This window comes from Pantoea coffeiphila (assembly GCF_016909495.1).
Classification (GTDB): domain Bacteria; phylum Pseudomonadota; class Gammaproteobacteria; order Enterobacterales; family Enterobacteriaceae; genus Erwinia; species Erwinia coffeiphila.
This window is the reverse complement of sequence record NZ_JAFBFW010000003.1, coordinates 747,762-805,432: the sequence shown is the minus strand read 5'-3', so window position 1 is coordinate 805,432 and position 57,671 is coordinate 747,762. Positions and strand designations below refer to the sequence as shown.

Annotated in this window: 51 protein-coding genes (1 of these 51 only partly in view); 14 read left to right on the top strand and 37 right to left on the bottom strand. The window is 55.6% G+C overall.

Annotated features, from left to right (window positions below; translation table 11 throughout):
* Positions 1 to 2,208, top strand: partial view of a DNA mismatch repair protein MutS gene (mutS, locus tag JOE09_RS13340; protein WP_205066093.1) — the 3' portion only. Its footprint begins 348 nt before the window's first position; only the last 2,208 of its 2,556 coding nucleotides appear in the window; its start codon lies off the left edge, out of view; the stop codon is at positions 2,206 to 2,208.
* A gap of 192 nt (positions 2,209 to 2,400) precedes the next feature.
* Here mutS and narI read toward each other — a convergent pair whose 3' ends face one another.
* The 5 genes from narI to JOE09_RS13315 are packed head-to-tail and all read right to left on the bottom strand — an operon-like array spanning position 2,401 to position 10,529.
* On the bottom strand, positions 2,401 to 3,078 hold the full coding sequence (narI, locus tag JOE09_RS13335; protein ID WP_200563408.1) for a respiratory nitrate reductase subunit gamma: 678 nt from the start codon (positions 3,076 to 3,078) through the stop codon (positions 2,401 to 2,403).
* Between the two features lie 3 nt (positions 3,079 to 3,081).
* The gene (gene narJ, locus JOE09_RS13330; protein WP_205066092.1) at positions 3,082 to 3,804 is read right to left on the bottom strand and encodes a nitrate reductase molybdenum cofactor assembly chaperone; all 723 of its coding nucleotides are present in this window, start codon (positions 3,802 to 3,804) and stop codon (positions 3,082 to 3,084) included.
* Positions 3,801 to 5,345: a nitrate reductase subunit beta gene (narH, locus tag JOE09_RS13325; RefSeq protein ID WP_205066091.1), complete on the bottom strand. Its 1,545-nt coding sequence runs from the start codon at positions 5,343 to 5,345 to the stop codon at positions 3,801 to 3,803. The genes narJ and narH overlap by 4 nt, the downstream gene beginning before the upstream one ends.
* Positions 5,342 to 9,103, bottom strand: coding sequence for a nitrate reductase subunit alpha (locus JOE09_RS13320; RefSeq protein ID WP_105593959.1), 3,762 nt, complete (start codon positions 9,101 to 9,103; stop codon positions 5,342 to 5,344). Before JOE09_RS13320 ends, narH begins: the two co-directional genes overlap by 4 nt.
* A gap of 37 nt (positions 9,104 to 9,140) precedes the next feature.
* Positions 9,141 to 10,529, bottom strand: a complete 1,389-nt coding sequence (locus JOE09_RS13315; protein WP_205066090.1) for a NarK family nitrate/nitrite MFS transporter — start codon at positions 10,527 to 10,529, stop codon at positions 9,141 to 9,143.
* Between the two features lie 322 nt (positions 10,530 to 10,851).
* Here JOE09_RS13315 and narL point away from each other — a divergent pair, with 322 nt between their 5' ends.
* Positions 10,852 to 11,505: a two-component system response regulator NarL gene (gene narL, locus JOE09_RS13310; RefSeq protein ID WP_105593957.1), complete on the top strand. Its 654-nt coding sequence runs from the start codon at positions 10,852 to 10,854 to the stop codon at positions 11,503 to 11,505.
* A gap of 70 nt (positions 11,506 to 11,575) precedes the next feature.
* On the opposite strand, the gene rpoS is transcribed toward narL, so the two are convergent.
* The 13 genes from rpoS to cysG form a co-directional block, all read right to left on the bottom strand.
* A complete protein-coding gene (rpoS, locus tag JOE09_RS13305; RefSeq protein ID WP_105593956.1) occupies positions 11,576 to 12,568 on the bottom strand; it encodes an RNA polymerase sigma factor RpoS in 993 nt (330 codons plus the stop codon).
* 49 nt (positions 12,569 to 12,617) lie between these two features.
* Entirely contained in the window at positions 12,618 to 13,697 is a 1,080-nt protein-coding gene (nlpD, locus tag JOE09_RS13300) for a murein hydrolase activator NlpD (protein WP_205066089.1), read from the bottom strand.
* A 156-nt stretch (positions 13,698 to 13,853) separates the two neighbouring features.
* Positions 13,854 to 14,483, bottom strand: a complete 630-nt coding sequence (locus tag JOE09_RS13295; RefSeq protein ID WP_205066088.1) for a protein-L-isoaspartate(D-aspartate) O-methyltransferase — start codon at positions 14,481 to 14,483, stop codon at positions 13,854 to 13,856.
* On the bottom strand, positions 14,477 to 15,238 hold the full coding sequence (gene surE / locus JOE09_RS13290) for a 5'/3'-nucleotidase SurE (protein ID WP_205066087.1): 762 nt from the start codon (positions 15,236 to 15,238) through the stop codon (positions 14,477 to 14,479). The genes JOE09_RS13295 and surE overlap by 7 nt, the downstream gene beginning before the upstream one ends.
* 207 nt (positions 15,239 to 15,445) lie before the next feature.
* Positions 15,446 to 16,495, bottom strand: coding sequence for a tRNA pseudouridine(13) synthase TruD (truD, locus tag JOE09_RS13285; protein WP_205066086.1), 1,050 nt, complete (start codon positions 16,493 to 16,495; stop codon positions 15,446 to 15,448).
* Positions 16,496 to 16,497: 2 nt separating this feature from the next.
* Positions 16,498 to 16,971: a 2-C-methyl-D-erythritol 2,4-cyclodiphosphate synthase gene (gene ispF, locus JOE09_RS13280; protein WP_105593951.1), complete on the bottom strand. Its 474-nt coding sequence runs from the start codon at positions 16,969 to 16,971 to the stop codon at positions 16,498 to 16,500.
* On the bottom strand, positions 16,971 to 17,687 hold the full coding sequence (gene ispD, locus JOE09_RS13275) for a 2-C-methyl-D-erythritol 4-phosphate cytidylyltransferase (RefSeq protein WP_105593950.1): 717 nt from the start codon (positions 17,685 to 17,687) through the stop codon (positions 16,971 to 16,973). Before ispD ends, ispF begins: the two co-directional genes overlap by 1 nt.
* Positions 17,688 to 17,695: 8 nt before the next feature.
* A complete protein-coding gene (ftsB, locus tag JOE09_RS13270; protein WP_105593949.1) occupies positions 17,696 to 18,010 on the bottom strand; it encodes a cell division protein FtsB in 315 nt (104 codons plus the stop codon).
* A gap of 193 nt (positions 18,011 to 18,203) precedes the next feature.
* A complete protein-coding gene (locus JOE09_RS13265; protein ID WP_205066085.1) occupies positions 18,204 to 18,524 on the bottom strand; it encodes a DUF3561 family protein in 321 nt (106 codons plus the stop codon).
* 82 nt (positions 18,525 to 18,606) lie between these two features.
* Positions 18,607 to 19,212 carry an adenylyl-sulfate kinase gene (gene cysC, locus JOE09_RS13260; protein WP_205066084.1) on the bottom strand — a complete coding sequence of 202 codons (606 nt, stop codon included), beginning with the start codon at positions 19,210 to 19,212 and terminating at the stop codon, positions 18,607 to 18,609.
* Between the two features lies 1 nt (position 19,213).
* On the bottom strand, positions 19,214 to 20,641 hold the full coding sequence (cysN, locus tag JOE09_RS13255; protein ID WP_205066083.1) for a sulfate adenylyltransferase subunit CysN: 1,428 nt from the start codon (positions 20,639 to 20,641) through the stop codon (positions 19,214 to 19,216).
* 9 nt (positions 20,642 to 20,650) lie between these two features.
* Positions 20,651 to 21,559 carry a sulfate adenylyltransferase subunit CysD gene (cysD, locus tag JOE09_RS13250; RefSeq protein WP_105593945.1) on the bottom strand — a complete coding sequence of 303 codons (909 nt, stop codon included), beginning with the start codon at positions 21,557 to 21,559 and terminating at the stop codon, positions 20,651 to 20,653.
* 9 nt (positions 21,560 to 21,568) lie between these two features.
* A complete protein-coding gene (gene cysG / locus JOE09_RS13245; RefSeq protein WP_205066082.1) occupies positions 21,569 to 22,984 on the bottom strand; it encodes a siroheme synthase CysG in 1,416 nt (471 codons plus the stop codon).
* A 256-nt stretch (positions 22,985 to 23,240) separates the two neighbouring features.
* Between cysG and JOE09_RS13240 the strand changes: the two genes are divergently transcribed.
* Together JOE09_RS13240 and JOE09_RS13235 are read left to right on the top strand one after the other, a co-directional pair.
* Positions 23,241 to 24,230, top strand: a complete 990-nt coding sequence (locus JOE09_RS13240) for an aminopeptidase (protein ID WP_205066081.1) — start codon at positions 23,241 to 23,243, stop codon at positions 24,228 to 24,230.
* 16 nt (positions 24,231 to 24,246) lie between these two features.
* The gene (locus JOE09_RS13235) at positions 24,247 to 24,531 is read left to right on the top strand and encodes a YciI family protein (RefSeq protein WP_205066080.1); all 285 of its coding nucleotides are present in this window, start codon (positions 24,247 to 24,249) and stop codon (positions 24,529 to 24,531) included.
* Between the two features lie 173 nt (positions 24,532 to 24,704).
* Here the strand turns inward: JOE09_RS13235 and JOE09_RS13230 are convergent, their stop codons facing one another.
* From JOE09_RS13230 to cysJ, 3 genes are read right to left on the bottom strand one after another with little or no spacing between them, the layout of a single operon-like run.
* Complete coding sequence (locus tag JOE09_RS13230) at positions 24,705 to 25,436, bottom strand: phosphoadenylyl-sulfate reductase (protein WP_205066079.1); 732 nt, start codon at positions 25,434 to 25,436, stop codon at positions 24,705 to 24,707.
* 12 nt (positions 25,437 to 25,448) lie between these two features.
* Positions 25,449 to 27,164, bottom strand: a complete 1,716-nt coding sequence (gene cysI, locus JOE09_RS13225; RefSeq protein ID WP_205066078.1) for an assimilatory sulfite reductase (NADPH) hemoprotein subunit — start codon at positions 27,162 to 27,164, stop codon at positions 25,449 to 25,451.
* Positions 27,164 to 28,966: an NADPH-dependent assimilatory sulfite reductase flavoprotein subunit gene (cysJ, locus tag JOE09_RS13220; RefSeq protein ID WP_205066077.1), complete on the bottom strand. Its 1,803-nt coding sequence runs from the start codon at positions 28,964 to 28,966 to the stop codon at positions 27,164 to 27,166. Before cysJ ends, cysI begins: the two co-directional genes overlap by 1 nt.
* A gap of 288 nt (positions 28,967 to 29,254) precedes the next feature.
* Between cysJ and queD the strand changes: the two genes are divergently transcribed.
* The 5 genes from queD (at position 29,255) to JOE09_RS13195 (ending at position 33,047) form a co-directional block, all read left to right on the top strand.
* A complete protein-coding gene (gene queD / locus JOE09_RS13215; protein WP_205066076.1) occupies positions 29,255 to 29,614 on the top strand; it encodes a 6-carboxytetrahydropterin synthase QueD in 360 nt (119 codons plus the stop codon).
* Between the two features lie 415 nt (positions 29,615 to 30,029).
* Positions 30,030 to 30,728 (top strand): amino acid ABC transporter permease, encoded by a 699-nt coding sequence (locus JOE09_RS13210; RefSeq protein WP_172606629.1) that lies wholly within the window; start codon positions 30,030 to 30,032, stop codon positions 30,726 to 30,728.
* Positions 30,706 to 31,473 carry an amino acid ABC transporter ATP-binding protein gene (locus tag JOE09_RS13205; RefSeq protein ID WP_205066075.1) on the top strand — a complete coding sequence of 256 codons (768 nt, stop codon included), beginning with the start codon at positions 30,706 to 30,708 and terminating at the stop codon, positions 31,471 to 31,473. Before JOE09_RS13210 ends, JOE09_RS13205 begins: the two co-directional genes overlap by 23 nt.
* 41 nt (positions 31,474 to 31,514) lie before the next feature.
* The gene (locus tag JOE09_RS13200) at positions 31,515 to 32,288 is read left to right on the top strand and encodes an amino acid ABC transporter substrate-binding protein (RefSeq protein WP_105593935.1); all 774 of its coding nucleotides are present in this window, start codon (positions 31,515 to 31,517) and stop codon (positions 32,286 to 32,288) included.
* A 153-nt stretch (positions 32,289 to 32,441) separates the two neighbouring features.
* Positions 32,442 to 33,047: an inorganic diphosphatase gene (locus JOE09_RS13195; RefSeq protein WP_200563377.1), complete on the top strand. Its 606-nt coding sequence runs from the start codon at positions 32,442 to 32,444 to the stop codon at positions 33,045 to 33,047.
* Between the two features lie 43 nt (positions 33,048 to 33,090).
* Here JOE09_RS13195 and queE read toward each other — a convergent pair whose 3' ends face one another.
* Together queE and JOE09_RS13185 are read right to left on the bottom strand one after the other, a co-directional pair.
* Positions 33,091 to 33,762 carry a 7-carboxy-7-deazaguanine synthase QueE gene (gene queE, locus JOE09_RS13190; RefSeq protein WP_200547037.1) on the bottom strand — a complete coding sequence of 224 codons (672 nt, stop codon included), beginning with the start codon at positions 33,760 to 33,762 and terminating at the stop codon, positions 33,091 to 33,093.
* 106 nt (positions 33,763 to 33,868) lie between these two features.
* Entirely contained in the window at positions 33,869 to 34,783 is a 915-nt protein-coding gene (locus JOE09_RS13185) for a LysR family transcriptional regulator (protein ID WP_205066156.1), read from the bottom strand.
* A 99-nt stretch (positions 34,784 to 34,882) separates the two neighbouring features.
* Between JOE09_RS13185 and JOE09_RS13180 the strand changes: the two genes are divergently transcribed.
* Complete coding sequence (locus tag JOE09_RS13180; protein WP_205066074.1) at positions 34,883 to 35,755, top strand: MBL fold metallo-hydrolase; 873 nt, start codon at positions 34,883 to 34,885, stop codon at positions 35,753 to 35,755.
* A 120-nt stretch (positions 35,756 to 35,875) separates the two neighbouring features.
* On the opposite strand, the gene eno is transcribed toward JOE09_RS13180, so the two are convergent.
* From eno to rlmD, 5 genes are all read right to left on the bottom strand, one after another.
* The gene (gene eno / locus JOE09_RS13175) at positions 35,876 to 37,171 is read right to left on the bottom strand and encodes a phosphopyruvate hydratase (protein WP_105593931.1); all 1,296 of its coding nucleotides are present in this window, start codon (positions 37,169 to 37,171) and stop codon (positions 35,876 to 35,878) included.
* An 80-nt stretch (positions 37,172 to 37,251) separates the two neighbouring features.
* Positions 37,252 to 38,889, bottom strand: coding sequence for a glutamine hydrolyzing CTP synthase (gene pyrG, locus JOE09_RS13170; protein ID WP_205066073.1), 1,638 nt, complete (start codon positions 38,887 to 38,889; stop codon positions 37,252 to 37,254).
* Positions 38,890 to 39,089: 200 nt separating this feature from the next.
* Positions 39,090 to 39,872, bottom strand: a complete 783-nt coding sequence (gene mazG, locus JOE09_RS13165; RefSeq protein ID WP_105593929.1) for a nucleoside triphosphate pyrophosphohydrolase — start codon at positions 39,870 to 39,872, stop codon at positions 39,090 to 39,092.
* A gap of 685 nt (positions 39,873 to 40,557) precedes the next feature.
* Positions 40,558 to 42,792 carry a GTP diphosphokinase gene (gene relA / locus JOE09_RS13160; RefSeq protein ID WP_200547040.1) on the bottom strand — a complete coding sequence of 745 codons (2,235 nt, stop codon included), beginning with the start codon at positions 42,790 to 42,792 and terminating at the stop codon, positions 40,558 to 40,560.
* Positions 42,793 to 42,822: 30 nt separating this feature from the next.
* Positions 42,823 to 44,139 carry a 23S rRNA (uracil(1939)-C(5))-methyltransferase RlmD gene (gene rlmD / locus JOE09_RS13155; protein ID WP_205066072.1) on the bottom strand — a complete coding sequence of 439 codons (1,317 nt, stop codon included), beginning with the start codon at positions 44,137 to 44,139 and terminating at the stop codon, positions 42,823 to 42,825.
* Between the two features lie 131 nt (positions 44,140 to 44,270).
* Between rlmD and barA the strand changes: the two genes are divergently transcribed.
* Positions 44,271 to 47,000: a two-component sensor histidine kinase BarA gene (gene barA / locus JOE09_RS13150; RefSeq protein WP_205066071.1), complete on the top strand. Its 2,730-nt coding sequence runs from the start codon at positions 44,271 to 44,273 to the stop codon at positions 46,998 to 47,000.
* Between the two features lie 41 nt (positions 47,001 to 47,041).
* Here the strand turns inward: barA and JOE09_RS13145 are convergent, their stop codons facing one another.
* The 5 genes from JOE09_RS13145 to syd form a co-directional block, all read right to left on the bottom strand.
* On the bottom strand, positions 47,042 to 48,190 hold the full coding sequence (locus JOE09_RS13145) for a glycerate kinase (protein WP_205066070.1): 1,149 nt from the start codon (positions 48,188 to 48,190) through the stop codon (positions 47,042 to 47,044).
* 61 nt (positions 48,191 to 48,251) lie between these two features.
* Complete coding sequence (locus JOE09_RS13140; protein ID WP_105593924.1) at positions 48,252 to 48,701, bottom strand: flavodoxin; 450 nt, start codon at positions 48,699 to 48,701, stop codon at positions 48,252 to 48,254.
* 15 nt (positions 48,702 to 48,716) lie between these two features.
* Positions 48,717 to 49,496 carry a tRNA pseudouridine(65) synthase TruC gene (truC, locus tag JOE09_RS13135; RefSeq protein WP_205066069.1) on the bottom strand — a complete coding sequence of 260 codons (780 nt, stop codon included), beginning with the start codon at positions 49,494 to 49,496 and terminating at the stop codon, positions 48,717 to 48,719.
* A complete protein-coding gene (locus JOE09_RS13130) occupies positions 49,496 to 49,822 on the bottom strand; it encodes a YqcC family protein (protein ID WP_205066068.1) in 327 nt (108 codons plus the stop codon). Before JOE09_RS13130 ends, truC begins: the two co-directional genes overlap by 1 nt.
* A gap of 646 nt (positions 49,823 to 50,468) precedes the next feature.
* Positions 50,469 to 51,023, bottom strand: coding sequence for a SecY-interacting protein (syd, locus tag JOE09_RS13125; RefSeq protein WP_205066155.1), 555 nt, complete (start codon positions 51,021 to 51,023; stop codon positions 50,469 to 50,471).
* Between the two features lie 120 nt (positions 51,024 to 51,143).
* On the opposite strand from syd, the gene queF reads away from it, so the two are divergent.
* The 3 genes from queF (at position 51,144) to xni (ending at position 54,321) form a co-directional block, all read left to right on the top strand.
* The gene (gene queF / locus JOE09_RS13120) at positions 51,144 to 51,989 is read left to right on the top strand and encodes an NADPH-dependent 7-cyano-7-deazaguanine reductase QueF (RefSeq protein WP_205066067.1); all 846 of its coding nucleotides are present in this window, start codon (positions 51,144 to 51,146) and stop codon (positions 51,987 to 51,989) included.
* 166 nt (positions 51,990 to 52,155) lie between these two features.
* A complete protein-coding gene (ppnN, locus tag JOE09_RS13115; protein ID WP_205066066.1) occupies positions 52,156 to 53,520 on the top strand; it encodes a nucleotide 5'-monophosphate nucleosidase PpnN in 1,365 nt (454 codons plus the stop codon).
* A gap of 39 nt (positions 53,521 to 53,559) precedes the next feature.
* Positions 53,560 to 54,321: a flap endonuclease Xni gene (gene xni, locus JOE09_RS13110; protein ID WP_205066065.1), complete on the top strand. Its 762-nt coding sequence runs from the start codon at positions 53,560 to 53,562 to the stop codon at positions 54,319 to 54,321.
* A 159-nt stretch (positions 54,322 to 54,480) separates the two neighbouring features.
* On the opposite strand, the gene rlmM is transcribed toward xni, so the two are convergent.
* The 4 genes from rlmM to JOE09_RS13090 form a co-directional block, all read right to left on the bottom strand.
* Positions 54,481 to 55,581, bottom strand: a complete 1,101-nt coding sequence (rlmM, locus tag JOE09_RS13105) for a 23S rRNA (cytidine(2498)-2'-O)-methyltransferase RlmM (protein ID WP_200547050.1) — start codon at positions 55,579 to 55,581, stop codon at positions 54,481 to 54,483.
* A complete protein-coding gene (locus tag JOE09_RS13100; RefSeq protein WP_123330968.1) occupies positions 55,574 to 55,969 on the bottom strand; it encodes a DUF423 domain-containing protein in 396 nt (131 codons plus the stop codon). The genes rlmM and JOE09_RS13100 overlap by 8 nt, the downstream gene beginning before the upstream one ends.
* 48 nt (positions 55,970 to 56,017) lie before the next feature.
* Positions 56,018 to 56,935, bottom strand: coding sequence for a transcriptional regulator GcvA (locus JOE09_RS13095; RefSeq protein ID WP_105593915.1), 918 nt, complete (start codon positions 56,933 to 56,935; stop codon positions 56,018 to 56,020).
* A 350-nt stretch (positions 56,936 to 57,285) separates the two neighbouring features.
* Positions 57,286 to 57,510, bottom strand: a complete 225-nt coding sequence (locus JOE09_RS13090) for a YgdI/YgdR family lipoprotein (RefSeq protein ID WP_105593914.1) — start codon at positions 57,508 to 57,510, stop codon at positions 57,286 to 57,288.
* Positions 57,511 to 57,671: the final 161 nt, after the last annotated feature.

Below are 57,671 nucleotides of genomic sequence, written 5' to 3'. Positions count from 1 at the left end.
GGAACGATCAGCGATGAGGCGCTGCTGCAGGAGCGCCAGGATAACCTGCTGGCGGCCATCTGGCAGAGCGCACGCGGGTTTGGTTACGCCACGCTGGATATCAGCTCTGGCCGTTTCCGTGTGGCAGAGCCGGACGATCAGGAAACGATGGCAGCAGAACTACAGCGCTCTAACCCGGCCGAGCTGCTGTACCCGGAAGACTTCCCGTCGATGGCGCTGATTGAAAACCGCCGCGGCCTGCGCCGCCGACCGCTGTGGGAGTTTGAGCTGGATACCGCCCGTCAGCAGCTCAACCTGCAGTTCGCCACCCGCGATCTCAGCGGTTTCGGCGTGGAGCAGGCACATCAGGCGCTGCGTGCCGCAGGCTGTCTGTTGCAGTACGTGAAAGATACCCAGCGCACCTCGCTGCCGCATATCCGTTCGCTGACCATGGAGCGCCAGCAGGACAGCATCATTATGGATGCAGCCACCCGTAGAAACCTTGAAATCACCCAGAATCTTTCCGGCGGCATTGAAAACACGCTGGCTTCGGTACTGGACAAAACCGTGACGCCAATGGGCAGCCGCATGCTGAAGCGCTGGCTGCACAGTCCGGTGCGTAATACCCAGGTCATTACCCAGCGCCAGCAAAGTATCGCCGCCCTGCAGGATCTCAACGATGAGCTTTCGCCGCTGCTGCGGCAGATCGGCGATCTTGAGCGAATTCTGGCACGTCTGGCGCTGCGCACCGCCCGCCCGCGCGATCTGGCCCGCATGCGCCACGCCTTCCAGCAGCTACCGCAGCTGAATGAGGTACTGGAAAATAATCAAACCGACCATCTGCAAACCCTGCGTAGCCAGATGGGTGAGTTTGCCGAACTGCGCGAGCTGCTGGAGCGCGCGATTATCGAAACCCCGCCGGTGCTGGTGCGCGACGGCGGCGTCATTGCGCCAGGCTATAACGAAGAGCTGGATGAATGGCGGGCGCTGGCCGACGGCGCGACCGACTACCTTGACCGGCTGGAAATCCGCGAGCGTGAAAAGCTCGGCCTGGACACGCTGAAGGTCGGGTTCAATGCCATTCACGGTTACTACATTCAGGTCAGCCGTGGCCAGAGCCATCAGGTGCCGATCCACTATGTTCGCCGCCAGACGCTGAAAAACGCCGAACGCTATATCATTCCCGAGCTGAAGGAATATGAAGATAAAGTACTGACTTCCAAAGGCAAAGCGCTGACGCTGGAAAAAGCGCTGTATGAGCAACTGTTCGATATGCTGCTGCCGCACCTGGAAGCGTTACAGGTGAGCGCCGCTGCGCTGGCCGAGCTGGACGTGCTGAGCAACCTGGCCGAACGCGCATGGACGCTGAACTACAGCTGCCCAACGCTGAGCGATAAAGCAGGGATTAAGCTGACCGGCGGGCGCCATCCGGTGGTTGAACAGGTACTGAAAGAACCGTTTATCGCCAACCCGCTGTCGCTTTCACCGCAGCGCCGCATGCTGATCGTTACCGGCCCGAATATGGGCGGTAAAAGTACCTATATGCGCCAGGCTGCGCTGATCACGCTGATGGCCTGTATCGGCAGCTTCGTTCCGGCAGAGCAGGCGGTGATCGGTCCGGTAGATCGAATCTTTACCCGCGTTGGCGCAGCGGACGATCTGGCATCTGGCCGCTCCACTTTTATGGTGGAAATGACCGAAACCGCCAACATCCTGCACAACGCCACCGAGTACAGCCTGGTGCTGATGGACGAAATCGGCCGTGGAACCTCCACCTACGACGGCCTGTCGCTGGCCTGGGCCTGCGCGGAAAGCCTGGCTACCCGCATTAAGGCGATGACGCTGTTTGCCACCCACTATTTCGAGCTGACCACCTTACCGGATCAGATTGAAGGCGTGGCTAACGTCCATCTGGATGCCGTTGAGCACGGCGATACCATCGCCTTTATGCACAGCGTGCAGGATGGTGCAGCCAGCAAAAGCTACGGGCTGGCGGTCGCCGCGCTGGCGGGCGTGCCGAAGGACGTGATTAAGCGTGCGCGGCAGAAACTGAAAGAGCTTGAAGCCCTTTCCGGCAATGCTGCCGCCACTAAAGCCGATGGTTCACAGCTGCCGCTGCTGGTGGAAGAAACATCCCCCGCCGTTGAGGCACTGGAAGCGCTCGATCCCGACTCGCTTTCCCCTCGCCAGGCGCTGGAGTGGATTTACCGTCTGAAATCACTGGTTTAATCCGGCAGTAACAGGCACTGGTTGATAGCCCCTGAAAGGCCCGCTTCCCAGCGGGTCCTGCCAGAAATCAAAAGGGCCTTTAAGCGCCCGCTCACAGCGATAAGCCAGAGGGAACTGCATGCTGGCTGGGTTGCAACGTATAAAAAAACGGGCTGGTAGATACCAGCCCGTTTTATATTTCACCGTTTATTTTCAGCGGCGGTTACGCACCAGCTGATAGCGACGGGTGAGGTACTCGACCGGCGCGCTCCAGATATGCACCAGGCGGCAGAACGGGAACAGCAGGAACAGCGTCATACCCAGCACCATATGCACGCGGTAGATAAAGGCCACGCCCTCCAGATGCTGCGATGCGCCACCGTGGAAGGTCACCACCGCCTGCGCCCAGCCCACCAGCTTCATCATTTCTAACCCATCCGCATGCTGCGCCGAGAATGGGATAGTTAACAGCCCCAGTGCCGCCTGAACCACCAGCAGCGTCAGGATCATAATGTCAGCAAAGCTACTGGTTGCACGCACGCGCACGTTAGTCAGTCGGCGCTTGAGCAGCAGACCGCCACCGATCAGCGTCATCGCCCCACAGATCCCCCCGGCAATCATCGCCAGCTGTTGCTTGGCAGCGATCGGCAGGAAGGACTGATAAACCCAGTGTGGCGTCAGCAGGCCAACGATATGACCAAAGAAGATACCGAGTATCCCGATATGGAACAGGTTAGAGGCAAACCTCATCCCCTTCTTACTCAGCATCTGACTTGAACCCGCCCGCCAGCTGTACTGACCGTAATCGTAGCGCAGCCAGCTTCCAACCAGAAATACCGTACCGGCCAGATAGGGGTAGATATCAAAAAAGAACATATTTAAAAATTGCATAACCTACTCTCCCCTTGGCTGGCTGAGTGTCGAAACGTCGAGGTACTGCGGAGTGACGGCCCCCGCGAAGCGGCGCTGATGTGTGGCCGTACAGCCTTCACCCTGTGGATTCATGCGGGCAATAAAGGACACCTGCTCCTCTTCCCACACCGCGTCAAGCGCCTGCGCCGTGTCGTCCCGCGTTTCACCCGCAACCTGCGACTGCAACGACTCAGGACTGGCGCTGCTACCGGACAGATCCAACAGCAGGGGGAATAGCTGGGCATAAGGACTGCCACGCTGTTCAAGACGAGCACCCAGTAGAGCAAGAATAGGCGCAACATCCTGCAGGCCCTGACGAACGCGGGCCAGCCCACCCTGCGCCAGATATTCCAGATAAAGCGGCAGATGATCCGGCAGTTCTCGGGCATCCAGCTCCAGGCCGTCAGCACGGTACTGATCCAACAGATCGACCATCGCCTGCCCGCGATCGCGGGATTCACCGTGTACATGTTCAAACAGCAGCAGCGACGTTGCACGGCCGCGATCGAACAGCTCACAGTAGTCGGATTGCAGATCCAGCAGCGGCCGCGCTGCACAGTGGCGGATAAACTCCGCCAGCATCGCTTTTTGTTCACCGCTGAGTTCATCCGCTTCCTGCAGGGCTGCCTGCAGCTCTTCCTGATGATCGAAGAGTTCCTGCTCCGGGTAATCCAGCAGGCGGGCGATAAGACGTATCGCAATCATGATGCATCTTCCTCCCGCGTAGTTTTGATCGACACGTCAATCGCATCGATGCGGCGGCTGTTAAACAGATTGAACTTCACGTCGCTACCGTGGCAGCCGTCGCCGAAGCTGAAGCCACAGCCCTTACTTTCAGGGAAGGCTTCACGCGCCTGCTCGCGGTGGCTGGACGGGATCACAAAGCGGTCTTCGTAGTTGGCGATCGCCAGATAGCGATACATCTCCTGCGCCTGCGCCTCGGTCAGCCCTACCTGCTCCAGCGCGCTGACGTCATGAACACCGTCAACGGTTTCTGCACGCTTGTAGTGACGCATTGCCAGCATGCGTTTCAGCGCCAACAGTACCGGTGCGGTATCGCCAGCCGTCAGCAGGTTAGCGAGGTACTGCACCGGAATACGCAGGCTTTCCACATCCGGCAGCACGCCGTTATGGCCCAGCTGCCCCGCATCCGCCACTGACTGAATTGGCGACAGCGGCGGCACGTACCATACCATCGGTAGTGTGCGATATTCCGGGTGCAGCGGCAGCGCAAGCTTCCAGTCCATCGCCATTTTGTACACCGGTGAACGCTGTGCCGCGTCGATCACACTCTGCGGCACGCCGTCTTTCAGTGCCTGCTCAATAACCGCCGGATCGTTCGGGTCGAGGAAAACATCCAGCTGACTCTGGTAGAGATCTTTTTCATTCTCCACCGAAGCGGCCTGCTCGATACGATCGGCGTCATACAGCAGCACACCGAGGTAGCGGATACGGCCCACGCAGGTTTCTGAACACACGGTCGGCGCGCCCGATTCGATGCGCGGATAGCAGAAAATACATTTTTCCGACTTACCGCTTTTCCAGTTGAAGTAGATTTTCTTGTAAGGACAGCCGGTCAGGCACATGCGCCAGCCGCGGCACTTATCCTGATCGATTAGCACAATGCCATCTTCGCCGCGCTTGTAGATCGCACCGCTTGGACAGGTCGCCACGCACGCCGGATTCAGGCAGTGTTCGCACAGGCGCGGCAGATACATCATGAAGGTGTTTTCGAACTGGCCGTACATCTCCTTCTGGATATGCGCAAAGTTGGCATCTTTCGAACGCTTGCTGAACTCGCCGCCGAGAATTTCCTCCCAGTTTGGGCCGTTCTCAATCTTCTTCATCCGCTCGCCGGTGATCAGCGAGCGCGGACGGGCAATCGGCTGGTGCTTACCGGCCGGTGCGTTATGCAGATGCTGATAGTCGAAATCAAACGGCTCGTAGTAATCGTCCAGTTCCGGCACGTGCGGGTTGGCAAAGATTTTCGACAGCACGCCAACGCGGCTCCCCATGCGGGGTTCCAGCTTGCCGTTAATTTTTCGAATCCAGCCGCCCTTCCACTTCTCCTGATCTTCCCACGCATGAGGGAAGCCCACGCCCGGTTTGCTTTCTACGTTGTTGAACCAGGCGTACTCCATCCCTTCCCGGCTGGTCCAGACGTTTTTACAGGTTACTGAGCAGGTGTGGCAGCCGATACATTTGTCGAGATTCAATACCATCCCGACCTGTGAACGAATTTTCATTTAGCGACCTCCTGCTGGCTGCCCTGGCAATCGTCGTTGCCTTCACCATCTAACCAGTTAATATTATTCATCTTTCTGACTATGACGAACTCATCGCGGTTAGAACCGACGGTGCCGTAATAGTTAAAGCCGTAGGACTGCTGCGCATAGCCGCCAATCATATGCGTCGGTTTCGGGCAGACGCGCGTCACCGAGTTATGAATACCGCCACGCTGCTTCGTCGTTTCCGCACCGGGAATATTCACGATACGTTCCTGGGCGTGGTACATCATGGTCATGCCCGCAGGCACGCGCTGGCTGACCACCGCTCTGGCGGTCAGTGCACCGTTGGCGTTGAAGGCCTCGATCCAGTCGTTATCCTCAATACCTAACTGCTTAGCATCGTCCTCGCTCAGCCAGACAATCGGACCACCGCGCGACAGCGTCAGCATCAACAGGTTTTCACTGTAGGTTGAGTGAATACCCCACTTCTGGTGTGGCGTGATAAAGTTCAGCGCCATTTCAGGATTACCGTTAGGCTTGCGGTTTATCAGCGGCTGCACGGTGCGCGTATCAATCGGCGGACGGTAGACCAGCAGGCTTTCGCCAAAGTCACGCATCCACTGATGATCCTGATACAGCTGCTGACGGCCGGTCAGCGTACGCCATGGGATCAGCTCGTGAACGTTGGTATAACCGGCGTTGTAAGACACATGCTCATCTTCCAGACCGGACCAGGTCGGGCTGGAGATAATTTTGCGCGGCTGTGCCTGGATATCGCGGAAGCGGATTTTTTCATCCTCTTTATTCAGCGCCAGATGGGTATGATCGCGCCCGGTAAATTCACCCAGCGCCTGCCAGGCCTTAACCGCAACCTGGCCGTTGGTTTCCGGTGCCAGCGACAGAATGACTTCAGCCGCATCAATGGCACTGTCGATATTGGGTCGGCCCGCTGCCGGACCATCGGCCTTGACGTAGTTAAGTTTTTTGAGGAAATCGACCTCGGTCTGAGTATTCCAGCTGATGCCCTTACCGCCGTTGCCCAGCTTATCGAGCAGCGGTCCGAGGGAGGTAAAACGCTCATAGGTTGATGGATAGTCACGCTCCACCACCATCAGATGCGGTGCGGTTTTACCCGGGATCAGGTCGCATTCGCCTTTGTGCCAGTCCTGCACGCCCAGCGGCTGTGCCAGCTCGGCGGCGGAGTCGTGCTGCATCGGCAGGGTCACCACGTCGGTTTCCACGCCAAGGTGGCCGACGCACAGCTCAGAGAAACGCTTCGCGATGCCCTTGTAAATTTCCCAGTCGCTGCGGGATTCCCAGGCCGGATCGACGGCGGCAGACAGCGGATGAATAAACGGATGCATATCCGAGGTATTCATGTCGTCTTTTTCATACCAGGTTGCGGTTGGCAGTACGATATCGGAGTAGAGGCAGGTGCTCGACATACGGAAATCGAGCGTAACCACCAGGTCAAGCTTGCCCTTGCCAGGATTATCACGCCATTCCACTTCTTCCGGTTTCGCCGCACCCATTTCACCCAGATCGTCACCCAGCACGCCGCTATCGGTTCCCAGCAGGTACTTCAGCAGATACTCATGCCCCTTACCGGAAGAACCCAGCAGGTTAGAACGCCAGACAAAGAGGTTGCGCGGGAAGTTCTGCGGGTTGTCAGGCTGCTCGGCGGCAAAACGCACGGAGCCATCCTTCAAACCGGCAACGGTGTAATCAACCGGGGAAACACCTGCTGCTTTTGCTTTTGCCGCAAGATGTAGTGGGTTAACGTTCAGCTGCGGTGCCGACGGCAGCCAGCCCATGCGCTCAGATCGCACGTTGAAGTCGATCAGGCTGCCGGTGTAGCGCGATTTATCCGCCAGCGGTGACAGCAGCTCTTCGGTTTGCAGGCTCTCATAGCGCCACTGGCTGGAGTGATTGTAGAAGAACGAGGTGCCGTTCATATGGCGCGGCGGGCGCTGCCAGTCAAGGCCAAAGGCCAGCGGCAGCCAGCCGGTCTGCGGACGCAGTTTTTCCTGACCAACATAGTGTGCCCAGCCGCCGCCGCTCTGCCCGACGCAGCCGCAGAAGATCAGCATATTGATCAGGCCACGGTAGTTCATGTCCATGTGATACCAGTGGTTCAGACCGGCACCGACGATAATCATGGAGCGTCCACGCGTTTTTTCAGCGGTTTCAGCAAACTCACGCGCAATACGAATGGTATTCTGACGCGGTACGCCGGTGATCTGCTCAGCCCATGCCGGACTGTAGGCCTTCACCTCATCATAGGTTGCCGCACAGTTAGCATCATTCATACCGCGCTCAACGCCGTAGTTCGCCAGCGTCAAATCGTAGACGCTGGTCACCAGTGCGGTGCTACCGTCAGCCAGCTGCAGGCGCTTAACCGGCAGTTTGTGCAGCAGGATTTCATCCAGCGCGACGGTGTTGAAGTCCTGAACTTCGGTACCACCAAAGTAAGGGAAACCGACGTCAACGATGTCATCGTGCTTGTCCAGCAGGCTCAGCTGCAGCTCGACTTCCTGCTGATCTTTACCTTCGCGCTGTTCGAGGTTCCACTTGCCCTTCTCGCCCCAGCGGTAGCCAATCGATCCCTGCGGTGCAACCAATTCGCCGTTGGCTTCATTGATGGCAATGGTTTTCCACTGCGGGTTATTTTCCTGGCCCAGGCCATCAACCAGATCGCTGGCACGCAGCATACGTCCGGCAGCGTAATAGCCACCGTCGCGCGGCTCCAGCATCACCAGCATCGGCATATCGGTGTAGGTGCGAACATAGTTACGGAAGTATTCCACCTGGCGCTGCTGGTGGAACTCGGTCAGCATAACGTGGCCCATCGCCATCGCCAGCGCGCTGTCGGTGCCCTGCTTAGGCGCAAGCCACTGATCGCAAAGCTTGGCGATTTCGGCATAGTCCGGCGTAATGGCGACGGTTTTGGTACCTTTGTAGCGGACTTCGGTGAAGAAGTGCGCATCCGGCGTACGGGTCTGCGGAACGTTGCTGCCCCACGCCATGATGTAGGAAGAGTTATACCAGTCGGCAGACTCGGGAACGTCGGTCTGCTCACCCCAGGTCATTGGTGATGCCGGAGGCAGGTCACAGTACCAGTCATAGAAGCTCAGACAGGTGCCGCCAATCAGTGACAGGTAACGCGACCCCGAAGCGTAGGAAACCATCGACATCGCCGGAATAGGCGAAAAACCAATAATACGGTCAGGCCCGAAGGTTTTCGCGGTATAGACGTTAGCCGCAGCAATCAGTTCATTGACCTCCTGCCAGCTTGAACGTACGAAACCACCGCGCCCGCGTGCCGCTTTATAGCTGGTGGCCTGCTCGGCATCTTCCACAATCGACTGCCACGCCAGGACCGGATCGCTATGGCGGGCTTTCGCTTTGCGCCAGAGCGTAATCAGGCTCTTGCGCATCAGAGGGTACTTCAGGCGGTTAGCGCTGTATAAATACCAGGAATAGCTGGCTCCGCGGGGACAGCCGCGAGGCTCATGGTTAGGTAAATCCGGGCGGGTACGCGGATAGTCGGTCTGCTGGGTTTCCCAGGTGACCAGGCCATTTTTTACATAGATTTTCCAGCTGCATGAACCGGTACAGTTAACTCCGTGCGTGGAGCGAACGATTTTGTCATGCTGCCAGCGGCTGCGATAACCATCCTCCCAGTCACGGTTGGTGTTCAGGGTTTGCCCGTGATCGCCGGAGAAGGGTTCTGCCAGCTGTTTAAAATAGCGTAAACGATCCAGAAATTTGCTCATACGACATGCTCCAAAAAGGAATTATTTTTTATCGCGCTTAGTTATTTTTTTTACGGCCGTAAACCAGCCAGGTAATCGCGATACAAGCCAGGTAAAACACTAAAAACACTTTCATTGCACCGGCTGGCGATCCGCTCATGCTCAGCGAAATGCCGAAGGTTTGTGGAATAAAGAAGCCGCCCAGCGCACCAATTGCCGAGATAAAGCCTAACGCGGCGCTGGTTTCGGTCACCGCTTCACGCTGCGCGGTTTCATCGCTGCCACCGGCGGCTTTGACGCGATCGATGGTCAGCTTGCGGAAGATGACGGCGATCATCTGGAAGGTGGAGCCGCTACCCAGACCGGCAGCGAAGAACAGCACCATAAACACACCGTAGAAGGCGATAAACGAACCAGAGCTGGTTTCAGTCGGCAGGGTCAGGAAGACCAAAGCGGTGAATATCGCCATCAGGATGAAGGTAAACAGCGAAACGCGAACGCCGCCCAGACGGTCGGAGATAATGCCGCCGGCAGAACGCGCCAGCGCGCCGATAAACGGACCGAAGAAGGCATACTTCATGATGGCAACGTCGGGGAACTGGGTTTTGGACAGCATGGCAAAACCAGCGGAAAAACCGATGAAAGAACCGAACGCGGCAAGATAAAGTAGCGAGAGCATCCACAAATGACCGCGTTTAAGCACCGGCAGCTGCTCGCTCAGCGATGATTTTGCGGCTGCCAGATCGTTCATGCCGAACCAGGCAGCAATCGTGGCGATAAACAGCAACGGCACCCAAATCCAGGCCGCATTTTCCAGCCAGATACCACTATTACCGGTTGAGCCACCGTCGTTGAAAAACCCAAAGATAGCCATCGAAATTGCCAGCGGAGCCAGCAGCTGCATGACGCTAACACCGAGGTTACCCAATCCGCCGTTGACGCCGAGCGCGCCGCCCTGCATTGATTTCGGGAAGAAGAAGCTGATATTGCCCATGCTCGAGGCAAAGTTAGCGCCGGCAAAGCCGCACAGCAGAGAAATGATCACAAAAATGGTGAACGGCGTTTCAGGGTTTTGCACCGCAAAGCCCAGCCAGATGCAGGGAAGCAGTAAAAAGCAGGTGCTGAAAGTCGTCCAGCGACGGCCGCCAAAAAGTGGGATCACAAAAGAGTAAGGTACGCGCAGGATGGCACCGGACACGGAAGGCAGTGCGGTCAGCAGAAAAAGCTGGTCGGTGGTAAAGTCAAAACCAACCTTGTTCAGGTTCACGGCGACGGCGCTGAACAGCATCCAGACGCAGAAAGAGAGCATCAGGCAGAAAACTGAGATCCACAGGTTACGGTTGGCAATTCGCTTTCCCGTGGCCGCCCAGAACTGGGCATTTTCGGGCTGCCAGTTCTCAATGACTGCACTACCTTTCTTTCCTGGTGAAGGGGATGATTGGGACATATTCTTCTCTGTGGTGTTGTTTATGATGGCACCATCCTGAGTAGTAATGCCCCAGATCGAATTGACGTATATCAACGAGCCTGCAGGTGGCGACACGCCGAGGCACAGGATTACCTCTAAAGAGGGGTAGGAAAAAATAAAAATAAAAACATGATAATCAATCGGTTATTATAATTTTAAGGTAATTGCCTATGGTTATCATATAATCAAGATATTAAGTATTACCTCAAAAGAGGTATGGGTATTCTCTCTTCAATGAAAGACAATAGTATCAACCACTGTGTATTCAGCCGTTTTACGCAATTAACCCCCGGAATAATGGATGACTAAAAACCCTGCTCCCGCGACCGTTCTGCTGATTGACGATCACCCGATGATTCGTACCGGACTGAAACAACTGATCGGCATGGACGATCGTCTGAAGGTGATTGGCGAGGCAGGCAATGGTGCGGAAGGTGTACTGCTGGCGGAAAAAAATGACTACGATCTGATCCTGCTGGATCTGCATATGCCAGGAATGAATGGTCTGGAAACGCTGGAACAACTGCGCGCGATAGACGCCCGCGGCCGCATCGTGGTATTTAGCGTTTCAGATTATGAAGATGATGTCGTACGCGCACTCAAGCGGGGGGCCGATGGCTATCTGCTGAAGGATATGGAACCCGAAGCGTTGTTGAACTCGCTGCACCGCGCCGCCGCCGGGGAAATGGTGCTGAGCGAGACATTACCACCGCTGCTGGCTGCCAGTCTGCGCCAGCAGCGGCCAAAAGAAGTGCCGGATATTGAACAGCTTACAGCTCGCGAGCGCGATATCCTTAAACTGATTGCAATGGGAATGAGTAATAAACTGATAGCGCGTCGCCTGTGCATCAGTGAAAGCACGGTGAAGGTACACGTTAAGCATTTGCTGAAGAAACTACAGATGAAATCGCGGGTTGAGGCGGCAGTCTGGTCGTTGCAAAACGGCTATAGCTAAAAAAAGGCAATAAAAAAGCGACGATCGGAGATCGTCGCTTTTCGCATTAACTCAGTCAGCAGTTTCGCGATTATTCGCGGAACAGCGCTTCAATATTCAGTCCCTGTGCCTGCAGAATTTCGCGCAGACGACGAAGACCTTCAACCTGAATCTGGCGAACACGCTCGCGGGTCAGACCAATTTCGCGACCCACATCTTCCAGCGTGGCCGCTTCATAGCCTAACAGGCCGAAACGACGTGCCAGCACTTCACGCTGCTTGGCGTTCAGTTCGAACAGCCATTTGACGATGCTTTGCTTCATGTCATCGTCCTGGGTGGTATCTTCCGGACCGTTATCTTTCTCGTCGGCCAGAATATCCAGCAGCGCTTTCTCAGAATCTCCGCCCAGCGGCGTATCAACTGAGGTAATGCGTTCGTTGAGGCGCAGCATCCGGCTTACGTCATCAACAGGTTTGTCTAACTGCTCGGCAATCTCTTCCGCACTGGGCTCATGATCGAGCTTATGGGAAAGTTCACGCGCGGTGCGCAGATAAACGTTCAGCTCTTTCACGATGTGAATCGGCAGGCGGATGGTACGGGTTTGATTCATGATCGCCCGTTCAATCGTCTGACGAATCCACCAGGTGGCGTACGTAGAGAAACGGAACCCTCTTTCCGGGTCAAACTTCTCTACGGCACGGATCAAACCGAGGTTACCTTCTTCAATCAGATCCAGCAGCGCCAGACCACGATTGCTGTAACGACGGGCGATTTTTACCACCAGACGCAGGTTGCTTTCAATCATTCGGCGACGTGAAGGAATGTCGCCACGAAGCGCCCGGCGGGCAAAGAAGACTTCTTCTTCCGCCGTTAACAGTGGGGAATAACCAATCTCCCCAAGATAGAGCTGTGTCGCATCGAGCACACGCTGTGTGGCCCCCTGCGACAGCAGTTCTTCTTCTGCTAAATCGTTATCACCAGGTTCATTTCCGACAAGAGCCTTCTCATCAAAAACCTCAGCTCCGTTTTCGTCGAATTCCGCATCTTCATTTAACTCATTAACTTTCAGCGTATTCTGGCTCATAAGCGGCTCCTACCCGTGATTCCAGGGCAGAACACCAAGGTTCTGCCGGTTATCGCTGCGGTAAATAACGCAACGGGTTTACGGATTTCCCCTTGTAACGAATTTCAAAGTGCAATCTAACCGAGCTTGTGCCGGTACTGCCCATGGTGGCTATTTTCTGACCCGCTTTAACCTCTTGTTGTTCACGGACCAGCATAGTGTCGTTATGGGCATAAGCACTCAGGTAGTCATCATTATGTTTGATGATTATCAGATTACCGTAACCGCGCAGCGCATTCCCGGCATATACCACCCTGCCTGAAGCGGTGGATACAACGGACTGACCACGTGAACCCGCGATGTCGATACCTTTATTGCCGCCTTCGGAAGCAGAGAAGTTATCGATAATCTTACCGTCTGTCGGCCAACGCCAGCTTCCCACTGGGGTAGCGCTGTCCGTTGTACTGCTGACGGTCGGGGCGGTAACCGGCGCTGTCGTCGTTGCAACAGTTGTGCCGGATGAAGGCAGCATTTTGCCTCCACTTCCTCCACTTGGAGTACCTGAATCCTCAGAATACGTAATAACCGGTTGCCGTGCAACAGGTGTTGGCTGCATTTGTGTACTGGAAGGAGGAGTCGTTACGCCACCTGCAGTTGCATCGGCAACTGTGATTGCATTTCCTCCGGTGATCGGCGTACCGCCGCCGTTGCCAACCTGAATCTGCTGGCCAACGTTGAGCCCGTAAGGGGCGGGGATATTATTGCGTTGCGCCAAATCTCGGAAATCATTGCCGGTAATCCACGCAATGTAGAACAGAGTATCGCCACGCTTAACGGTATAGCTGTCACCGCTGTAGCTACCTTTCGGAATGTTCCCATAACTGCGGTTGTAAACAATGCGCCCGTTTTCCGTCACCACGTTTGGTGAAGAAGAGGACGAAATCATTCCACCATTTGAAGACGACGGCGGGCGTGCGGGAATAAAGCCACCGCCGCCACCGCCTGAATTACTCAGCATGCCTGAATCATTACCGCCAACTGAACTGATGGGAGCCTGCGTATTATCGCTGGAACAACCTGCCAGCCAAAAACCTATCAATGAAACGGCCGCAATACGGCGCAACTTAAAAACCGGGCTTCCAGTGCTCATTCATCCCCCATTACGGCAATGCTTATTAAAGACAGAACTGCGGCCGGGCTGATGGTTTACAGCATCTTCTGTCAGCCCGCGCGAATTATTCAGATACTAGCAATATCAACCACAACGTGCCATGCCAGTTGTATTAATCTTTATTAGCGGCTCACTTCAGGCCAGATCGCCCTGCACCAAAGGAACAAAGCGAACCGGTTCGATGGTTTCAACCACAAACTCACCTCCCCGGCGGCGAATGCGCTGTAAAACCTGCTGCTCTTCCCCCACCGGCAGCACCATAATGCCCCCTTCATCAAGCTGTGCCAGTAAAGCATCCGGTATTTCCGGCGGGGCCGCCGTCACAATAATCGCGTCGAAGGGCCCGCGAGAACGCCAGCCAAGCCAGCCGTCGCCGTGGCGAGTTGAAACATTATGCAGATCGAGCTGCTTCAGTCGACGCTTGGCCTGCCACTGCAACCCTTTTATGCGCTCAACGGAACAAACATGCTCGACCAGATGCGCCAGAATCGCCGTCTGATAGCCGGAACCGGTACCGATTTCCAGCACGCGCGACTGCGGGGTGAGCTCCAGAAGCTCGGTCATTCTGGCCACCATGTAGGGCTGAGAAATCGTCTGTCCGGAACCAATAGGCAGCGCCATATTGTCCCAGGCTTTATGCTCAAAGGCCTCATCGATGAAACGTTCGCGCGGCACATCTTCTATCGCCTGCAGCAATCGTTCATCGTTAATGCCCTGCTTTTTCAGCAGTGCAAGCAGCGTATCGATCCGGCCGCCGCTTACCATTGTTGGTCAACCTCAACGCGTGACAGCCAGGAAGATACAACCTCCTGCGCCGCATGGGCGGTTAAGTCCACATGAAGAGCGGTCACCGACACATATCCCTCATCAACCGCAGCAAAGTCGGTACCCGGGCCTGCATCAAGTTTGTCGCCCGGAGGCCCAATCCAGTACATCGTGTTGCCGCGCGGGTCCTGCTGCTGAATCGCCCTGTCGCTGGGATGGCGGCTGCCGCAGCGCGTCACGCGGATACCTTTTATCTGTTCCAGCGGCAAATCAGGAACATTGATATTGAGAATGCGCCCGGTCCGCAGCGGTTCTTGCATCAGTGCGCGCAGAATTGAGCAGGTCACCGCCGCCGCCGTTTCATAATGCTGATGTCCGTCCAGCGACACCGCCAAAGCGGGCAGCCCCAGATGACGCCCTTCCATCGCCGCCGCAACGGTCCCGGAGTAGATCACATCATCACCGAGGTTCGGCCCGGCGTTGATTCCGGAGACCACAATATCCGGCTTGGGGCGCATCAGGGTATTGACCCCGAGGTAAACACAGTCGGTAGGCGTTCCCATCTGCACGGCAATATCACCGTTGGGATAATCAAACGTGCGTAGTGGTGTTTCCAGCGTCAGCGAGTTTGACGCCCCGCTGCGGTTACGATCGGGAGCAACAACCTGGACCTCAGCAAACTGGCGCAGCGCCTTTGCCAACGCCTGAATACCTGGCGCATGGATACCATCGTCGTTGCTCAGCAATATTCGCATTTAACACCTAACCTGTTGATAATTTTTGTTCGCCCGATTCCGACAGCAGGGATAACTGACCGCTGTGCGAATGAAAAATACGCGGAATAAAAGGCGTGGCTGGAAGCCATTTTAGCTGGATGATTCGGGTTGTGGTAGGTGTAAGTTTCTGGTTTCAATCGACTAGCAGCTGCCGCCGAAGCGGCAGTAAAAAAACAGGTCCGCGCGTTACTCATCAACCTCGTCGGCGCTAGCCTGTGGCAGCAGCAGTTCACGCACCACGCTGGTGGCAAAGCTTCCCGCCGGTAGCCAAAAATTCATCGCCAGCGTAGCATCATCCAGCCAGACCCAGCGCAGGTCGCGGGGGATCACCAGCATAGCGCGGCGGGCGGCTTCCACCTTTTCACGCGTCATCAGCTCGATTAAGGCCGTTTCCGATACCAGAGAAGCCTGCTCCAGTGCCAGAGCCTCATCACGGGTGCCCCATTCTCCGCTGCCCGGCAGCGGTGCGGTAACACGCAGTTCGTTAGCGTCAACCCGCTGCTGCAGGGCATCCAGCTCTTCTGCTGTGGCAACAAACCAACTGCCGCGCCCGGTCAGCTGCAGCGCATCGCCGTTCAATGCCTTCGTCAGCGTGCCCTGCTGTGCCAGACGATCGCTGACCACCTGATTAAACATCGCGCTTCGCGCCGCCGAGAGCAGGAAACTGCGTTTGTTACGCTCACGCACGCGGATCTCATCTGCTGCCCAGCGCTGCGCCATAAGCAGGTTGTTACCGTTATGGCCAAAACGCTGGCTGCCGAAATAGTTGGGGACGCCACCCAAAGTAATCTGCTGCAGGCGCTGCTCTACAGCATCACGATCGGTCACCTGCCGCAGCACCAGCCGGAAATCATTGCCCTGCAGCGCCCCGGTGCGCAGCTTGCGACGATGGCGGGCACTTTCCAGCACCTCAACCCCTTCCAGCGCAAATTTGCGCATATCCGGCGTCTCTTTACCCGGCAGTCGCAGGCAGAACCACTGTTCGGTGACGGCGTGGCGATCCTTCATACCGGCAAAGCTGGCGTCACGCGGATGAATACCAACGAATTTTGCCAGCGCTTCAGCCACGAACCGGGTATTACAGCCGGTTTTACGAATACGCACCAGCAGCTGTTCACCGTCGCCGTCCGGTGCGTAGCCCAGATCCTCAACCACAACGAAATCTTCCGCCGTGGCCTTCAGCACGCCTTCGGCGGTCGGCTTACCGTACAGCCAGTTCTGCTTTGCTAAATCCATCTTCAGGCCTTAATCAGCAGCGCAACGGCTTCACAGGCAATGCCTTCACCACGGCCGGTAAAGCCCAGCTTTTCGGTGGTGGTGGCCTTCACATTGACTTCATCCATGTGGATACCCAGATCTTCGGCAATATTGATGCGCATCTGCGGCGTGTGCGGCAGCATTTTCGGTGCCTGCGCGATGATCGTGACGTCAACGTTGCCCACGCGGTAGCCTTTTTTCTCAATCTGGCGCCACGCTTCGCGCAGCAGCTCGCGGCTGTCCGCACCTTTATAGGCGGCATCGGTGTCCGGGAAGAGTTTACCGATATCGCCCAGTGCAGCCGCGCCCAGCAGTGCATCGGTCAGCGCATGCAGCGCCACGTCACCGTCGGAATGGGCCAGTAATCCTTTCTCATAAGGGATACGCACGCCGCCAATAATCAGCGGGCCTTCGCCGCCAAAAGCGTGTACATCAAAACCATGACCAATACGCATTATGCGTTCTCCTTATTATAAATTTGGGTCAGATAGAACTCGGCCAGCGCCAGATCTTCCGGCCGGGTTACTTTAAGATTATCACTGCGTCCGCTGACTAATTCCGGGTGATAGCCGCAGTACTCGAGGGCAGAAGCCTCATCGGTAATGCTGGCACCTTCACGCAGGGCGCGCTCCAGACAATTTCGCAGCAGCGCCAGCGGGAACAGCTGCGGCGTCAGCGCGTGCCACAGGGCTTCACGCTCCACCGTATGGGCAATCGTTTCGGCACCGCCGGTTGCCCGCTTCATGGTATCGCGTACCGGTGCGGCAAGAATACCGCCGACCTCACTGCGCTGGGTCAGCTCCAGCAGGCGGGTCAGATCGTTGAGATGCAGACAGGGGCGAGCGGCGTCATGTACCAGCACCCACTGCGCATTTTCAGCCGCTTTTAATCCGGCCAGCACCGAGTCGGCACGCTGGTTACCGCCCACCACCTGAATAATACGCGGGTCGTTCGCCACCGGCAGTCGTGAAAAATAGACATCATCCGGGCTGAGAGCCACAATCGCCTTAGTCACCGCCGGGTGCGCCAGCAGCGCATCCAGGCTGTGTTCAAGAATCGTTTTGTTGCCGATGGAAAGATACTGTTTGGGGCACTCGGACAGCATGCGGCTGCCAATCCCCGCTGCGGGCACAACGGCGATCACGTGCGGACAGGAGTCTGCGATGTTCATGGTTATCGTTACTGATTGGCTGGTTGGCTTTGCTGCGCGTTTCGTTTGCTTTGATCCGGCACAAGGCGATAGAAGATCTCACCGGGTTTGATCATTCCCAGCTCGTTACGTGCGCGTTCCTCGATCGCTTCCGAACCGCCGTTAAGATCGTCGATTTCGGCAAAAAGCTGATCGTTGCGCGCTTTAAGCTTGGCGTTATTGGTCTGCTGCACCGCAACATCCTCATTAACGCGCGTATAGTCATGTATGCCATTCTTGCCCAGCCAGAGCGAATATTGCAGCCAGCCCAGCAGAACAAGTAACAGCAGCGTAAGTTTTCCCATCCCCGCCCCCTGAAAAACGGCTCAATCATCCCATAACTTTTACTACGACTCCACTCTGCCAGTGAAATAGAGCTGTTTTCTCAGACTAAGCCGCGCAAACGCGGCAAAAAGCACCAAAAGAGAGGTAATTTCTGGCACGGGTTAACGAAAAGTTTTGTAACGCAGCGATGCGTTTCCACATCAGATGTAAGGGTCACCAACCGGTTAACTGACTAAACAGCAGCCAGAACAGGCAAATAACCAGTATCACCGTTGCAAGCGTAGTCCAGATCAGATGTCCTCGCAGCAGCACGCTGATCGCAATACCGACCAGTACGGAAACCGGCAGCAGTGCAAGGAAGAACGGCCAGGTGTAAAGGAAGAAAAACAGGGTGTTTGAACCATACAGTACAAACGTTGTAGCGAGGGCTACCCACCATGAAGCGAAGCCCACCACGCCGCCAGGAAATGGCCAGGAAGCCTCATCTTGATCGCTTTTGTCTTTTCTTGCCAGCAGTGGGGTGACGTTTTGCATAGATATCCCATTAACGCTTGAGCGGCGCACCGAAACGATGCCCGCCTGAGTAACGCCCGCGAGGGCGTTAACAGTCGCTGTATCAGGGTTTGATAATATCGCGCTGGCGCAACAGGTCTAATATCTGGGCGGTTAAATGTGTTACCAATTGTTCACCGTTCAGGTGGAGGTCAGCCCGTTCAGGCGCCTCGTAAACCGAATCGATACCGGTGAAATTACGCAGCTCTCCTGCCCTGGCTTTTTTGTACAATCCTTTCGGATCGCGCGCTTCACAAATAGCCAGCGGCGTATCGACAAACACCTCAATAAAACGCCCTTCTCCCAGCATCTCGCGCACCATATCGCGTTCGGCACGGTGCGGCGAAATAAAGGCAGTGAGTACCAACAGACCCGCGTCCACCATCAGCTTCGCCACTTCCCCCACCCGGCGGATATTCTCCCGGCGGTCGTCATCGCTGAAGCCAAGATCGCGGCACAGGCCGTGGCGCACGTTATCGCCATCCAGTAGATAAGTACTGGCACCCAGACGATGCAGTACCTGCTCCAGTGCACCGGCTACGGTGGATTTACCGGAGCCGGAAAGCCCGGTAAACCACAGTACCGCGCCCTGATGACCGTGCTGCCCTTCACGATCTTCCCGGCTGACCGGGTGATCGTGCCAGACGACATTCTCGTCATGCAGGGCCATATTAATTACCGCCCAGCAGGTCGCGCGCGTTCCAGTGCGGGAAGTGACGACGCACCAGTGCGTTCAGCTCCAGCTCAAAGGCGCTGTAGTGACCTGCCGCCTGCTGCGTTTCTGCCAGCGGTTCGAGGATCATCCCGGCACCGACGGTAACGTTGCTCAGACGATCGATAAAGATCATCCCGCCGGTTACCGGGTTTTGCTGATACGGATCAAGCACCATTGGCTCATCGAAGGTCAGATCCACCAGGCCAATCCCGTTCAGCGGCAGCTCCTGCGCTTCATGACGAGTCAGGTTGTTGATCTCAACCTGATACTGAATTTTTTCCACGCGCGCGCGGGTCTTTTTACCGGCAATTTTCACGTCAAAGCTCTGGCCCGGCACCAGCGGCTGCTCGGCCATCCACACCACATTGACCGACGCGCCCTGTACCGGTTTGAGATCGGCATCAACGGCCACCAGCAGATCGCCGCGGCTGATGTCGATTTCATCTTTCAGCACCAGGGTAATCGCTTCGCCCGCGCTGGCCTGCTGCAAATCACCATCAAAGGTGACGATGCGGGCAATGGCCGACTCCACGCCGGACGGCAGCACTTTTACCCGCTGACCGACCTGTACCACACCGGACGCCAGCGTACCGGCATAGCCGCGGAAGTCGAGGTTCGGGCGGTTAACGTACTGCACCGGGAAACGCATCGGCTGCTGCTCTACCACGCGCTGCACCTCAACGGTTTCCAGCACGTCGAGCAGCGTCGGGCCGCTGTACCAGTTCATTGCGGCGCTCGGTGCCGCCACGTTCTCGCCTTCCAGCGCGGAGAGCGGCACAAAGCGGATATCCAGATCGCCCGGCAGCTGTTCGGCAAAATCGAGGTAGCTCTGTTTGATCTCTTCAAAGGTCTGCTGGCTGTAGTCCACCAGATCCATTTTATTGATCGCCACCACCAGGTGTTTAATGCCCAGCAGCGTAGAGATAAAGCTGTGGCGACGGGTTTGATCGAGCACGCCTTTACGGGCATCGATCAGCAAAATCGCCAGATCGCAAGTTGAAGCACCGGTCGCCATGTTGCGGGTGTACTGCTCGTGCCCCGGGGTATCGGCGATAATGAATTTACGCTTCTCGGTAGAGAAATAGCGGTAGGCGACATCGATGGTGATGCCCTGTTCGCGCTCGGCCTGCAGGCCATCCACCAGCAGTGCCAGGTCCAGCTTCTCACCCTGCGTACCGTGACGCTTGCTGTCGTTGTGCAGCGTGGAGAGCTGGTCTTCATAAATCTGTCGGGTGTCGTGCAGCAGGCGGCCAATCAGCGTACTTTTGCCGTCGTCAACGCTGCCGCAGGTCAGAAAACGCAGCAGGCTTTTATGCTGCTGAGCGTGCAGCCAGGCTTCCACCCCGCCCTGATCGGCGATCTGTTGTGCAATAATGGTATTCATGGCGGCTCCTTAGAAATAACCCTGGCGTTTCTTCAGCTCCATCGAGCCAGACTGATCGCGGTCAATCACCCGCCCCTGACGCTCGCTGGTGGTGGAAACCAGCATCTCTTCGATAATCTCCGGCAGCGTTTGCGCTTCAGACTCTACCGCACCGGTCAGCGGCCAACAGCCGAGGGTGCGGAAACGCACCATGCGCTGCTCGATTTTCTCGCCGGGCTGCAGGTTAATGCGCTCATCGTCGATCATCATCAGCATGCCGTCACGCTCCAGAACCGGGCGCTCAGCGGCCAGATATAGCGGAACGATTTCGATATTTTCCAGGAAGATATACTGCCAGATATCCAGCTCGGTCCAGTTAGAGAGCGGGAACACGCGAATGCTTTCGCCTTTGTTAATCTGGCCGTTGTAGTTGTGCCACAGCTCCGGGCGCTGATTTTTCGGGTCCCAGCGGTGGAAACGGTCGCGGAAGGAGTAGATACGCTCTTTCGCGCGGGATTTCTCCTCGTCACGACGTGCGCCGCCAAAGGCCGCATCAAAACCGTATTTGTTCAGCGCCTGCTTCAGCCCTTCGGTCTTCATGATATCGGTATGCTTGGCGCTGCCGTGGACAAACGGGCTTATGCCCATTGCCACGCCTTCCGGGTTGCGGTGAACCAGCAGCTCGGCGCCGATGTTTTTTACCGTACGATCGCGGAATTCGTACATTTCACGGAATTTCCAGCCGGTATCAACATGCAGCAGCGGGAACGGCAGCGTTCCCGGGTAGAAGGCCTTACGCGCCAGGTGCAGCATCACCGATGAGTCTTTACCGATGGAGTACATCATCACCGGATTGGCGAACTCTGCCGCCACTTCGCGGATAATATGGATACTCTCCGCCTCCAGTTGACGCAGATGAGTCAGACGTTTTTGATCCATAACTTTTCCTCAAGCCAAATTCACAACGGCGGACTCGCGTCCGTCCTGCTGCGCAGAATGTTGATACCACGCCAGCTGCTGATGCAGATTGACCACTTCGCCAATCACTAACAGCGCCGGGGTTGGGGCGTTGCGTGCCAGCTCGTCCAGCTGATCCAGTGTGCCGGTCAGCACCTTTTGATCCTGCCGGGTGCCACGGCCAATCACCGCCGCCGGAGTTTTAGGGTCACGCCCGTGGGCGATAAGCTGGCTGGCGATGTCGCCTGCGTTTGCCGATCCCATATAAATTGCCAGCGTCTGTCGCGCACGCGCCAGCGACGGCCAGTCTGTGCCGCTGCTGTCGGCCCGGCACTGGCCGGTGACAAACAGCACGCTCTGGGCGTGATCGCGGTGGGTCAGCGGTATCCCGGCATAGGCGGTTGCGCCTGCTGCTGCGGTCACACCCGGCACCACCTGGAAGGGAATACCCGCCTCCACTGCCGCCTGAAGTTCTTCGCCTCCGCGACCGAAGATAAACGGATCGCCACCCTTCAGACGCACCACGCGCTTACCCTGTTTGGCCAGCTCAACCAGCAGGCGATTGGTTTCTTCCTGCGGCACGCTGTGGGCGTTGGCACGCTTGCCAACGCAGATACGGTCGGCGTCACGGCGGACTAAATCCAGAATTTCATCGCTGACCAGATAGTCATACAGCACCACATCGGCCAGCTGCATGACCTGCAACCCGCGCAGCGTCAGCAGACCGCTGTCGCCCGGACCCGCTCCCACAAGGATAATCTCTCCCTGTGCGGCTTCCGGTTCATCCAGCTGCTTATCCAGCGTGAGGCGAGCGCCGTCAACGTTGCCCGAACCCACCTGGCTGGCAAACAGCCCGTTAAAGGCTTTCTCCCAGAAGCGGCGGCGATCGGACATTTTACTGAAGCGGGCTTTGACCTTGCCGCGCCACTGACCGGCAATCTCTGCCATCTGGCCCAGCGTGGCGGGCAGCAGGGTTTCAATTTTTTCACGCAGCAGGCGCGCCAGCACCGGCGCAGTACCGCCGGAAGAGATAGCCACCACCAGCGGCGAGCGATCGACGATGGAAGGGAAAATAAAGGAACATTTCGGCTGGTCATCCACCACGTTCGCCAGCAGGAAACGATCGGTGGCGTCCTGAAACACCTGGCCGTTGAGATCGCCATCGTCGGTGGCAGCGATCACAAAAAATACACGATCAAGCTGGCTGGCATCATAGGCCTTTGCCAGCCATTCGATTTCGCCCTGGGTTTCCAGTTCGGCCAGTTCGTCGCAGAGTTCGCGTGATACCACCAGTACCCGCGCCCCGGCGCGCCGCAGCAGTTCGATTTTGCGCGCGGCCACATCGCCGCCGCCCACTACCAGCACCGGTTTGTGTCTGATATCAGCAAATAGAGGAAGGTAATCCACGTAAACCCTGTCGCTTATCACATAAAGTTAACAGGACTATACGTCCCCGCATTAAGGCTTATGAAATTACTAATTGGAATGAGTAGTTACCTAATGGAATAACGTACTGGTAAAGCTGCGAACAAAATGTGCTTAACGGATGATATTTCGGGTATTTCGGAGCGAATGAAATTGTGCAACCCGCGTCACAATTTCATACTAGCGGGGCAAAATTTTTCGCCCGATTTAACACGGGATAACGACTAAGGAATTTCGAATGTTCACCTTACTGCGTCTGGGGGCGCTGGCAGCGTTAATCGGCTGCGGGATAAGTTTGCCGGCAGGCGCAACAACGGGAAAAGTGGGCAGCATTGCCGAACAGCAGCTGCGCCATATTGCCACCTATTTTCCCGGACGCATGGCGGGCAGCCCGGCGGAGATGCTTACAGCCGACTACCTGCAGCAGCAGTTCAGCCAGCTGGGCTACAAAAGCGATACGCGCCGTTTTAATACCCGCTATCCCTGGCACCATCAGGACGGCGAGGACACGTGGCGCAATATCAATGCCACATCGGTGATTGCTGCCCGCGAAGGCGAAGTCCCACAGCAGATCCTGATTATTGCCCACACTGACAGCACATCGCCGCAGAGCGATGCCGACGTGCAGAAAAACCTCGGCGGGCTGAGCGCGCAGGCGGCGGACAATAACGCCTCCGGCCTGGGGGTGATGCTGGAGCTGGCGGAGCGCTTGAGCAAGGAACACCTGCACTACAGCCTGCGATTTGTCGCGCTCAGCGGGGAAGAGATCGGCCAGCGCGGTAGCGAAGATTACCTGGCGCGGATGAAGCCGGAAGAGAAACAAAATACCCTGCTGGTGATTAACCTCAACAGCCTGATCGTCGGCAATCATCTGACTTTCAGCAGCGGGAATAACACGCCGCAGGCGGTGATGCGCCAGACGCGTGACCGGGCGCTGACGCTGGCCAGGCGCAGCGGAATTTATGCCGTCGGTAAAAAAGAAAAAAATGCCAGCGGCAGTCCGTTTGACCGCGCCGGTTTTCCGCTGATGACCGTCAGCACCAGCGACGGCCCGTCAGCCAAAATGCCTGCGGTATTGAAACAGCATTTTCCCGTCGGGCTACGCAACCAGGCGCAACGTGATAATCTGGCCTATATCGACCGCTGGCTTCCGGGCCGCATCACCAGCCGAACCCACAGTACCGTGGCCGTGCTGCTGCCGCTGATCCGCGAGCTGGCCAATCCCTGATCCTGCTGGAGCCATCATGTATATTGTCTTTCTCAGCTATACCCGCCCGATGCAAGACGTTGAAACCGTACTGGAGCCGCACGTCGCGTGGATTAACCGTTACTTTGCCGAAGGCGTGTTTATCAGCGCGGGGCGCAAAGATCCGCGTACCGGTGGAATGATCATGGTGAAGGATATCGATCGGGCGCGGCTGGATGCCATTCTGGCGGAAGACCCGTTCCAGGCCGTCGCCAGCTATGAAGTCACGAAAGTGAATATCACCCGTTCGGCGGAGGAATTTGCCGGGCTGACCGGGATTTGAACCGGGTTGACGGTTCGGCATGGGCACGTTTACGCGACTGCTCGTCATAAACAAATGCGCGACAACAGAAGCTTAACGCCAACGATAAGCTTCTGTTCTTGAGCCCGCGTGTTTGCTCTGCTAAGCCAGCAGCAGCCCGGCACCTTGCACAGGGCTGCTACCTACTCAGCTTATCACTCGTGCAGGCCACACTCGCGCTTCAGGCCAAAGAAGCGCGTCTCTTCCTCAGCCATACCCGGTTCCCATTTACGGGTGGTGTGGGTGTCGCCAACGGAGAGGTAGCCCTGCTCCCACAGCGGGTGATAATCCAGACCGTTCTGCTGCAGGTACTGATACACCTGACGGTTATCCCAGTCGATAATTGGCAGCAGCTTGAATACGCCTTTCTTGATCGCCAGTACCGGCAGATGCGCCCGGCTGCCGGACTGATCGCGGCGCAGACCGGCGAACCACGTTTGCGCATTCAGGCTTTCCAACGCGCGGTTCATCGGCTCAACCTTATTGATCAGGTTGTAGCGTTCAATGCCTTCAACGCCCTGCTCCCACAGCTTGCCGTAGCGTGCTTCCTGCCAGGCCGCGCTGTGTTCGGCGCGGAACACCTTCAGGTTGAGATCCAGCTGCTCGGTCAGCTTATCAATAAACTGATAGGTTTCCGGGAACAGATAGCCGGTATCGGTGAGGATCACCGGAATATCCGGCTTCTGCCGGGTAACCAGATGCAGGCTTACCGCCGCCTGAATGCCGAAGCTGGAGGTCAGTACCGCCTCGCCCGGCAGGTTCTCCAGCCCCCAGATCACCCGATCTTCGGCTGAAAGCTTATCCAGCCGGTTATTGATCTCGGCGAGCGCCATCACGCGCTCCACCTTCGGTAGTGCATTCAATTCAGAGAGATCGAGTACCGCCATCTTACACCTCCATCATTCCCAGAAATCACGGGCCGGATCGAGCACCGGTCTGACGATGCCGGTGCGGATCGTAAAGTCACCGAAGCCTTCGTCCGCTTCACGCTCTTTCGACCAGCGGCCGATCAGCTCATCAAGCGTAGCCAGGATTTCCGTTTCATTAATGTTCTCGCGATGCATGCGTGGAATACGGGTTCCCATGCGGTTACCGCCGAGGTGCAGGTTATAGCGCCCCGGTGCCTTGCCCACCAGGCCGATCTCGGCCAGCAGCGCACGACCGCAGCCGTTAGGGCAGCCGGTGACACGCAGCACGATATGCTCATCGCCCACCCCGTGCGAGGTCATGATCCCCTCCACGCGGGTCACAAATTCCGGCAGGAAGCGTTCGGCTTCCGCCATTGCCAGTGGACAGGTCGGGAACGCCACGCAGGCCATTGAGTTTTCGCGCTGGTGGCTGACGTTTTCCATCAGGCCGTGCTGCTTCGCAATCTGCTCAATTTTCTCTTTTTCCGATTCCGGCACGCCGGCCACAATCAGATTCTGGTTAGCGGTTAAGCGGAAGTCGCCCTGGTGGATCTTAGCGATCTCCACCAGACCGGTCTTCAGCGGGCGGCCCGGATAGTCGAGCAGGCGGCCGTTTTCCACAAACAGCGTCAGGTGCCATTTGTTATCGATGCCTTTTACCCAGCCGAAGCGATCGCCACGGGTAGTAAATTCATACGGGCGGATCGGCTCGAAAGTGACGCCTGCGCGGCGCTCAACCTCGGCTTTGAAGACGTCCGGCCCCACGCGCTCCAGCGTATATTTGGTTTTAGCGTTTTTACGATCGGTGCGGTTACCCCAGTCGCGCTGGGTTGTCACCACGGCTGCCGCTACATCCAGGATTTTTTCCACCGGGAAATAGCCAAACTCGCTGGCGGTACGCGCATAGGTGGCTTTGTTACCGTGGTCGATGGACAGACCGCCGCCCACCAGCAGGTTAAAGCCGATCAGCTTGCCGTTTTCGGCAATCGCAATAAAGTTCAGGTCGTTGGCATGCAGATCCACGTCGTTATGCGGCGGCACCACCACGGTAGTTTTAAACTTACGTGGCAGATAGGTTTCACCCAGAATCGGCTCAACGTCGGTGGTGGCGACCTTCTCCTGATCCAGCCAGATTTCCGCATAGGCGCGGGTCTGCGGCAGCAGGTGTTCGGACAGCTTCTTCGCCCATTCGTACGCTTCCTGATGCAGTTCAGACTCGATCGGGTTAGAGCTGCACAGCACATTACGGTTTACGTCATTGGCGGTGGCCAGCGCGTCCAGCCCGACTTCATGCAGCATCTGGTGGGCAGGTTTAACGTTGCCCTTCAGAATGCCGTGGAACTGGAAAGTCTGGCGGTTAGTCAGACGGATGCTGCCATAAATGGTGTTATTCGTGGCGAACTTATCAATCGCCAGCCACTGCTGCGGCGTCATGATGCCGCCCGGCAGACGGCAGCGCAGCATCATCGCATGGCGCGCGTCCAGCTTCTGCTCAACGCGTTCGGCGCGAATATCGCGGTCATCCTGCTGATACATCCCGTGGAAACGGATCATCAGGAAGTTGTCGCCGTTAAAGCCGCCGGTCAGGCCGTCGTGCAGGTCTGCGGCAATACTTCCACGCAGGAAATTGCTCTGTTTTTTCATCCGCTCGGCGTCAACCAGCTTACCTTCGACGACCAGCGGCCCCGGGTATCTTTCATTGCTCATTAGTACACATCTCGCTGATAACGGCGCTCAATGCGCAGCTCACTTAAAAATTCGTCTGCCGTTTCGATGTCCATGCCACCGTATTCGGCTACCACTTCCAGTAATGCTTGCTCAACGTCTTTAGCCATGCGATTGGCATCGCCGCAGACATAAATGTGTGCGCCTTCCTGAATCCAGCTCCACACTTCCGCCCCTTTCGCGCGGATTTTATCTTGTACGTATATTTTATGTTTCTGGTCGCGTGACCAGGCTAAATCAATATTGGTCAGCAGGCCGTCTTTGACGTAGCGCTGCCATTCAACCTGATAGAGGAAGTCTTCGGTAAAGTGCGGATTGCCGAAGAACAGCCAGTTTTTGCCGCTGGCGCCTTCACTATCGCGCTGCTGCATAAAGGCGCGGAACGGCGCAATACCGGTGCCCGGGCCAATCATAATCACCGGGGTTTCCGGGTTGGCAGGCAGGCGGAAGTTATCGTTGTGCTCAATGAACACGCGGATTTCATCATCTTCCGCCAGGCGGTCGCCCAGATAGCTGGAGGCACCGCCCGCACGGGCGCGGCCTTCAATTTCATAGCGCACCACGCCAACGGTGATATGCACTTCCGTTTCGTTCTCAGCCTGAGAGGAGGCGATCGAATAGAGGCGCGGCGTCAGCGGGCGCAACAGCCCGGTCAGCTGTTCAGCGTTCAGCTCGGTTGGTGCAAAGCGGGCCATATCAACGATCGGCGTATTCTGCGCATACTGCTGCAGGCTGGCCTTATCGGTGATCTGCGCCAGCAGCGCTTCATTATGGGAAAGTTTGGCATACTGCTCGACGATCTGCGGGGTATTCACCGTCAGCTCGTAGTGTTTTTGCAGCGCTTCCGCCAGAGGCAGCGTTTCACCGTGCACGCTGACCGGCTCATCGCCCTTCAGCCACAGCAGCTCCAGCAGCTCTTTCACCAGTGCGGGATCGTTCTCAAACCACACGCCCAGCGCATCGCCCGGCTTGTAGCGCAGTCCTGATTCCCCCAGATCGATCTCGATGTGACGCACGTCTTTATCGGAATCGCGGCCGGTGACTTTCTGGTTGACCGCAAAGCTGGCGGTTAGCGGCGCTTCTTTGGTGTAAGGGCTGCTGTGGATCTCATTGACGCTGCCGGCCGCCGTGACTGCGGCAGCAGCAGGGGCTTCTTTCGGCACGCGCGCCTGTAGGATTTCCACCAGCTGTTTACGCCAGGCTTCGGCCGCCGCGGCGTACTCAACGTCGGCATCCACGCGATCCAGCAGGCGTGTTGCGCCCAGCTCGGCCAGCCGGTTATCGAAATCTTTCCCCGCCTGGCTGAAGAATTCATAAGAGGTATCGCCCAGGCCGAATACAGCAAAGGCGCTGGCGTCCATTTTTGGCGCTTTCTTCGACATCAGGAACTTATGCAGCGCCACGCCCTCTTCCGGCGGTTCACCCTCGCCCTGGGTGGAGGTGACCACCACCAGCAGTTTTTCCTGGGCAATCTGCTTGAACTTATAGTCACCGGCATTCACCAGGTTGACGTTAAGTTTCGCCGCAAGCAGGTCATCACGCAGCTGCTCTGACAGGCGGCGGGCATTGCCGGTCTGTGAGGCAGAAAGGATGGTGATGGTTGGCACCTCGACAGGAGCCGGTGCTGCTGCAACCACCGCCCCTGGAGCCTGATTGACCATGCCCCAGAAGTAACCGGACAGCCACGCAAGCTGGGTAGGGGTATAATCCCCGGTCGCTGCCTGTAAGCGGGCAAGCTGATCGGGATTCAGCGGAAGCATATTTAGAGGTGCCTGAGTCGTCATTGCGTCGATAATTCCAGTGTCGGAGATCTGTTTACTGACAGGGTAAGGGCAAGCAGAATAACCCTTAAATAAGGGTTGGCAATAATTAATAACCAAAATGACTAAATGGTTTTTCAGGTAAGGCTTATTGGCAAAACAGGTTGATAATATTTTTATTTATCAGCAAGTTAAAACACTGGGTATTTGGTTTACACTTTGAACGGTCGTCGTTGCCGGGAAACGGGTGCGAAAAAAGCCGTTTTCCGGTATCCTGCGGCGGTTTTCACCATCAAGACTGAGACTGTAACCATGGCGACCACGCTGTTTAAAGATTTTCAATTCGAAGCCGCACACCATCTGCCGAACGTGCCTGCCGGGCACAAATGCGGCCGACTGCACGGGCACTCTTTTATGGTGCGCCTGGAGATCACCGGCGAGGTGGATGCGCATACCGGTTGGGTAATCGACTTTTCCGAGATCAAAGCGGCATTTAAGCCGGTTTACGATCGACTGGACCATTACAACCTGAACGATATTCCCGGCCTCGAAAATCCGACCAGTGAAGTGCTGGCGGCCTGGATCTGGCAGCAGATGAAGCCGGTACTGCCTCTGCTGAGCGCGGTGATGGTGAAAGAGACCTGCACCGCGGGCTGCGTTTATCGCGGCTAATCGGCCCCGTTGCCGGTCACCGCTGGCAACGTAGAGCGATCCTCATTCCGTTGCCTGATAGTCGGTGTCCGGGATGAGGTCAGTCTGAGCACACCGGAACGGCAAAAGACGCTCCCTGCGGGCCTCGGCACACGGCATCCCTGCCGTGTGACGTCCGGTTTACCTCAGACTGGCCTCATCCCAATAAGTACCGCTTTCGCTGCTTTCCCGCTAATACGTCTGGCTAAACCTAAAATAAACCTTAAAAATCAACCTCAATTTCTTATGCGAAATTCGGCATAGCTTTGTTCATATTTATATATTCTTATCGAATATATAATAGCAAATCACGATATATGGTCGTTTTTTTAGTTCGTGATAGTCTCTCGCCATAAGTTCAGATCAATAATAATAACTTATTAAGAGAAGGTGTCACGTGCCCGCATGGCTTAATTTAGCAATCGATTCATTCTGGCCCATGCTTTATGCCGGACTGACATTTACCATCCCATTAACCTTAATTTCATTTATTCTTGGCTTATCCCTTGGCTTTATTGCTGCACTGGCTCGTTTATATGGACCAGAGCCGTTAAAAAAAATTGTTCGCTTTTACGTTTGGCTTATTCGCGGTACGCCTCTGCTGGTGCAGCTGTTCCTGATTTTCTATGCTCTGCCCAGCGCCGGTATTACGCTGGACGCGTTTCCCGCAGCGATAATCGGCTTCACGCTGAACATTGGTGCCTATACGTCAGAGGTCATTCGCGCCACCCTGCTTTCCGTGCCGAAAGGCCAGTGGGAGGCGGCGCACTCTATCGGGATGAATTGGGCGCAGGCACTGCGCCGGGTGATTATTCCTCAAGCTGCACGCATTGCCGTGCCGCCGCTGTCGAATACCTTTATTTCACTGGTCAAGGATACCTCTCTGGCCTCGGTCATTACCGTGCCTGAGTTATTCCTTGCCGCACAGCGAATTGCGGCAGTGACCTATCAGCCATTAATATTATATACCGAAGCAGCGATCGTTTATTTAATTATCAGTTCAGTGCTCTCTTCTCTACAGACCCGTCTGGAGAAAAAGCTGGAAAATACAGGCGCAGTGAAGGAGAAAGAGAATGATAACGCTGTCCGGAATTGAAAAAAGATTCGACGACAACCCCGTATTAAAAAATATCAACCTGACGATTAAAGAAGGCAGCGTGACGGCATTAATTGGCCCGTCGGGCAGCGGGAAAAGCACCCTGCTACGCTGCGTTAATCTGCTGGAAGTTCCACAGGCCGGGGAATTAACCCTTGGGAAAGAAAAACTTGTGTTTAACGGCAGCGGGCGGGCCAGCAGAAAAGATGTTTATCGCATCTGCCAGCAGACCGGCATGGTATTTCAAAGCTTCCAGCTGTTCCCGCATCTGCGGGTGATTGAGAACATTACCGAAGGGCTGATTACCGTGCATAAGCAGTCGGCAAAACAGGCTAAGGAGCGCGCTGAAGAACTGCTGGCCAAAGTGGGGCTGCTGCACAAACGCGATGCCTGGCCGGCCAATCTTTCCGGCGGCCAGCAGCAGCGCGTGGCCATTGCCCGCGCGCTGGCCCCTTCCCCGAAGGTGCTGCTGTGCGACGAGCCGACTTCCGCGCTGGACCCGGAACTCTCGCTTGAAGTGGTGGCGGTATTACGACAGCTGGCCAAAGAAGGGATGACCATGCTGATGGCCACTCATGACCTGCGGCTGGCGGCCAATATTGCCCAGCAGGTGGTATTCCTAGAAGCCGGTGAAATTGTTGAAACCGGCACCTCACAGGACATTTTTACCCGGGCGCAAAAAGCCCGGACCAAAGCCTTTATCTCGACCCTGACCGAAACCCTGCCCGATTCATGGGAAATTTGACGTTAAGACTGTATTACCCAACCCATTCAGGAGTTATGACTATGAAAACTATCGCAACGCTGCTGCTGGCAGGCATGGTACAAATCGGTTTTTCTGGCGCAGCGCTGGCGGAAACCGATCTGGCAAAAATCCAGTCGGCTGGCGTCTTTAAAATCGGTACCGAAGGGACCTATCCTCCATTTACCTTCCACGATGCTTCCGGCGCGTTAACCGGTTTTGACGTTGATATTGGCCGCGAAGTGGCGAAACGCCTGAAGGTGAAAGCTGAATTCGTTGAGGGGAAATGGGATGGCCTGATCGCGGGTCTGGACGCCAAACGCTATGAGGCGGTGATCAATCAGGTATCGATCACCCCGGAGCGCCAGGCGAAATATGATTTCTCTACCCCGTACCTCTCTTCGAAAGCGGCGCTGATTGTGCGCGATGATAATAAGACAATCAAAACGTTCGAGGATCTGAAAGGTAAGAAATCTGCGCACACCCTGACCAGTAACTATGCCCAGCTGGCGCGCGGCTACGGTGCGGAAATCGTCGCTACCGACGGTTTTAACCAGTCGGTTGATCTGGTGGCCCAGGGTCGTGCAGATGCTACCATCAACGACAACCTGTCGTTCCTCGACTTCAAAAAGCATAAGCCGGATGCGCCGGTGAAAATCGTCGCCAGCCGTTCCGATGCTGAGCAGGTCGGTATTCTGATTGAAAAAGGCAATCCGCAGCTGAAAGAAGCGATTGATAAAGCATTAGCCGATATCAAGAGCGACGGTACCTGGCAGCGTATTTCAGTGAAATACTTTGGCACCGACGTGTCCAAATAAATCCGCAGCGGGCTTCTCGTAAGCCCGTTTTGCATCCGTGATTGCTCCCCCTCCCCACGCCCGTTCGCGGGCGTGTTTTGAAATATTTTGTCATATTCCTGTCACGCCCGCTCTCTAGTCTGTCGCTCTCCAACAAAGATCGAGAGAATCTCAATGAAGCTTTTCAGCAAACTTTCCGTTATCGCTCTGGTTTTTTCCGCCTGCGCCCAGGCCAGCACCATTAACATCCTCGACTTCCCTCAGCCGGATAACAACCCGGAAGAGTTCTACGCACTGACCGAGATCCCGGCAGGCGGCATCATCAAGTATGAAACCGACGCCAAAACCGGCTTTATCGTTGCCGACCGCTTCCAGTCTATGCCGGTAGCCTATCCGGCCAACTACGGCTCGCTGACCCAGTCGCTGGGCGGTGACGGCGATCCGCTGGATGTGATCTTCTACACCCGTGCACCGATGGCACCGGGTACACTGATCAAACTGCGCCCGATTGGCGTACTGAAGATGATCGACGGCGGCGAGTCCGACGACAAGATCGTGGCGGTTCCGGCCAGCAAGATCGATCCAACCTACGATGACATTAAATCGATGAGCGACCTGCCCAAGATCGAGCAGGAACGACTGGAAGCATTTTTCCGCGTCTACAAACAGCTGCCGGACGGACGTAAGAAAGTTGAGCTGAACGGCTTCGGTGATACCGCGGCGGCGAAGACGGAAATTAAGTCGGCGTACGACGCCTGGAAAGCGAAATCAGGTAAGTAAGCGATAAGGGGGACGCTGACCGTTTCGGCCGTCCCCCCTTTCGTCAGGCGATGTTCAGGTATTTATGCGTCTGCATCGACAGCCGCCAGTTGCGGGCAATACAGGTATCAATGCACAGCTGGGTGGCATCCGCTTTCTGGCTAATCGGCTGTAGAGCAATAATCCGCGCTTTATCGTCATCCAGTGTGGCCAGCAGCGCATCCAGCGCATCAACATCGCGCTGACGCGCCACCGGATGCTTCACCTCATCCGCACGCACCAGCGCCTGATTCAGCACGTCGTAACCTCCGCGCATATTGACCTTCGGCGATACCGTGACCCAGGTCTGCGGCGTACAGCGCACCGTATGTGTGCCGCTGGTTTCAATCTGGCAGCTGAATCCCTGCTGCTGCAGGCTTGCGGTCAGCGGAGTCAAATCGTGAATGCACGGCTCGCCGCCGGTGATCACAATATGGTTTGCCGTCCAGCCGTTGCCACGAATCACGCCAATCAGCGCCTCGGCATCCGCCGCGCCCCAGGCATCGGTTTCCACCGTCTTCAGCAGAATATCCCCCAGCGAGGTTTCCCGATCGGCCAGCTTATCCCAGGTGTGTTTGGTATCACACCAGCTGCAGCCCACCGGGCAGCCCTGTAAGCGGATAAAAATTGCCGGTACGCCGGTATAAATACCTTCGCCCTGCAACGTCTGGAACATTTCATTTATCGGGTACTGCATCGACTTCTCGGCTGATGGTTAAATTACGGGCGCAGATTATGGCAGATTGTCGCCCCGGGACCAACCAAAGCCTGCGCTGCAATTGGTAAGAAAATTCTGCGGGTACTCAAAGCAGCCCCTGCAAACGCCTGGTGGCCTCTTCTCCGGCAAACCATTCCACCAGGAAATCGAGCAGCGCGCGCAGCTGGCGGGACTGATGTTGGCGCGAGGTATAGATGGCAAAAATCCCCAGGCTGTCGAGCTGAAACTCCGGCAGCAGTGCGACCAGCCTGCCGCTCTCCAGCAGCGCCCCCACGCTGTGCAACGGCTGCATAGAAATGCCCGCCCCGGCCAGCGTGGCGCTGAGCAGTATTAGCGAGTCATTGGCGCTGATACTGCCGCTGACCGCGACCGTGTCGTGCTCCTCCCCCCGACTGAAGTTCCACAGGCTTTTGCCAAAGTGCGAATAGGTCAGGCAGTTGTGGTGCATCAGCTGCTCAGGGTGCTGCGGTGTGCCTTCCCGCGCCAGATACGCAGGCGTGGCGCAAATCACCGACTCACAGGTGTTTAGCGGACGAGCGATCAGGTTCGGCTCCAGCTGGCCGGTAATGCGCAGCGCCAGATCGATACGCTCCTCCACCAGATTCACCAGCTGGTTGCTGGAGTGAAGATCGATGCGAATGCGCGGATAACGCTGCTGAAAGGCGGTTATCGCCGCGGCCAGCACGCTGTTGCCCAGCGATAGCGAACAGGAAATCCGCAGCAGCCCGGAGAGGGCCTCCCCTTCAGGCTGGTTACTTTGCTCTATCTCGCCCGCCAGCAGCAGCAGCTGCCGACATCGCACCAGCGCGTGTTCTCCGGCCGGAGTCAGGCTCAGCCGACGGGTGCTGCGGTGCAGCAGCCGCGCGCCGGACCACGTTTCCATTTCACTCAGATAACGAGTGATCATCGCCCGCGACATGCCGAGTACGTCCGCCGCTGCCGTCAGGCTGCCGCGCTGCACAATGGTGATAAATACATTTGCCGCCGTGAGTCTGTCCATCATATGTCCGTTTTACGCAACAATCTGTTGCCTGATAGTCGGTTTATTCCGCGGGATATGCAACCTACACTGGTTATTTTCCAGTTAAGGTCATTCCAAATGAAAACTCGTTTTGCCCTGCTGCTGGCTTTTGCCGCCAGCCCGTCGCTGTATGCTGCCCAATCGCTCAACCTTGATGTCTACAATCCGGGAGAAAACAGCATTTTTGCCGTTTCATCGGAGATCATCACCGGCCCGACCGAAGCCGTATTGATCGATGCTCAGTTCCAGCGCAACGATGCCGAAGAGCTGGTGAAACGTATTAAAGCCAGCGGCAAGCGCCTGACCACCATCTTTATCAGCCAGTCGGACCCGGACTATTATTTCGGTCTGGACACCCTGCACCGCGCCTTCCCCGATGCGAAAATCGTCGCCACCGCACCAACCGTTGAGCTGATCAAGCAGACTAAAGACGGCAAGCTGGCCTTCTGGGGTCCGAAGATGGCCGACAACGCGCCGCAGTCGCTGATTGTGCCCGAGGTGATTCAGGGCGACAGCTTTAAGGTTGATGGCGAGACGGTAGAGATTAAAGGCCTCAAGGGGCCGCAGCCGCACGACAGCTATCTGTGGGTTCCGGCGCTGAAAACGGTGCTGGGTGGCGTAGTGGTGTCCGGCAATAATATTCACGTCTGGCTGGCAGATGCGCAGAGCAAAGCAGAGCGTTCGGCGTGGCAGCAGAAACTGGAAGATATCAAGGCGCTGAAGCCAACCCGCGTGATACCGGGGCACTTCCTGCCTGGGGCAGAACAGAATCTGACCTCAGTGAATTTCACCCTGCGCTATCTGCAAACGGCTGAAGCGGAGCTGGTGAAAACCAAAGACTCGCAGGCATTTATCAAAGCGATGAAGCAGCACTATCCGCAGCTGAAGGATGATTCTTCACTGGAACTGAGTGCGAAGGTGCTGAAGGGCGAAATGAAATGGCCGCAGTAGTCGGTTAAGTGCGCAAATTATCGCCTGGCCATCGCGCCAGCCGGACGTAAAAAAGCCCCGTCATGACGGGGCTTTTTCAATCTGTCCGCAGCCGCGCAGGCTGCTGCGAACTGTCAGTAATTACTGACCTTTAACTTCTTTCAGACCGTTGAATGGTGCACGGTTGCCCAGCGCTTCTTCAATACGCAGCAGCTGGTTGTACTTAGCAACACGGTCAGAACGGCTCATAGAACCGGTTTTGATCTGGCCCGCTGCAGTACCTACCGCCAGGTCAGCGATGGTTGCATCTTCGGTTTCGCCTGAACGGTGAGAGATAACCGCGGTGTAGCCAGCATCTTTCGCCATTTTGATCGCAGCCAGAGTTTCGGTCAGAGAACCAATCTGGTTGAATTTGATCAGGATGGAGTTAGCGATGCCTTTCTCGATGCCTTCTTTCAGGATCTTGGTGTTGGTTACGAACAGATCGTCACCAACCAGCTGGATTTTGTCGCCCAGCACTTTGGTCTGGTATGCGAAACCAGCCCAGTCAGATTCGTCCAGACCGTCTTCGATAGAAACGATTGGGTACTGTTTGGTCAGATCTTCCAGGAAGTGAGTGAACTCTTCAGAAGTGAAGGCTTTGTTGCCTTCGCCAGCCAGCACGTATTTACCGTCTTTGTAGAACTCAGACGCTGCACAGTCCATCGCCAGGGTAACATCTTTACCCAGCTCGTAACCTGCTGCTTTAACCGCTTCAGCGATAACAGCCAGTGCTTCTGCGTTAGAACCCAGGTTAGGCGCGTAGCCACCTTCATCACCCACAGCGGTGTTCAGGCCTTTCGCTTTCAGTACTTTAGCCAGGTTGTGGAAAACTTCAGAACCGATACGGATCGCTTCTTTGATAGTTTTCGCGCCAACAGGCTGAATCATGAATTCCTGGATGTCGACGTTGTTGTCGGCGTGCTCACCACCGTTGATGATGTTCATCATTGGCAGTGGCATAGAGAATTTGCCCGGGGTGCCGTTCAGTTCAGCAATGTGCTCGTACAGTGGCTGACCTTTAGAGGCAGCTGCGGCTTTAGCAGCAGCCAGAGAAACAGCCAGAATGGCGTTAGCACCAAACTTGGATTTGTTCTCGGTACCGTCCAGATCGATCATAATCTTGTCGATGTTTGCCTGGTCTTTTGCGTCTTTACCGGTTACCGCTTCAGCGATAGGACCGTTAACGGCAGCAACAGCTTTAGTTACGCCTTTACCCAGGAAACGAGATTTGTCACCGTCACGCAGTTCCAGCGCTTCGCGAGAACCGGTAGATGCACCTGATGGTGCCGCTGCCAGACCAACGAAACCGCCTTCCAGATGCACTTCGGCTTCAACGGTCGGGTTTCCACGGGAGTCGATGATTTCGCGACCGATGACTTTAACGATTTTGGACATTAGTTTTTCCTCAGTACAAGTTAGCTTAAACTTAGACACACCACCTGAAACCCTGCGGCATCAGGTGGTTATGAAAATACTTATTTTGCCAAACGCTTTTGGTACTCGCTGGCGGCTTTTACAAAGCCACTGAACAGCGGGTGTCCGTCACGAGGTGTTGAGGTGAATTCCGGATGGAACTGACACGCAACAAACCATGGGTGGTTAGGGATTTCAATAATCTCAACCAGCTGGTCATCCCCGGAGCGGCCCGCAACACGTAATCCCGCTGCTTCAATCTGCTTCAATAGCATATTGTTGACTTCATAACGATGACGGTGACGCTCAACGATGGTGTCGCTGCCGTACAGCTTGCGCACCAGGCTGTCGTCGGTCAGCTGACACTGCTGGCTACCCAGGCGCATGGTGCCGCCCAGATCGCTCTGCTCGGTACGCTGCTCAACGTTGCCTTCTTCATCACGCCATTCGGTGATCAGCGCAACAACCGGATACTTACAGTCAGGTACGAACTCGGTAGAGTTAGCGCCTTCCATATGGGCTACGTTACGAGCGAACTCCATCAGCGCAACCTGCATACCCAGGCAGATACCCAGGTAAGGGATGTTGTTTTCACGAGCGTACTGCGCGGTCATCAGTTTGCCTTCCACACCGCGATAGCCGAAGCCACCAGGGATTAGAATAGCATCCAGATCTTTCAGCACTTCCACGCCGCGTGTTTCAACATCTTGCGAATCGATCAGTTTGATGTTGACGGTCACACGGTTTTTCAGGCCACCGTGCTTCAGCGCTTCGATTACGGATTTGTAAGCGTCAGGCAGTTCGACATATTTGCCGACCATACCGATGTTCACTTCGCCACCCGGATTGGCTTCTTCGTAAATCACCTGCTCCCACTCGGCCAGATTGGCTTCCGGTGCGTTCAGGTTGAAGCGTTTGCAGATGTAATCATCCAGGCCCTGAGACTTCAACATGCCTGGGATTTTGTAGATTGAATCAACATCTTTCAGTGAGATAACCGCTTTTTCCGGAACATTACAGAACAGGGCGATTTTCGCACGTTCGTTAGCCGGAACGGCGCGATCTGAACGGCAGATCAGCACATCAGGCTGAATACCGATAGACAGCAGTTCTTTCACTGAATGCTGAGTAGGTTTGGTTTTCACCTCACCCGCTGCCGCCATATACGGCACCAGAGTCAGGTGCATATACATGGTGTGTTCACGGCCAACGTCTACCGCCATCTGGCGGATCGCTTCGAGGAACGGCAGGGATTCGATGTCGCCCACGGTACCGCCAATTTCCACCAGTACGACATCGTGGCCTTCGCCACCTTCAATGATGCGTTCTTTAATGGCATTGGTGATATGCGGGATAACCTGAATGGTCGCACCCAGATAGTCGCCGCGACGCTCTTTGCGCAGGACTTCAGAGTAAATACGGCCAGTCGTGAAGTTGTTACGACGGCTCATCTTGGTACGGATGAAGCGCTCGTAGTGACCGAGATCCAGATCGGTTTCCGCGCCGTCATCAGTGACGAACACTTCGCCGTGCTGAGTTGGGCTCATGGTACCTGGGTCCACGTTGATGTACGGGTCCAGCTTCATGATGGTCACGTTAAGACCACGCGCTTCGAGGATGGCGGCCAGGGAGGCTGCGGCAATGCCTTTACCCAGAGAGGAAACGACCCCGCCGGTCACAAAAATATAGTTCGTTGTCATGCTGAACCTGAGAATGTAGGTTTAAAGACGATGGAATGAATAACCAGGACGGGAAAATAGTATACCCGAAACCCCTGTTGCCGACAATTAATCGTTTCCATGTTGTGACTATTCCACCGCTTTTATCACTCTGAGACTACCTGATTTCTTAATTCAGGATGTTGATGTGCGTCACATTTTTGTTGAATCGTGTCAGCCAATTATTCCTTGAATTTGACCTGTTGCCACGCGGCTTCCATCTGTTCCAGCGTCGCCTGCTGCATTTCCAGCCCCTGTTCGGCGATAATTTGCTCAACCTGGCGGAATCGACGCTCGAACTTAATATTGGCCTTTTGCAGCGCGGTTTCCGCCTTTTTGCCCAGATGGCGCGACAGATTCACCGTGGCAAACAGCAGGTCGCCGATCTCCTCTTCCAGCTTGTCCTGGTCGACAACCGCCTGTTGAGCCTCGTGCATCACTTCATCGATCTCTTCGTACACTTTACCCAGCACCGGTCCCAGCGTATCCCAGTCAAACCCGACGCTGTTACAGCGTTTCTGGATTTTATGCGCACGCATCAGCGCAGGCAGCGCATGTGGGATATCGTCCAGCACCGAGTGCTGCGCTTTTTCCGCACGCTCATCGCTTTTGATTTTTTCCCAGTTCACCAGCACTTCGGCGCTGTCGGCCACTGTCGCACCGGCAAAGATATGTGGATGGCGGCGTTCCAGCTTGTCGCTGATGGCGTTGCAGATATCGTCGAAGTTGAAACGCCCTTCTTCCTGCGCCATCTGGGCATAAAACACCACCTGGAACAGCAGGTCGCCAAGTTCACCGCGCAGGTCGTCGAAGTCGGCGCGGTCAATAGCGTCGATAACTTCATAGGTTTCTTCCAGGGTATAGGGGGCGATGGTGGCATAGGTTTGCTGGCGATCCCACGGGCAGCCGTGTTCCGGATCGCGCAGGGTTTTCATGATGCCCAGCAGGCGATCGAGAGCGTTCATAGTGGTGAGTCCTTGTTGTAGGAATAATCAATGGAATGAGGATAACCGTTATTGGGCTTTCGAGATGCTTCCGATCTCGTGCCCGGGCGACCGTTATGGAGCTTTCGAGATGCTTCCGGTCTCGTGCTCGGGCGACCGTTATGGGGCTTTCCTGGCGCTTCCGGTTTCGTGCTCGGGCGACCGTTATGGGGCAGAACGCCGAGCCGCCGTTAACACGTCCGTGTGGGCTTGGCTGCGGCATCCCTGCCGCAGACACTCGGCTTTTCTGCCCCATAACGTTCACCTTCATATCATCGTGTTGCGGTGAGCAAAAAACACACATCTACACGATTAGCGATTGCAGGATTGTAGCAAAAAAGGGGGGAGGATAATGCCAACAGATAGAATTCGATTTCACTCACAGCAACACAAAAGCCATTAAGCAATCGGTGCAGGCGGGCTTCGTGGACCGTCGGGCGCATGGACGCGCCCGTCGAGCCTATAGGGACATATTCACGGCGAGTCCGCGAAGCCCGCCTGCACCGATAAGCCAACCGCCGATCCTGCAGCGACAATCCCGCCCGTTGAACCTACAAGGACATATCCACGGCGAGTCCGCGAAGCCCGCCTGCACCGATAGGCCAACCGCCAATCGCGCCGCGACGATCAAACACCCAGCCACGCAACCAGCAACCATCACCAACTATCAGTGCAAACGCTTCGCATCAATAATATCCGGCACCTGATTCAACCGCGCCAGCACCCGGCTCAGCACCTGCTGATTGTAAATCTCAATATCCATATCAATCGTTGCCAGCTGCTTACGGGTATCGCTGTGGCTGGACACGCCCAGCACGTTGACCTTCTCGTTGGCCAGAATCGTGGTGATATCACGCAGCAAACCGCTGCGATCGTTGGCCGTCACCCGCACCACCAGTGAATAACCGCTGGAATAGGTTTCCCCCCAGACCGCATCCACAATACGCTCCGGCGCGTGCGACATCAGATCGGCCAGCTGATCGCAGTCGGCGCGGTGAATGGAAATGCCGCGGCCCTGAGTGATAAATCCGGTAATGTCATCACCGGGGATTGGCTGGCAGCAGCGGGCAATATGGTGCATCAGATTGCCAACCCCCTCGACAACCACCCTGCCGCTCTCTTTACTGCGCGGCACGCTGTTTGAGGTTTTCTGCGTCAGCTGGCGCAGCGCTTCGCGATCTTCTTCTTCCGCACTCGGCTTATTCAGCTTCGACTGCAGATAGTTGCTCATCTGATTGAGGCGCACATCGCCACCGCCAATAGCCGCCAGCAGTTCATCGAGCGTGTTGAAGTTGTAGCGCGGCAGCAGCAGTTTCTCTGCATCCTTCAGATTGATATCCAGGTGATCCAGTTCGTTATCCAGGATCTGCCGACCGGCAATAATATTCTTGTCTCGATCCTGCTTGCGGAACCAGGCATGGATCTTCGAACGCCCGCGGCTGGTCGTCACGTAGCCCAGATTTGGGTTCAACCAGTCGCGGCTCGGATTCGGCTGCTTCTGGGTGATAATATCGATCTGATCGCCCATCTGCAGCTGATAGGTGAACGGCACAATGCGGCCACCGATTTTGGCACCGATGCAGCGGTGGCCGATGTCGCTGTGAATATGGTAAGCGAAGTCCAGCGGCGTGGAACCGGCGGGCAGATCCACCACATCGCCTTTCGGGGTAAATACATATACCCGATCGTCGAACACCTGGCTGCGCACTTCGTCGAGCATTTCGCCAGAATCGGCCATCTCTTCCTGCCAGGTAATCAGCTTACGCAGCCAGGCAATACGCTCTTCATGGCCGGACGCACCCCGCACGCTGCCGCCTGTCCCGCCCTCTTTATACTTCCAGTGCGCCGCCACGCCCAGCTCGGCATCTTCATGCATCTGACGGGTACGAATTTGAATTTCAACGGTTTTGCCTTTCGGCCCCAGCACCACCGTATGGATCGACTGATAGCCGTTCGGTTTTGGGTTAGCGACATAGTCATCAAATTCGCTGGGAAGATGGCGATACAGGGTATGTACAATCCCCAGCGCGCCGTAGCAGTCCTGTAGGCGTTCGGCTACGATGCGCACCGCACGTACGTCGAACAGCTCATCGAAGGCCAGCGATTTTTTCTGCATCTTACGCCAGATGCTGTAGATGTGTTTCGGGCGACCATACACCTCGGCCTTAACGCCTTCTTTGACGATTTCATCACGCAGCGACTGTACGAACGTATCAATATAATCTTCACGATCGATACGGCGTTCATGCAGCAGTTTAGCAATACGTTTGTATTCATCAGGGTGCAGATAGCGGAAACAGAAATCTTCCAGTTCCCACTTCAGCTGGCCAATCCCCAGCCGGTTAGCCAGCGGAGCATAGATATTGGTACACTCTTTCGCCGCCAGCACGCGCTCATCTTCCGGCGCGTCCTTAACCTCACGCAGGTGCGCAATACGTTCAGCCAGCTTAATCACCACGCAGCGGAAATCTTCCACCATCGCCAGCAGCATACGGCGAACGTTATCGACCTGTTCAGAGGCCATGGAATCGTTATGGGTGGCTTTCAGCTGGCGAATCGCATCCATATCGCGCACGCCGTGGACCAGCGAGACGATAGGCTTGCCGAAGTGCTCTTCCAGCACCTCTTCAGTGACGACATTGGCATCGGCCAACGGGAACAGCAGCGCCGCGCGCAGCGTCTCATTGTCCATGCTGAGCATGGAGAGAATTTCCACCATTTCAACACCACGCCACAGCAGCAGCGCGGCATCGGGGTGTCCTTTGGTCGCGGTTTCACAATAGCGCCAGGTATCGGCCAGTCGTTCACATGACTGCTGGTTGGAGATCCCCAGACTGGTGATCCATTGGTCGAGGGCAAACTCGCCAGCCGTATTCAAATGTGCACTTCTTACCGCAACCATATCCTCTCCTGGCATAGCCCCGTTCAGGGCTTATTTTCGGCTAAACAGCACCATGGATTCCAGATGCCCGGTATGTGGAAACATATCGAGCATTGTCACCCGCTCCAATTGGTAGCCGGACTTCAGGAGTACCTGACTGTCCCTGGCAAGTGTTGTCGGGTTACAGGAAACATAGACCACGAGTTCCGGCGCAAGTTTAACAATATGCTCCATCACTCCGGCCGCTCCGGCGCGCGCCGGGTCCAGTAACACCTTATTGAATCCTTCGCCAGCCCAGGGCTGACTTGTCACGTCTTCTTCAAGGTTATGCTGGTAAAACGCGACATTGTTCAGATTATTTAATGCTGCATTATACGCAGCCTTTGCCACTAATGCTGCAACACCCTCCACACCCACGACATTTTCAGCCAAATTTCCCATAGGCAGGGTAAAGTTGCCCATTCCGCAGAACAGATCCAGCACCCGATCCTGCGGCTGCAGGTCCAGCCACGCCAGCGCACGGGCCACCATCTGCTGATTAACTTCATCGTTAACCTGGATAAAATCTCGCGGGCTGAAGGTCAAACCTAACGGGCCGGAATGGATAACCGGCATTTCTCCGTTAAGCTGCTCCAGAGTGTCACTATCCGGCGCAAGAAACAGCGAGAGTTGATGTTTATGCGAAAAGCGTTCCAGTTTTTGACGATCCGCGGCGCTGAGTGCATCAAGATGACGCAAAACCAGCAGCGGACCGTTATCTGCCAGCACCATTTCAACGTGGCCAAGTCGCCTGACGGCCTGTAGCCCGCTTAACAATAGATGGAGCGGCTGAATTAACGCATTAAGTTCGGGCTTCAAAATGGGGCACTGGGTGATACTGACCAAATCACTGGAGGCCTGCTCGCGAAATCCCATCTGCAGAGTCTGCGTTTTTACCTGATAATTCAGGCTCAGACGCGCACGCCGCCGATAGCCCCATGCCTGGCCGGAAATAATATCATCCACCGCGACCGGTGAACCGCTCTCCTTTGAAAGCATATGTGCCAGCGCACTGGCTTTACTTTGCTGCTGTAGCTCAACCGGCACATGCTGCTGCTGGCAGCCGCCGCAGCGACTATAATGCGGACAGCGGGGGTGAACGCGCTGTGGGCTGGCCGCGAGAATTCGCTTAACTGAACCGCGGGAGTACTGGCGCTTATCTTCACTGATTTCAACTTCAACCTGTTCACCAGGCAGTGCTCCCTGCACAAAAAGCGCTTTGCCATTATGGCGTGCCACGCCCTGACCAAATGCATCAAGGTCATTAACGACAACTGTTATTTTCTGGCGGGTCGTCACGCGCCGTTTTGCAGAGTAGAATTGCGCCATTATTTCATTGCTTCTCAAACGTAGTGCCGAAAAAAATCGGCGTAGCCTACCCTGGCGAGTGATGGAATTCGACCTGTACAGGATAAAATGTCGCAGGAAAGTGGAGCAAGCCGTTTCTCACAGGGAATACTATGACCAAATACAGCCTGCGGGCGCGAATGATGATTCTGATCCTGGCACCAACGCTGATGATCGGACTGCTGCTCTCAACTTTTTTTGTGGTCAACCGCTATAACGAATTACAGAGCCAGCTCACCGACGCCGGGATCAACATCATTGAGCCACTGGCGGTATCCAGTGAGTATGGCATGACCTTCCGCAGCCGCGAGTCGGTTCGCCAGCTGGTCAGCCTGCTCCATCGGCGCCATTCAGATATTGTTCGGGCTATTTCCGTTTTCGACGATCACAACAGGCTGTTTGTGACGTCGAACTACCTGCAAAACCCCGATCTGCTGCGCATGCCTGACAATACGCCCCTCACTGCCCGCTATTTGAAGGAACGCCACGGTAATTCGGTGATCCTGCGAACGCCGATCCTGTCGGAAAGTTACTACCCGGACGAGTCACCAGGCTGGGATGCCAAACCAACCGGTAATCCGCTGGGCTACGTTGCGATTGAACTCGATCTGCAATCCGTCCGGCTACAGCAGTATAAAGAGGTGTTTATCTCCACTCTGCTGGTGCTGCTCTGCCTGTGCATTGCCATGCTGTTTGCCTATCGTCTGATGCGGGATGTGACGGGGCCCATTCGCAATATGGTCAGTACCGTAGACCGCATTCGCCGCGGCCAGCTCGACAGCCGAATGGAAGGCTACATGCTCGGCGAGCTGGACGTACTGAAAAACGGCATTAACTCGATGGCCATGTCGCTGACGGCCTATCACGAAGAGATGCAGCAGAATATCGATCAGGCCACCTCCGATCTGCGTGAAACGCTTGAGCAGATGGAAATTCAAAACGTTGAACTGGATCTGGCAAAAAAACGGGCGCAGGAAGCGGCGCGAATTAAATCTGAATTCCTTGCCAATATGTCTCACGAACTGCGAACACCGCTTAACGGGGTGATCGGTTTTACCCGCCAGACGCTGAAAACCACGCTCAACTCAACCCAACGCGACTATCTGAATACCATCGAGCGGTCGGCCAATAACTTGCTGAGCATCATCAATGATGTGCTGGACTTCTCTAAGCTGGAGGCCGGCAAACTGGTTCTGGAAACCATCCCGTTCCCGCTGCGCGCCACGCTGGATGAAGTGGTTGTGCTGCTGGCGCAATCGGCGCATGAGAAAGGGCTGGAGCTGACGCTGAATATTCAGAGCGACGTGCCGGATAACGCCATCGGTGACCCGCTGCGTATGCAGCAGATTATTGTGAACCTGCTCGGTAATGCGATTAAATTTACCGAGCGCGGCAATATCGATATCCGCGTGGAGAAGCGCGCACTAAGCAACAATCGCATGGAACTGGAAGTGCAAATCCATGATACCGGCATCGGTATTTCTGAAAAGCAGCAGTCGCAGCTGTTCCAGGCCTTCCGCCAGGCGGATGCCAGCATTTCCCGCCGCCACGGGGGCACAGGTCTGGGTCTGGTCATTACGCAAAAGCTGGTGAATGAAATGGGCGGAGAAATTTCCTTCCACAGCCGCCTGAATCACGGATCCACCTTCTGGTTCCACGTTAATCTGGCGCTGAACCCGAATGCCGCCAGCGATCCCCACATGCTCGACTGCCTTACAGGCCAGCACCTGGCCTATGTTGAATCCAATACCGCTGCGGCTCAGGCGATGCTGGATATGCTGAGCGCCACGCCGATGAAAGTCAGTTACAGTCCGTCGCTCGCCGGTTTGCAGGAAACGCACTACGATGTGCTGCTGCTCGGGTTGCCGATTGACGTACATAACACCCAGGAAATTACCGGAGAACAGCTGTCGCCGATGCTACAGCGCGCCAATAGCCTGATCCTTGCGCTGCCTTTCCAGATGCAAATCTATGCTGAACAGCTAAAAGCTCGTGGCGTAACCGCCTGTCTGATTAAGCCCCTTTCCATGGCCCGCCTGTTGCCGATCCTGGTGGATCACCACACGCGCGATATTCCCCCTCAGTCCGGCAACTCACGCCTGTCAATCCGCGTCATGGCCGTAGATGATAATCCGGCTAATCTGAAGCTCATCGGCGCGCTGCTGGAGGAGCTGGTTGAACATATTGTCCTGTGCGACAGCGGAGAATCGGCTATTCAACAGGCAAGACAGCAGAATCTGGACATTATTCTGATGGATATTCAGATGCCGGATATCGACGGTATCCGTGCGAGTGAAGTCATACGCGAACTCCCCCAGCATCACAACACGCCGATTGTCGCCGTTACGGCACACGCACTGGAAGGCGAACGCGAAAAGCTGGCTAAAGCCGGCATGAATGACTACCTGGCCAAACCGATTGATGAGCAAAAGCTGAGTCATCTGCTGGCGCGTTATCTGCCTGCCAGGAAAGAAACCCTGCTGCTGCCGCAGAGTGGCCCCGTATCGCTGGACTGGGCACTGGCGTTACGTCAGGCTGCGAATAAACCCGATCTGGCACGCGATCTGCTGCAAATGCTGGTCGATTTCCTGCCGGAGGTCCGTACGCTGGTGGAACAGTTTATGGAAACCAATAATCCAACAGGTCTGCGTGACATCATTCATAAACTGCACGGTAGCGCCAGCTACAGCGGCGTGCCGCATATGAAAAAGCTTTGCCAGGAACTGGAGCAGAGTTTAATGAAACATGAGGATATCGCCGCCATTGAGCCTGAATTGCTCGAGCTGCTGGATGAGATGGATAACGTGGCGCAGCTGGCCAGAGAACAGTTGAAAATATCCTGAACCTGAGCCCGCTAAGCCCGGCGGGCTCAGATCTACGCTGTTCAGTTGACGGCAATACCCCGTCCGGCTGACAGCGTTGCCGCGACATTGCGTGCGGTCAAACGCACGTTTTCCGCCGCTTCCTGTAACGCTTCTTCAAGGCTGCAAATTCGATAGATCACACTGAATACGGCATCAAGGCCGTGCTGGTGTACGACGCCAACATCACTCGTCAGACTGCCGGCAATAGCAATCACCGGCTTATTGTAACGTTTGGCAATGCGCGCCACGCCGACCGGCACCTTACCGTGAATAGTTTGACTATCAATGCGCCCTTCACCGGTGATCACCAGCGTGGCATCCCGTACCAGCTCATCCAGCCCGAGGGCATCGGTAACAATTTCAATGCCCGGGCGCAGCGTGGCCTGGCAAAAAGCATACAGCCCCGCCCCCATGCCGCCCGCAGCACCGCCGCCGGGAACGTTAAGCACATCCACAGCCAGATCGCGCTGGATTATCGCGGCGAAATGCGCCAGCGCTGCATCCAACTGGCGGACCTGCTGCGGAGTCGCACCCTTTTGCGGACCAAATACCGCCGAAGCCCCCTGCTCACCCGTCAACGGGTTAGTCACATCACAGGCAACTTCTATACGGCAGCGGGCAATACGCGGGTCTAAACCGCTGACATCAATATTAGCCAGCTGGGCCAGTGCCGCACCGCCGGGGCCAATTTCCTCGCCCTGATGATTCAGCAGTTTTGCACCCAGAGCCTGCACCATGCCAGCACCGCCGTCGTTGGTCGCGCTGCCGCCAATACCGATAATCAAATGTTCAATACCGCTGTCCAGCGCGTGGCGGATCAGCTCACCGGTTCCCCAGCTGGTAGCACGCAGGACATCACGACTGGCGGGCGGAACCTGTTCCAGCCCACTGGCCGCCGCCATTTCAATAATTGCGCAGCACCCGTCGCCGGAAAGGCCGTAGAAAGCATCAACGGGATTGCCCAGCGGGCCGGTAACGCGGAGCGGGATGATTTTCCCCCCCGTTGCGGCAACCATCGCTTCAACCGTCCCTTCACCGCCATCGGCAACCGGTAGTTTAACGTAGTGAGCATGGGGGAATATTTCGCGAAAACCTTTTTCAATCTGCGAGGCAACATCCAGTGCAGAGAGGCTTTCTTTGTAAGAATCTGGGGCGATAACAATTTTCACAGGCTATCCCATCAGCGGATGAAAGCAGGGCGACCCGGCAGGGCCGCCCGATGAGCATTGACTAGCTAATCAGCTTAGCCCACTGCTCCACCCACGGCGAGGTCACTTCTTCCGGCTCCGGGTTTTCACCGGCATCCACCAGCAGAACATCACCCACGCGGACGGCACTTTGTTCCTGCAGCAGTGCATCAAATTTCTTGCCCGCACCGCAGAAATCGTCATAGCTGCTGTCACCCAGTGCAATAACGCCGTAGCGCAGGGTTGGCTGGTAGCCGAGGCTGTCTTTAATACCATGGAATAAGGATGCGATACTGTCCGGCAAATCACCCTGCCCGGTTGTGGAGGTAATCACCAGCGCGACCTGTCCTTCATAGCGCTTCCAGTCATCCAGCTTAGGATCTTCAAAAATCTTCACCTGGTGACCGGCTTCCGCCAGCAGCGGCTCTGCTTCTTCAGCCACCAACAGCGCGTTTCCGTATACCGTACCAACAAAAATGCCTACCTCAGCCATCATTCTCTCCGGATGCTAAATTTGCCCACTATCCTGCGGGGTTTCCTCGTTTAACTCAACCCTGGGAACCTCAGGGAGACAATCCTGCCAGCCAAACTGCTGCATTGCCCGCTGCCAGACTCCATCCAACCCGGCACGCAGTTCAAGCGGCTCACCGGTGACTGGATGAGCTAACTCTAGTTTGCTGGCATGCAGCATCAGCCGGTTCATACCAAAATGCTGCGCCGCGCCGCGGTTTTGCTTTAAGTCACCGTGGGCACTGTCGCCAATAATCGGGTGTCGCAGATGAGTCATATGGCGACGAAGCTGGTGTTTACGGCCGGTCTGCGGCAGCATTTCCACCAGTGAATAGCGCGAGCTGGGGTAGCGGCTGACCGGCACCGGCTGTTCGGTGATTGCTACGCCGCGCCAGTGCGTTGTGGCGGGCTGCGGCGCTTTATCCGGCTGGCTAAATTTATCGGCAATCTTGTCCAGCTCTTCGGTCAGGGGATAATCCAGCAGTTCATCCCCTTCCAGCCAGCCGCGCACCACGGCATGATAGGTTTTCTGGATTTGATGCTGTTCAAACTGCTGCGACAGCAGGCGGGCCGTTTCGCTCGACAGTGCCATCAGCAGGACGCCGGAGGTCGGGCGATCGAGCCGATGAACGGTGTAAACGTGCTGGCCAATTTGATCGCGCACCGTCTGCATCACAAATACCGTTTCGTGGCGATCCAGCCAGCTACGGTGCACCAGCCAGCCTGAAGGCTTATTGACGGCCACCAGCCAGCTATCCTGATAGATAATTTCCAGCATTAGTTCGGTGACTCAAACAGCTGGTCAATGGCATTCAGGCAGTGCAGCAGCTGAGCGCGCTGCGGGATGTCACCTTCCAGCGCCACTTCATAATAAGGTGCGATCGCCAGCGTTACCGGCAGAGGCGCTCCTGCATCCAGCAGTGCCTGCATGCGCGGGAGGAAAATCCACTGCAGCCACTGCGGCGGGGTCATGGTATCCACACAGAAGGGTTCTACGCTGGCAAAAGCCTCGCTGTTAGGGGCAAATGACTGCCAAAGGCCACAGGACTTAAGCTGCTGCTCAATAGCCTGCAAACGTTCCTGAACTTCGAGTTCACGGCTCATGATTCACCTCTTAAAATGTGCCAGGAAAAGGGCGCAAAGCATATACCTATCGCGGTGAGAGCCGCAACTCCCGCCATCACGTTAAGATTAGACGCTCATCCCTGAAAAACAGGCATAAAAAAAGGGAGCACTGTAAAAACAGTGCTCCCGGTTCGTTTGCAGCTATCCTGCTACCTTAATGCTCCCTGCTCATCCTTGAAAACTTTTCCCTGCGCTATCCTGAGCGAATGCCTTCCTGGCAGTAATCCTTTGATATCCATAACCACCGCCATCCTGTGCGGCTCACATTCTCCGTCCTGGAGGTGTCCCTTACCTCATCCTGAGGTGTCCTCGCTTCATCTGTGAAGCCTTTCCCTGCATCATCATCCCGATGGGTCCCACTCGTTCCATGAGCACATCATCCTGACGTTCATCTCGATGTTCTGAGTGTCCTTCGTGATGGCGATAAGTTTGCCAGACTGAGATAAGCAAACAAGATACCTGTGAGCCCTTTTTCATCGCTTGAATGGAGAAACCTCAAGGGGAAACCCATAACATCATGATACGTATGAATTTTGATTTTATGTTGCATGAAATGTCTGGGCGATCCATAGCGATCTCTTACATCTTATGTAAGACATCTCTCACAAAACAGATCGCTACAGTCTTAATCGGCTGAAGTAAGGGGTTGTAAATAAGTAAGAAAACTCTCAATGGAAGACGCTATTACCTGCTTTTTCTGTGTGCCTAACTGTTCAATGATGACCTCACCGCTAAGGTTACAAACCGAGACCACTTCCAGCTCAGATTCGGTGGTAGCGATAAATAAAGTCGGTGAATGTTTCAAACGCCGCTTCATGACCAGATGACCGATCAGGTTTTCCTGAACGCGGGTAAAGTCCTCTTCGCTCCACACTTGTACTAAAGACAGCGCCTTTCCGTCATAAGTTCCGGCCATATCACCGGCAAATTGTGCGGTATAGAACGCCGCAACTTCGGGCTGAAGTTGAATATCCAGCGCGCGCTCAACCGCATCCAGATTTTTTGCCAGCGTGAAGGGCTGGGGCAACCACCACACTTCATCTTCATGGGTCGCCACAATGCACGGCGAGGGAATACCATAGAGTTCGCCGCTGGCTGGCGCATGGCCAGTCTGCTGCTGCCACTGCTCACAGTAGCGCCGGGTAAAATCGTTTAATGCCTGGGTGGTTTGTTCAATCATTCTTTTTTCACTCTTTCCTGGCTGAGGTACACTAGCGCCCACTATTGCCCGGAGCACCTCCGGACGGATGACCGACGAATTCGCAACAGCGCCTGCCAGTACGGGCGATAAGGTAACACGATGTCTAGCTACAACAATCATCAGGCACTTGAGGGCCTGACGCTGGGTAAACCAACAGAATACCACGACAGCTACCAGCCTGCGCTGCTGCAGGCGGTTCCGCGCAGCCTGAATCGTGAACCTCTGGGGTTATATCCTGATCACCTGCCTTTTAGCGGCGCAGATATCTGGACGCTGTATGAATTGTCCTGGCTAAACAGCAAGGGCCTGCCGCAGGTTGCCGTCGGGGAAATTTCACTGTCGGCAGACAGTGTCAATCTTATCGAATCCAAGAGCTTCAAACTGTACCTCAACAGCTTTAACCAGACTCCGTTCAGCGACTGGGGGGAAGTTCGCCGTACGCTGGAGCGCGATCTCAGCGCCTGCGCCGAGGGCGAAGTCAGCGTGGCGCTGTTCCGCCTGCAGGAAATTGAAGGCCAACCAATCGGCCACTTTGACGGCCACTGTATTGATGAGCAAGACATCGTCATCGACAGCTATGAATTTAACGCCGACTACCTGCGCGATGCCACCGATGGTGAGGTTGTTGAAGAGCAGCTGGTCAGCCATCTGCTGAAATCCAACTGCTTGATCACCAACCAGCCGGACTGGGGATCGGTACAAATCAGCTATCGTGGCCCACGCATTCAGCGGGAAGCACTGCTGCGCTACCTGGTCTCCTTCCGCCACCACAATGAGTTTCACGAACAGTGCGTTGAGCGCATTTTCAGCGATATTCTGCGCTTCTGCCAGCCGGAAGCGCTGAGCGTTTATGCTCGCTATACCCGGCGCGGTGGATTGGATATCAACCCATGGCGAACCAATGCCGATTTTAAGCCTGGTCGGTCACGGCTGGTGCGGCAGTAATTGTGAAGTTGAGCACGTATCCTGTTGTTAAACATCATCAGACAGGGCTAATCTGAAGGGAGGCAGCAGCTTAGCTGCCCAGGATTATGACCAGGGTGGCCGTGATGTATCCTGTCGCGGCTGCCGTGGAGTTACCGCTCACCCTGGCGGGTGTAAAGGAGTTCAATTGATTACACAAATCAGCCCACTCGGCTCAATGGACCTGCTTTCCCAACTGGAAGTCGATATGCTGAAGCGCACGGCCAGCAGCGATCTCTACCAGCTGTTCCGTAACTGCTCTCTTGCCGTACTTAACTCCGGAAGCCAGACCGATAGCAGCCAGGAGCTACTCTCCCGTTTTGAAAGTTTCGATATCAACGTACTGCGCCGTGAACGCGGCGTAAAGCTTGAACTGATTAATCCCCCTGAAGATGCCTTCGTTGACGGACGCCTGATTCGTGCGCTACAGGCCAACCTGTTTGCCGTCCTGCGCGATATTCTTTTCGTTAACGGACAAATTGATAATGCCGGGCGTTTACAGCAGCTGAACACCGACGACTCGGTGCATATCACTAACCTGGTATTCTCGATTCTGCGCAACGCACGTGCGCTGCATGTGGGCGAAGAGCCAAATACCGTGGTGTGCTGGGGCGGCCATTCAATCAACCCCATAGAATATCAGTACTGCCGCAGCGTCGGTGCGCAGCTTGGCCTGCGCGAGTTAAATATCTGTACCGGCTGCGGACCTGGCGTAATGGAAGCGCCAATGAAGGGCGCCGCGGTCGGCCATGCGCAGCAGCGTTACAAAGAAGGCCGCTTTATCGGCATGACCGAGCCGTCAATTATTGCCGCCGAGCCGCCAAACCCGCTGGTTAACGAGCTGATTATTATGCCGGATATCGAGAAACGCCTGGAAGCGTTTGTCCGTATCGCGCACGGTATCCTGATCTTCCCGGGCGGGGTAGGAACGGCGGAAGAGCTGCTTTACCTGCTGGGTATTCTGATGAATCCGCACAACCACGATCAGGTGCTGCCGCTGATCCTGACCGGGCCTAAAGAGAGCGCAGATTACTTCCGCGTGCTGGATGAATTTATCGTCACCACGCTGGGCGAGCAGGCGCGCAAGCACTACAGCATCATCATTGATGATGCGGCTGAAGTTGCACGACAAATGAAAAAAGCAATGCCAAAGGTGAAAGAGTATCGTCGTGAAACCGGTGATGCCTACAGCTTTAACTGGGCGCTGCGCATTGCACCAGATCTTCAGATCCCGTTCGTGCCCAGCCATGAAAACATGGCTAACCTGAACCTCTATCCCGATCAGCCCGCAGAGCAGCTTGCGGCCGCACTGCGCCGGGCTTTTTCCGGTATTGTTGCGGGCAACGTCAAGGATGTTGGGATTCGCGCGATTAAAGAGAACGGCCCGTATAAACTGCACGGCGACCCGCAGCTTATGCACCGTATGGACGAACTACTGCAGGGCTTCGTTGCCCAGCAGCGCATGAAGCTACCGGGCAGCGCCTATGTCCCCTGCTACGAAATCATTAAGTAACCCTGCGAGCGGCCCGCGGGCCGCTCAGGACTCTTGTTTATGTCTGTTCACCTGTTAATTATCGATGCGCTGAACTTGATTCGGCGCATTCACGCGGTTCAGGGATCGCCCTGCCAGGACGCCTGCCTGAATGCGGTTCGCCAACTGCTGCTGCACAGTCAACCTACCCACGCCGTAGCGGTGTTTGACGATGAAGATCGTCAGGAAAGCTGGCGGCATCAACTGCTGCCGGATTACAAAGCCGGGCGTTCGCCGATGCCTGATTCACTGCGTGATGAGATGCCGCTACTGCGGGCCGCGTTTGCCAGCGTGGGCATTGCCAGCTGGCACTCTGCCGGAGATGAAGCCGACGATCTTGCCGCCACGCTGGCCAGCAAAATTGCCTCCGCCGGTCACCAGGCAACGATTGTTTCTACTGATAAAGGCTACTGCCAGCTGCTGGCACCGCAGATCATGATCCGTGACTACTTCCAGAAACGCTGGCTGGACGTGCCGTTTATTGCCGCCGAGTTTGGCGTGGCTCCTGCGCAACTTACCGACTACTGGGGGCTGGCAGGGATCGGCAGCAGTAAAATTCCGGGCGTAGCCGGGATCGGCGGGAAAAGTGCGACACAGCTGCTACAGCAGTTCGGCAGCCTGGCAGAGATCTATCGGCAGATTGATGCCGTGCCCGATAAGTGGCGTAATAAATTGATTGAGCATCAGGAGATGGCCGGGATTTGCAAGCAGGTGGCCACGCTGAGAACCGATTTGCAGCTGGAAGGTAACCTGAAGGAGCTAAGGCTACCCGTCAGAAGTTAAGCGCTGGCTTACAGCTGGTTGGCTGCAAACGCACCGAAAAGCATTTGTCCTGAAACAGCTGCGATCCTGAGTTATGCACGTTTGAGACGCGTAAACTCAATGCCTGCCGTAACGTTACGGCAGGCAAATTCGACACGATGGCTCAGGCTATAAAATCAATCAGCGCTCGTCACGGCGGCCCGGAATGGCGCTCCAGATACGACGAATATGCACCGTCACCTCTTCACGATCGTGATACAGCTGGCGTGCCTGAATCTGGGCATTGATCCCTTCAGCCTTCAGCTTTTCTTCAATCATCGCCAGATTCTGCGAGACTTCTTCATAGCGCTTTTTCATCGGCAGCTTGAGATTGAAAATGGCTTCCCGGCACCAGCCGTTCAACAGCCAGTCAACCATCAGATTGGCCACGCGCACCGGTTTCTCTACCATGTCACAGACCAGCCAGTAGTTATTGTTACGAGTTGGACGGTACTTGAAACCGTCCTCTCGCTGGTGGAAAACCTGCCCGGTATCCATCAGGCTCGGTGCCATCGGACCGTTATCCACCGCATTCACCATCATGCTGCGCTTCACCAGCTGATAGGTCCAGCCGCCCGGGCAAGCGCCCAGATCGACCGCCCACATCCCGCTGGCCAGGCGCTCATCCCATTCATCGGCAGGAATAAAGACGTGGAAGGCTTCTTCCAGCTTCAGGGTAGAACGGCTTGGCGCATCCGAAGGGAACTTAAGGCGCGGAATGCCCATAAAGAACGGTGAGTTGTTATGCGACAGCGAGTAACCAACGTAGCAATAGCCCGGCGCAATAAAGAACACATGCACCACCGGGCGCTTAGCGCTCTCGTAGTTCAGGAGTACACCGGCCTTACGAAGGCTGGCACGCAGCGGTACGGTGAACTTACGGCAGAACTTCAGCAGCTCTTTACTGGCGTTGGTATCCGGCACCTCGACCCGCAAATCCCCGCCTTTTTCCACCGCACCGGTCAGCATGCCAACCACCGGAGTGATGCGATCTTCCTGCGGTAAATCACGCAGCAGCTCACCCACCACAATCATCTGGCGAGCAAAAATCAGCTGGCTGAACTGCAGCTCGTTAATCAGCTTTTCCGCTTCACCCTGCTGATAGCACTCAAACAGCACATAAGCGGAATCTTCTTTCACCCGGGCGAAGCCATACACTTCCCGCTCGGCGGCCTTTGCCGTGATTTCCGCGGCACACTCTTTCTCAAAACCCTGACGGCAATAGAGTAAAACTTTATTCATGGCGTTCTGCCTTTTTGTTAAGACGCAGTGCGCCAATCAACATCAAAATCCAACCGATCAGGAAGCAGGTGCCGCCAATCGGTGTAACGTATACCCAGACCTTCAGGTGTGACAGCGCCAGGCAATACAGGCTGCCGCTGAACAGCACCGTGCCCAGCGCCAAAAATGCACTGCTCCAGTAGAACCAGATATTGGCACGGCGCAGCATCGCAGCACCCATACCGAGTATTGCCAGGGTATGAAACGCCTGGTACTCCAGGCCGGTCTTCATCCATGACATCTCTATCGCCCCCAGGGACTTACTTAATACGTGGGAACCAAACGCCCCAAGCGCGACGAAAAAGAGGCCACTAATCGCTGAAAAGATCAGCATTGCACGACTGGACATTCGGTAGTTCCTCACTCAAACCTGCGGTGATTGCCGCGTTCTGGCTGCTTATTGCTCATAGCGAAAACGAAATTTTTCCTGTTCGCTCGCCGCTTTCGCCAGTATCCATTGCCGGAAGGCGGCTATTTTACCCAGTTCTGCCTGACTGTCATGACAAACCAGATAAAAAGCATTTTTACTGACTAACACATCGTTAAACGGGCAAACCAGGCGACCCGCTTCAATTTCACTCTGCGCCATCACGTTATTCGCCAGCGCTACACCCTGCCCATGAATAGCGGCCTGAAGCACCATGGCGCTGTGACTGAAAATCGGCCCCTGCTGCACGTTAATGGCATTCAGCCCCAGCTGCCGCGTGTAGGCCTGCCAGTCCCGACGCGAGGCATCGTGCAGCAGTGTGTGATTGCTCAGTACGGCGGGTGACGTCAGCGGATGTTCACCGGTTAACAGCTGCGGTGAACACACCGGCAGCAGATACTCCGCATACAGTTTTTCCACCCGCAGCCCAGGCCAATTGCCGCGACCGTAGAAAATCGCCACATCAACATCGTCGGCCAGTTTCTCTTCATCACGGTCCACCGCCTGGATACGCACATCAATCCCCGGATAAGCTGAGTTAAAGCTGGTCAGCCTCGGAACCAGCCACTGAATGGCGAAACTCGGTAACAGGCTGACGGTTAATGCACCTTTGGCACTGCGCGCCTGAAGCTTGCGGGTGGCATCATTCAGTGCGGTAAAAATTTCTTTAATATCGAGGTAATAGCTCTGCCCTTCTTCGGTCAGCAGCAGCGAACGGTTACGGCGGCGGAACAGCTTCAGGCCAAGAAAGTCCTCTAAAGACTTAATTTGATGGCTAACGGCGGCCTGGGTAACAAACAGTTCTTCTGCGGCTTTGGTGAAGCTGAGATGACGCGCGGCAGCGTCAAAAACACGCAACGCATTAAGCGGTGGTAAACGTTTAGACATGGTAGATGGGCACTTTTGATTCACAGCCTGAAGTTACTTTGCAACACAGAGTAACGTATTAGTTTTTTTTATCCGAGACATTATAATTTGTCCGTTGAGGAACTACCAGCAAATACCTATAGTTGCCGCACTTCCTGAGCCGGAACGAAAAGTGTTTTGGAGTTTCGCGTTAACACGCTGAATTTTGAGGGCTTTTGGCTTGTGGTCGTGATGTTGTGTTTGCAATTGACCTGACTATTTTAAGGTCTGGTAGCTCCGCTACCGTTTATTCCTGTAGATTTACCCTGTCTGTCCATAGTGATTTTTACAGCACCGCAAATTGCGGTGCTTTTTTTATTGCAGGGCAAAAATTACTGCCCCATCTCAGCCATCTCTTTCACATCGGAACGGTTAATCTGCTGCTTGTTGCCATTAGCATCTTTGTAGCTGATCATACCGGTATCGTTATCGACCGAGGGTTTACCCTCAGCAACAATCGTGCGTCCGTCATTAGTATGCATCACATAGTTGCTTGAACAGGCTGCCAGAGTAAACGCCATTGCACCTGCGACCAGAACTGCGGCTAATTTTTTCATCTTTATCTCCTTGCAGATAGTAATGCGAAAAACTACCCGCAGAACGACTTGTAAACCGACAAATGACGATAAAAAAAACTGACAAGACGGTTCTCTTATGCGGGTAATAGCTTAAAGCATGCAATATTCAGCATAACCCGCTTTTTCATCTTTGCCAGGAA

What these genes read in the sequence shown, in the direction of transcription:
- ispD (WP_105593950.1), bottom strand. Translation starts at nt 17,687, where the DNA reads ATGAACATCGCAGACTCCTGTCCGCACGTGATCGCCGTTGTGCCCGCA.
- xni (WP_205066065.1), top strand. Translation starts at nt 53,560, where the DNA reads ATGTCTGTTCACCTGTTAATTATCGATGCGCTGAACTTGATTCGGCGC.
- cysJ (WP_205066077.1), bottom strand. Translation starts at nt 28,966, where the DNA reads ATGACGACTCAGGCACCTCTAAATATGCTTCCGCTGAATCCCGATCAG.
- JOE09_RS13090 (WP_105593914.1), bottom strand. Translation starts at nt 57,510, where the DNA reads ATGAAAAAATTAGCCGCAGTTCTGGTCGCAGGTGCAATGGCGTTTACT.
- truC (WP_205066069.1), bottom strand. Translation starts at nt 49,496, where the DNA reads ATGCTGGAAATTATCTATCAGGATAGCTGGCTGGTGGCCGTCAATAAG.
- JOE09_RS13200 (WP_105593935.1), top strand. Translation starts at nt 31,515, where the DNA reads ATGAAAACTATCGCAACGCTGCTGCTGGCAGGCATGGTACAAATCGGT.
- pyrG (WP_205066073.1), bottom strand. Translation starts at nt 38,889, where the DNA reads ATGACAACGAACTATATTTTTGTGACCGGCGGGGTCGTTTCCTCTCTG.
- queD (WP_205066076.1), top strand. Translation starts at nt 29,255, where the DNA reads ATGGCGACCACGCTGTTTAAAGATTTTCAATTCGAAGCCGCACACCAT.
- queF (WP_205066067.1), top strand. Translation starts at nt 51,144, where the DNA reads ATGTCTAGCTACAACAATCATCAGGCACTTGAGGGCCTGACGCTGGGT.
- JOE09_RS13205 (WP_205066075.1), top strand. Translation starts at nt 30,706, where the DNA reads ATGATAACGCTGTCCGGAATTGAAAAAAGATTCGACGACAACCCCGTA.
- narL (WP_105593957.1), top strand. Translation starts at nt 10,852, where the DNA reads ATGACTAAAAACCCTGCTCCCGCGACCGTTCTGCTGATTGACGATCAC.
- JOE09_RS13320 (WP_105593959.1), bottom strand. Translation starts at nt 9,103, where the DNA reads ATGAGCAAATTTCTGGATCGTTTACGCTATTTTAAACAGCTGGCAGAA.
- JOE09_RS13140 (WP_105593924.1), bottom strand. Translation starts at nt 48,701, where the DNA reads ATGGCTGAGGTAGGCATTTTTGTTGGTACGGTATACGGAAACGCGCTG.
- mazG (WP_105593929.1), bottom strand. Translation starts at nt 39,872, where the DNA reads ATGAACGCTCTCGATCGCCTGCTGGGCATCATGAAAACCCTGCGCGAT.
- cysD (WP_105593945.1), bottom strand. Translation starts at nt 21,559, where the DNA reads ATGGATCAAAAACGTCTGACTCATCTGCGTCAACTGGAGGCGGAGAGT.
- queE (WP_200547037.1), bottom strand. Translation starts at nt 33,762, where the DNA reads ATGCAGTACCCGATAAATGAAATGTTCCAGACGTTGCAGGGCGAAGGT.
- JOE09_RS13240 (WP_205066081.1), top strand. Translation starts at nt 23,241, where the DNA reads ATGTTCACCTTACTGCGTCTGGGGGCGCTGGCAGCGTTAATCGGCTGC.
- nlpD (WP_205066089.1), bottom strand. Translation starts at nt 13,697, where the DNA reads ATGAGCACTGGAAGCCCGGTTTTTAAGTTGCGCCGTATTGCGGCCGTT.
- surE (WP_205066087.1), bottom strand. Translation starts at nt 15,238, where the DNA reads ATGCGAATATTGCTGAGCAACGACGATGGTATCCATGCGCCAGGTATT.
- narH (WP_205066091.1), bottom strand. Translation starts at nt 5,345, where the DNA reads ATGAAAATTCGTTCACAGGTCGGGATGGTATTGAATCTCGACAAATGT.
- ispF (WP_105593951.1), bottom strand. Translation starts at nt 16,971, where the DNA reads ATGCGTATTGGTCATGGTTTTGATGTACACGCTTTTGGCGGCGAAGGC.
- cysN (WP_205066083.1), bottom strand. Translation starts at nt 20,641, where the DNA reads ATGAATACCATTATTGCACAACAGATCGCCGATCAGGGCGGGGTGGAA.
- rlmD (WP_205066072.1), bottom strand. Translation starts at nt 44,139, where the DNA reads ATGGCGCAATTCTACTCTGCAAAACGGCGCGTGACGACCCGCCAGAAA.
- cysI (WP_205066078.1), bottom strand. Translation starts at nt 27,164, where the DNA reads ATGAGCAATGAAAGATACCCGGGGCCGCTGGTCGTCGAAGGTAAGCTG.
- JOE09_RS13130 (WP_205066068.1), bottom strand. Translation starts at nt 49,822, where the DNA reads ATGAGCCGTGAACTCGAAGTTCAGGAACGTTTGCAGGCTATTGAGCAG.
- narI (WP_200563408.1), bottom strand. Translation starts at nt 3,078, where the DNA reads ATGCAATTTTTAAATATGTTCTTTTTTGATATCTACCCCTATCTGGCC.
- truD (WP_205066086.1), bottom strand. Translation starts at nt 16,495, where the DNA reads ATGGATTTAGCAAAGCAGAACTGGCTGTACGGTAAGCCGACCGCCGAA.
- barA (WP_205066071.1), top strand. Translation starts at nt 44,271, where the DNA reads ATGACCAAATACAGCCTGCGGGCGCGAATGATGATTCTGATCCTGGCA.
- JOE09_RS13315 (WP_205066090.1), bottom strand. Translation starts at nt 10,529, where the DNA reads ATGTCCCAATCATCCCCTTCACCAGGAAAGAAAGGTAGTGCAGTCATT.
- syd (WP_205066155.1), bottom strand. Translation starts at nt 51,023, where the DNA reads ATGATTGAACAAACCACCCAGGCATTAAACGATTTTACCCGGCGCTAC.
- JOE09_RS13185 (WP_205066156.1), bottom strand. Translation starts at nt 34,783, where the DNA reads ATGGACAGACTCACGGCGGCAAATGTATTTATCACCATTGTGCAGCGC.
- JOE09_RS13100 (WP_123330968.1), bottom strand. Translation starts at nt 55,969, where the DNA reads ATGTCCAGTCGTGCAATGCTGATCTTTTCAGCGATTAGTGGCCTCTTT.
- JOE09_RS13195 (WP_200563377.1), top strand. Translation starts at nt 32,442, where the DNA reads ATGAAGCTTTTCAGCAAACTTTCCGTTATCGCTCTGGTTTTTTCCGCC.
- JOE09_RS13095 (WP_105593915.1), bottom strand. Translation starts at nt 56,935, where the DNA reads ATGTCTAAACGTTTACCACCGCTTAATGCGTTGCGTGTTTTTGACGCT.
- JOE09_RS13235 (WP_205066080.1), top strand. Translation starts at nt 24,247, where the DNA reads ATGTATATTGTCTTTCTCAGCTATACCCGCCCGATGCAAGACGTTGAA.
- rpoS (WP_105593956.1), bottom strand. Translation starts at nt 12,568, where the DNA reads ATGAGCCAGAATACGCTGAAAGTTAATGAGTTAAATGAAGATGCGGAA.
- JOE09_RS13230 (WP_205066079.1), bottom strand. Translation starts at nt 25,436, where the DNA reads ATGGCGGTACTCGATCTCTCTGAATTGAATGCACTACCGAAGGTGGAG.
- JOE09_RS13180 (WP_205066074.1), top strand. Translation starts at nt 34,883, where the DNA reads ATGAAAACTCGTTTTGCCCTGCTGCTGGCTTTTGCCGCCAGCCCGTCG.
- ftsB (WP_105593949.1), bottom strand. Translation starts at nt 18,010, where the DNA reads ATGGGAAAACTTACGCTGCTGTTACTTGTTCTGCTGGGCTGGCTGCAA.
- rlmM (WP_200547050.1), bottom strand. Translation starts at nt 55,581, where the DNA reads ATGAATAAAGTTTTACTCTATTGCCGTCAGGGTTTTGAGAAAGAGTGT.
- eno (WP_105593931.1), bottom strand. Translation starts at nt 37,171, where the DNA reads ATGTCCAAAATCGTTAAAGTCATCGGTCGCGAAATCATCGACTCCCGT.
- relA (WP_200547040.1), bottom strand. Translation starts at nt 42,792, where the DNA reads ATGGTTGCGGTAAGAAGTGCACATTTGAATACGGCTGGCGAGTTTGCC.
- JOE09_RS13265 (WP_205066085.1), bottom strand. Translation starts at nt 18,524, where the DNA reads ATGCAAAACGTCACCCCACTGCTGGCAAGAAAAGACAAAAGCGATCAA.
- JOE09_RS13295 (WP_205066088.1), bottom strand. Translation starts at nt 14,483, where the DNA reads ATGGTAAGCGGCGGCCGGATCGATACGCTGCTTGCACTGCTGAAAAAG.
- narJ (WP_205066092.1), bottom strand. Translation starts at nt 3,804, where the DNA reads ATGATTGCGATACGTCTTATCGCCCGCCTGCTGGATTACCCGGAGCAG.
- cysC (WP_205066084.1), bottom strand. Translation starts at nt 19,212, where the DNA reads ATGGCCCTGCATGACGAGAATGTCGTCTGGCACGATCACCCGGTCAGC.